46 protein-coding genes, 3 rRNA genes and 1 pseudogene (2 of these 50 running past the window's edge) are annotated in these 57,671 nt (G+C 43.6%); 36 read left to right on the top strand and 14 right to left on the bottom strand.

Features of this window, described 5'->3' with window-relative positions; all coding sequences use genetic code 11:
• The 4 genes in view from AAC852_RS04700 to AAC852_RS04685 are tightly spaced (at most 15 nt apart) and all read left to right on the top strand, a layout consistent with a single transcriptional unit that may run on beyond the window.
• Positions 1 to 584 carry the 3' portion of a LuxE/PaaK family acyltransferase gene (locus AAC852_RS04700; RefSeq protein ID WP_340620024.1) on the top strand. 547 nt of this gene lie to the left of the window's left edge, so 584 of the gene's 1,131 nt are visible here — the last part of the coding sequence; its start codon lies off the left edge, out of view; the stop codon is at positions 582 to 584.
• A 1-nt stretch (position 585) separates the two neighbouring features.
• The gene (locus AAC852_RS04695; RefSeq protein ID WP_340620023.1) at positions 586 to 3,021 is read left to right on the top strand and encodes an acyl-CoA reductase; all 2,436 of its coding nucleotides are present in this window, start codon (positions 586 to 588) and stop codon (positions 3,019 to 3,021) included.
• Positions 3,022 to 3,036: 15 nt separating this feature from the next.
• Positions 3,037 to 4,281, top strand: a complete 1,245-nt coding sequence (locus tag AAC852_RS04690) for a phenylacetate--CoA ligase family protein (protein ID WP_340620022.1) — start codon at positions 3,037 to 3,039, stop codon at positions 4,279 to 4,281.
• Between the two features lie 12 nt (positions 4,282 to 4,293).
• On the top strand, positions 4,294 to 5,283 hold the full coding sequence (locus AAC852_RS04685) for a GNAT family N-acetyltransferase (RefSeq protein WP_340620021.1): 990 nt from the start codon (positions 4,294 to 4,296) through the stop codon (positions 5,281 to 5,283).
• Here the strand turns inward: AAC852_RS04685 and AAC852_RS04680 are convergent.
• A complete protein-coding gene (locus tag AAC852_RS04680) occupies positions 5,280 to 6,056 on the bottom strand; it encodes an APH(3') family aminoglycoside O-phosphotransferase (RefSeq protein ID WP_340620020.1) in 777 nt (258 codons plus the stop codon). The two genes, AAC852_RS04685 and AAC852_RS04680, sit on opposite strands and share 4 nt — an antisense overlap.
• A gap of 303 nt (positions 6,057 to 6,359) precedes the next feature.
• On the opposite strand from AAC852_RS04680, the gene AAC852_RS04675 reads away from it, so the two are divergent.
• Positions 6,360 to 7,055 carry a pirin family protein gene (locus tag AAC852_RS04675; protein WP_340620019.1) on the top strand — a complete coding sequence of 232 codons (696 nt, stop codon included), beginning with the start codon at positions 6,360 to 6,362 and terminating at the stop codon, positions 7,053 to 7,055.
• Between the two features lie 176 nt (positions 7,056 to 7,231).
• Here AAC852_RS04675 and pckA read toward each other — a convergent pair whose 3' ends face one another.
• The 4 genes from pckA to AAC852_RS04655 form a co-directional block, all read right to left on the bottom strand.
• A complete protein-coding gene (gene pckA, locus AAC852_RS04670) occupies positions 7,232 to 8,851 on the bottom strand; it encodes a phosphoenolpyruvate carboxykinase (ATP) (protein WP_340620018.1) in 1,620 nt (539 codons plus the stop codon).
• 208 nt (positions 8,852 to 9,059) lie between these two features.
• Positions 9,060 to 9,932 (bottom strand): Hsp33 family molecular chaperone HslO, encoded by an 873-nt coding sequence (gene hslO / locus AAC852_RS04665; protein WP_340620017.1) that lies wholly within the window; start codon positions 9,930 to 9,932, stop codon positions 9,060 to 9,062.
• Between the two features lie 39 nt (positions 9,933 to 9,971).
• On the bottom strand, positions 9,972 to 10,370 hold the full coding sequence (hslR, locus tag AAC852_RS04660) for a ribosome-associated heat shock protein Hsp15 (protein WP_340620016.1): 399 nt from the start codon (positions 10,368 to 10,370) through the stop codon (positions 9,972 to 9,974).
• Between the two features lie 67 nt (positions 10,371 to 10,437).
• Positions 10,438 to 12,543, bottom strand: coding sequence for an IgaA/UmoB family intracellular growth attenuator (locus AAC852_RS04655; RefSeq protein ID WP_340620015.1), 2,106 nt, complete (start codon positions 12,541 to 12,543; stop codon positions 10,438 to 10,440).
• Between the two features lie 355 nt (positions 12,544 to 12,898).
• Here AAC852_RS04655 and nudE point away from each other — a divergent pair, with 355 nt between their 5' ends.
• Positions 12,899 to 13,450 (top strand): ADP compounds hydrolase NudE, encoded by a 552-nt coding sequence (nudE, locus tag AAC852_RS04650; RefSeq protein ID WP_047680308.1) that lies wholly within the window; start codon positions 12,899 to 12,901, stop codon positions 13,448 to 13,450.
• 476 nt (positions 13,451 to 13,926) lie between these two features.
• On the opposite strand, the gene mrcA is transcribed toward nudE, so the two are convergent.
• Positions 13,927 to 16,455 (bottom strand): peptidoglycan glycosyltransferase/peptidoglycan DD-transpeptidase MrcA, encoded by a 2,529-nt coding sequence (gene mrcA, locus AAC852_RS04645; RefSeq protein WP_340620014.1) that lies wholly within the window; start codon positions 16,453 to 16,455, stop codon positions 13,927 to 13,929.
• Between the two features lie 134 nt (positions 16,456 to 16,589).
• Between mrcA and AAC852_RS04640 the strand changes: the two genes are divergently transcribed.
• The 11 genes from AAC852_RS04640 to trpS all read left to right on the top strand — a co-directional run bounded on the left by AAC852_RS04640 (position 16,590) and on the right by trpS (position 26,317).
• Entirely contained in the window at positions 16,590 to 17,492 is a 903-nt protein-coding gene (locus AAC852_RS04640) for a type IV pilus biogenesis protein PilM (protein WP_340620013.1), read from the top strand.
• Positions 17,489 to 18,043, top strand: coding sequence for a PilN domain-containing protein (locus AAC852_RS04635; RefSeq protein ID WP_340620012.1), 555 nt, complete (start codon positions 17,489 to 17,491; stop codon positions 18,041 to 18,043). The genes AAC852_RS04640 and AAC852_RS04635 overlap by 4 nt, the downstream gene beginning before the upstream one ends.
• Complete coding sequence (locus AAC852_RS04630; RefSeq protein ID WP_340620011.1) at positions 18,033 to 18,575, top strand: hypothetical protein; 543 nt, start codon at positions 18,033 to 18,035, stop codon at positions 18,573 to 18,575. Before AAC852_RS04635 ends, AAC852_RS04630 begins: the two co-directional genes overlap by 11 nt.
• A complete protein-coding gene (pilQ, locus tag AAC852_RS04625) occupies positions 18,575 to 19,645 on the top strand; it encodes a type IV pilus secretin PilQ (protein WP_340620010.1) in 1,071 nt (356 codons plus the stop codon). Before AAC852_RS04630 ends, pilQ begins: the two co-directional genes overlap by 1 nt.
• Before the next feature lie 399 nt (positions 19,646 to 20,044).
• Positions 20,045 to 20,566 carry a shikimate kinase AroK gene (gene aroK, locus AAC852_RS04620; RefSeq protein WP_038260059.1) on the top strand — a complete coding sequence of 174 codons (522 nt, stop codon included), beginning with the start codon at positions 20,045 to 20,047 and terminating at the stop codon, positions 20,564 to 20,566.
• Between the two features lie 45 nt (positions 20,567 to 20,611).
• Positions 20,612 to 21,700: a 3-dehydroquinate synthase gene (aroB, locus tag AAC852_RS04615; RefSeq protein ID WP_340620009.1), complete on the top strand. Its 1,089-nt coding sequence runs from the start codon at positions 20,612 to 20,614 to the stop codon at positions 21,698 to 21,700.
• A 227-nt stretch (positions 21,701 to 21,927) separates the two neighbouring features.
• Entirely contained in the window at positions 21,928 to 22,923 is a 996-nt protein-coding gene (locus AAC852_RS04610) for an SPOR domain-containing protein (protein WP_340620008.1), read from the top strand.
• An 85-nt stretch (positions 22,924 to 23,008) separates the two neighbouring features.
• Complete coding sequence (gene dam, locus AAC852_RS04605; protein ID WP_340620007.1) at positions 23,009 to 23,827, top strand: adenine-specific DNA-methyltransferase; 819 nt, start codon at positions 23,009 to 23,011, stop codon at positions 23,825 to 23,827.
• 57 nt (positions 23,828 to 23,884) lie between these two features.
• Positions 23,885 to 24,559 (top strand): ribulose-phosphate 3-epimerase, encoded by a 675-nt coding sequence (rpe, locus tag AAC852_RS04600; RefSeq protein ID WP_340620006.1) that lies wholly within the window; start codon positions 23,885 to 23,887, stop codon positions 24,557 to 24,559.
• Positions 24,560 to 24,573: 14 nt separating this feature from the next.
• Positions 24,574 to 25,278, top strand: coding sequence for a phosphoglycolate phosphatase (locus AAC852_RS04595; protein WP_340620236.1), 705 nt, complete (start codon positions 24,574 to 24,576; stop codon positions 25,276 to 25,278).
• A 4-nt stretch (positions 25,279 to 25,282) separates the two neighbouring features.
• Complete coding sequence (trpS, locus tag AAC852_RS04590; RefSeq protein ID WP_340620005.1) at positions 25,283 to 26,317, top strand: tryptophan--tRNA ligase; 1,035 nt, start codon at positions 25,283 to 25,285, stop codon at positions 26,315 to 26,317.
• Between the two features lie 141 nt (positions 26,318 to 26,458).
• On the opposite strand, the gene AAC852_RS04585 is transcribed toward trpS, so the two are convergent.
• From AAC852_RS04585 to sodA, 3 genes are all read right to left on the bottom strand, one after another.
• Entirely contained in the window at positions 26,459 to 27,550 is a 1,092-nt protein-coding gene (locus AAC852_RS04585; protein ID WP_340620004.1) for a glycosyltransferase, read from the bottom strand.
• Between the two features lie 205 nt (positions 27,551 to 27,755).
• Positions 27,756 to 28,430, bottom strand: a complete 675-nt coding sequence (yiiM, locus tag AAC852_RS04580) for a 6-hydroxyaminopurine reductase (protein ID WP_340620003.1) — start codon at positions 28,428 to 28,430, stop codon at positions 27,756 to 27,758.
• A 173-nt stretch (positions 28,431 to 28,603) separates the two neighbouring features.
• Positions 28,604 to 29,230, bottom strand: coding sequence for a superoxide dismutase [Mn] (sodA, locus tag AAC852_RS04575; RefSeq protein WP_340620002.1), 627 nt, complete (start codon positions 29,228 to 29,230; stop codon positions 28,604 to 28,606).
• Between the two features lie 394 nt (positions 29,231 to 29,624).
• On the opposite strand from sodA, the gene acs reads away from it, so the two are divergent.
• The 3 genes from acs (at position 29,625) to actP (ending at position 33,728) form a co-directional block, all read left to right on the top strand.
• On the top strand, positions 29,625 to 31,580 hold the full coding sequence (gene acs / locus AAC852_RS04570) for an acetate--CoA ligase (protein ID WP_340620001.1): 1,956 nt from the start codon (positions 29,625 to 29,627) through the stop codon (positions 31,578 to 31,580).
• Positions 31,581 to 31,758: 178 nt separating this feature from the next.
• Complete coding sequence (locus tag AAC852_RS04565; RefSeq protein WP_340620000.1) at positions 31,759 to 32,070, top strand: DUF485 domain-containing protein; 312 nt, start codon at positions 31,759 to 31,761, stop codon at positions 32,068 to 32,070.
• Positions 32,067 to 33,728 carry a cation/acetate symporter ActP gene (gene actP / locus AAC852_RS04560; RefSeq protein WP_340619999.1) on the top strand — a complete coding sequence of 554 codons (1,662 nt, stop codon included), beginning with the start codon at positions 32,067 to 32,069 and terminating at the stop codon, positions 33,726 to 33,728. The genes AAC852_RS04565 and actP overlap by 4 nt, the downstream gene beginning before the upstream one ends.
• Positions 33,729 to 33,927: 199 nt before the next feature.
• On the opposite strand, the gene rrf is transcribed toward actP, so the two are convergent.
• The 3 genes from rrf to AAC852_RS04545 form a co-directional block, all read right to left on the bottom strand.
• Positions 33,928 to 34,043: ribosomal RNA gene (gene rrf, locus AAC852_RS04555) — 5S ribosomal RNA — on the bottom strand.
• 111 nt (positions 34,044 to 34,154) lie between these two features.
• Positions 34,155 to 37,059 (bottom strand): 23S ribosomal RNA (locus AAC852_RS04550).
• A gap of 273 nt (positions 37,060 to 37,332) precedes the next feature.
• Positions 37,333 to 38,862 (bottom strand): 16S ribosomal RNA (locus tag AAC852_RS04545).
• Together the 16S, 23S and 5S rRNA genes form the textbook arrangement of a ribosomal RNA operon.
• Before the next feature lie 516 nt (positions 38,863 to 39,378).
• Between AAC852_RS04545 and AAC852_RS04540 the strand changes: the two are divergent.
• Positions 39,379 to 40,760: pseudogene (locus AAC852_RS04540) on the top strand (MFS transporter).
• A 128-nt stretch (positions 40,761 to 40,888) separates the two neighbouring features.
• Here the strand turns inward: AAC852_RS04540 and rbsK are convergent.
• Entirely contained in the window at positions 40,889 to 41,818 is a 930-nt protein-coding gene (rbsK, locus tag AAC852_RS04535; RefSeq protein ID WP_340619998.1) for a ribokinase, read from the bottom strand.
• 345 nt (positions 41,819 to 42,163) lie between these two features.
• Here rbsK and ravA point away from each other — a divergent pair, with 345 nt between their 5' ends.
• Positions 42,164 to 43,666: an ATPase RavA gene (gene ravA / locus AAC852_RS04530; RefSeq protein ID WP_340619997.1), complete on the top strand. Its 1,503-nt coding sequence runs from the start codon at positions 42,164 to 42,166 to the stop codon at positions 43,664 to 43,666.
• Between the two features lie 3 nt (positions 43,667 to 43,669).
• Positions 43,670 to 45,127, top strand: coding sequence for an ATPase RavA stimulator ViaA (gene viaA, locus AAC852_RS04525; protein WP_340619996.1), 1,458 nt, complete (start codon positions 43,670 to 43,672; stop codon positions 45,125 to 45,127).
• A gap of 36 nt (positions 45,128 to 45,163) precedes the next feature.
• On the opposite strand, the gene asnA is transcribed toward viaA, so the two are convergent.
• Positions 45,164 to 46,156, bottom strand: a complete 993-nt coding sequence (gene asnA / locus AAC852_RS04520; RefSeq protein WP_340619995.1) for an aspartate--ammonia ligase — start codon at positions 46,154 to 46,156, stop codon at positions 45,164 to 45,166.
• A 166-nt stretch (positions 46,157 to 46,322) separates the two neighbouring features.
• Between asnA and asnC the strand changes: the two genes are divergently transcribed.
• From asnC to AAC852_RS04455, 13 genes are all read left to right on the top strand, one after another.
• Positions 46,323 to 46,784, top strand: coding sequence for a transcriptional regulator AsnC (gene asnC / locus AAC852_RS04515; RefSeq protein ID WP_047679052.1), 462 nt, complete (start codon positions 46,323 to 46,325; stop codon positions 46,782 to 46,784).
• Between the two features lie 91 nt (positions 46,785 to 46,875).
• Entirely contained in the window at positions 46,876 to 47,316 is a 441-nt protein-coding gene (mioC, locus tag AAC852_RS04510) for an FMN-binding protein MioC (protein WP_340619994.1), read from the top strand.
• 382 nt (positions 47,317 to 47,698) lie between these two features.
• Positions 47,699 to 49,588: a tRNA uridine-5-carboxymethylaminomethyl(34) synthesis enzyme MnmG gene (gene mnmG, locus AAC852_RS04505; protein WP_340619993.1), complete on the top strand. Its 1,890-nt coding sequence runs from the start codon at positions 47,699 to 47,701 to the stop codon at positions 49,586 to 49,588.
• A 12-nt stretch (positions 49,589 to 49,600) separates the two neighbouring features.
• Positions 49,601 to 50,221 (top strand): 16S rRNA (guanine(527)-N(7))-methyltransferase RsmG, encoded by a 621-nt coding sequence (gene rsmG, locus AAC852_RS04500; protein ID WP_340619992.1) that lies wholly within the window; start codon positions 49,601 to 49,603, stop codon positions 50,219 to 50,221.
• Between the two features lie 609 nt (positions 50,222 to 50,830).
• Positions 50,831 to 51,208 (top strand): F0F1 ATP synthase subunit I, encoded by a 378-nt coding sequence (gene atpI / locus AAC852_RS04495; RefSeq protein WP_340619991.1) that lies wholly within the window; start codon positions 50,831 to 50,833, stop codon positions 51,206 to 51,208.
• A gap of 31 nt (positions 51,209 to 51,239) precedes the next feature.
• Positions 51,240 to 52,064, top strand: coding sequence for a F0F1 ATP synthase subunit A (gene atpB / locus AAC852_RS04490; protein ID WP_340619990.1), 825 nt, complete (start codon positions 51,240 to 51,242; stop codon positions 52,062 to 52,064).
• 50 nt (positions 52,065 to 52,114) lie between these two features.
• A complete protein-coding gene (gene atpE / locus AAC852_RS04485; protein WP_038266976.1) occupies positions 52,115 to 52,357 on the top strand; it encodes a F0F1 ATP synthase subunit C in 243 nt (80 codons plus the stop codon).
• A gap of 54 nt (positions 52,358 to 52,411) precedes the next feature.
• Positions 52,412 to 52,882, top strand: a complete 471-nt coding sequence (gene atpF, locus AAC852_RS04480) for a F0F1 ATP synthase subunit B (protein WP_340619989.1) — start codon at positions 52,412 to 52,414, stop codon at positions 52,880 to 52,882.
• 12 nt (positions 52,883 to 52,894) lie between these two features.
• Entirely contained in the window at positions 52,895 to 53,428 is a 534-nt protein-coding gene (gene atpH, locus AAC852_RS04475; RefSeq protein ID WP_340619988.1) for a F0F1 ATP synthase subunit delta, read from the top strand.
• A 14-nt stretch (positions 53,429 to 53,442) separates the two neighbouring features.
• Positions 53,443 to 54,984 (top strand): F0F1 ATP synthase subunit alpha, encoded by a 1,542-nt coding sequence (gene atpA / locus AAC852_RS04470; RefSeq protein WP_340619987.1) that lies wholly within the window; start codon positions 53,443 to 53,445, stop codon positions 54,982 to 54,984.
• Between the two features lie 59 nt (positions 54,985 to 55,043).
• Complete coding sequence (gene atpG, locus AAC852_RS04465; protein ID WP_038267015.1) at positions 55,044 to 55,907, top strand: F0F1 ATP synthase subunit gamma; 864 nt, start codon at positions 55,044 to 55,046, stop codon at positions 55,905 to 55,907.
• 34 nt (positions 55,908 to 55,941) lie between these two features.
• Positions 55,942 to 57,324: a F0F1 ATP synthase subunit beta gene (atpD, locus tag AAC852_RS04460; protein WP_047679042.1), complete on the top strand. Its 1,383-nt coding sequence runs from the start codon at positions 55,942 to 55,944 to the stop codon at positions 57,322 to 57,324.
• A gap of 21 nt (positions 57,325 to 57,345) precedes the next feature.
• Positions 57,346 to 57,671, top strand: the 5' portion of a protein-coding gene (locus AAC852_RS04455; RefSeq protein WP_047679041.1) for a F0F1 ATP synthase subunit epsilon. It continues 97 nt past the right edge of the window; 326 of the gene's 423 nt are visible here — the first part of the coding sequence; it begins with the start codon at positions 57,346 to 57,348; the stop codon falls past the right edge of the window.

The following is a 57,671-nucleotide window of genomic DNA, read 5'->3' as shown; positions in this document are numbered from 1 at the left end:
TCGGGACAATCAGAGCTCTTCAAGAATTCGCCGAAGAAGGGCTGCCCGTGCGTATTTTTGGCTTTCCTGCTTTCCTATGGTTTACCCTGCAAAGAATGGAAGAGATGGGATTACCCGCTCTGAAATTACATCCAGATTCGCTGGTCTCCCTCGGTGGCGGCTGGAAAACACATGCTGACAAAGCAATTCCCAAACTGGCGTTGTATCAACGACTGGCAGAACAACTGGGTATCCCTGATATACGTTGTCGTGATGGTTACGGTTCAGTTGAACATCCTGTGCCTTACATGGAATGTTCTCACCATCGTTTTCACGTTCCAGTCTACTCACGGGTTTATATACGCCACACAGCCAACATATCACGGCAACCTTATGGTAAACCCGGTTTTCTACATTTCATCTCACCTTATATCACTTCCAGCCCAGCTCACAGCATTGTCATGAGTGATCTGGCAGTACTGCATCCCGGTGATAGTTGTGGTTGTGAACTGAACACTGATTGGTTTGAACTGCTTGGCCGTGCAGGTACTAGCAAAAGTCGTAGTTGTGCAATTGCCGCTTCTGAATTGATTAAGGGGTCCTGAGATGTCTTCCATTGAAACAATTAATGATCAGCTTGCTGTTGAACAGGGACAGTTAACAAAACAAAAAATCGCAAAATTACGTGCACGTTTACCAGAGTTGCTCGCCCAACCTCATAGTGCCGAACAGGTACTTGAGTGCGCCCAACGCTTCGCCAATCATCTTACCAAGATGGATGATCACCCCCTTTTTGATGCTAAAACACGTGAGGCACTTATCGCCTTCTGTCAACGTGAAGCCTTACAAACTAAATTGGAGCGAGAACTGGGGCAGGATGCATTTTCCCTGCGCAGATTCGATTATAACCAGAATCGCTACGAAGCCTGGAAACCCTTGGGGTTGGTTGTCCATATCACACCTTCTAACGCGCAACTTCTTCCTTTTATGGCAGTGCTGGAAAGTTTGTTAGTCGGCAATATCAACTGGTTACGGCCCAGCAGCAGTGATAACGGATTTAGTACACTGCTTCTGGATGCATTTCTGGCTCACGATATTTCCGGCAATCTGGCAGACCGGATTGCGGTTTTGTCATTACCTGTTACACAATTGGGAGAACTGCTGAGTCAGGCCGACGCTGTTTCCGCTTGGGGGGGAGATTCTGCACTATCAACCATTCGTACCCAATTGCCGGCAGGTTGCCGCTGGATTGATTGGGGACATCGCATCAGTTTTGCCTGGCTGAGTCCTGACGCCGTGAATAATGCCCAATTAGATGCACTGGCAGATGATATTTGCTGTTATGACCAACAAGCCTGCTCCAGTCCACAATGTTTGCTGGTCGATAGTGATGATCCAGAAGTTTTGCAGGATATCGGACAACGTATGGCAGCAGCTCTTGAACGTCGTTCTGGATTATATCCGGTATTACAGACTGACGTTCAGGAATCGGCTGAAATTACAACTCAGGTAGCTTTTCAGTGCCTCGATTTCGCATTCACCCAAGTACATGGCAAGCTCTGGCAAGCTGATGGATGGCGGGTAATCTGGCGGCACGAGCAGGAACTGGCAGCTTCTCCTCTGTTCCGCACATTGCAGTTACGTCCGGCACCTCGTCAGCAGCTATGTTCTATTCTGCGTCCCTGGCGTAACCATCTTCAGAGCTGTGCTCTGGTTGCCCGTCAGGAACATATTGTAGAGATGAGCCATACCCTGTTTGCAGCGGGAATTAGCCGTATTGCCCCTGCGGGTCAGATGCACGACGGTTATAGCGGTGAGCCACACGATGGCGTTTATGCACTGACACGCCTCACCAAACGGGTTTCTGTCAGCCTGCCTGCGGATATCTTGGCTGGTTCCGCTCACCTTGATATTCCACCCCCTCGCCCACCCAGTCTGGATAACCTGCCTGTCATGAATAAGGCAGATTTTCAGGAATTAACTCCAAATGAGAAAAGCCGCCTGTTTTTCCGCAGTGGCGGCAGTAGCGGAGTACCTAAGCTGGCCGCTTATAGTTATTCTGATTATCACAAACAAATGCAATCAGCAGCCGACGGCCTGTTCGCCTGTGGCCTTGAACCTGCTACAGACCGGGTCATGAACCTGTTGTATGGGGGAAAACTGTACGGCGGAATGATAAGCTTCTTCACTGTTCTGGATAAGCTAGGTGTAACTCAATATCCGATGGGTGGCCCGATTGACGATGATTTCAGTGAAATAGCTGATTTAATTGTGCAGCAACGCATTAATACTCTGGTAGGTATGCCAAGTACGATACACCGATTGTTCCTGAGTGAAACTAAAAAATTGCGTGAATACGGTGGCGTACGCAAACTGTTTTTAGGAGGAGAACACCTGAATGTCAACCAGAGGACTTTCCTGCATGAGTTCGGAGTTACCCTGATACGTTCCGCAGTCTACGGGTCTGTAGATGCAGGCCCATTAGGTCATGGATGTGCAGCCAGTGAAGATGGTATTTTCCATTTAATGGCTGATAACCAGTGGTTAGAAATACTTAATATTCATAATGATAACCCAGTAACTGAGGGGAAAACTGGTCGTCTGATATTCACTTCCCGGCACCGCGAGGCACAATCTGTTCAGCGCTACGATTTGGGCGATCTCGGATACTGGATCGCTGAACCTTGTACTTGTGGTCAGTTGACACCGCGTTTCCGGCTTGTTGGACGTAATGGTTCCCTGTTACGTGTCAGCAGTATTTTTATCAATCTGACTGAATTATCCGAACAACTGGAAGCCCCGGTGCAATGGCTTATCGATCATAACGGTGAAGGGATCAACAGTATTCAGCTCTTAATTGAGAACCCTGATGTTGTCGCAGTTCGCGAGCACTTATTAGGTCTGAAAGAGAATGTAAAAATAAAGGAAGTGGTTGAAGGAGGGATGCTGAATCTGGACGTTTTATTTTCCCCGGCAACAGAATTTCGTCGGAATATCAATAGTGGAAAAGCACCATTGTTCATTGACTTGCGTAAATTCTGATTAGGTGAAACGAATATGAATAAAAGCATAATGTTAATTGATCTGTTTAATCATGTACGTGAGCATTCTGTTTATTACCGGACTCTTTACGAATCCGTCCCGGATGATTGGACGCTGCAAGATTTGCCACTGATCAAGCCCGGTAGTTACTGGGCTCATTCAGATAATTTACAAACTTGGCCAGTACTTACTGCTCCATTAGAAAACGGACATGTGTTTAAAACGGGCGGTTCAACCAGTGATGGCCGACTATCAGTTTTCAGTCAACAAGAGTGGAAAGTATTTATTCATTCATTTGGGAAGGCAATTACCCGCCAATTGACGCCGGGTGATCGGGTAGCCAACCTATTTTTTGCCGGCGACCTTTACACCAGTTTGCTATTCATTCATGGTGCTCTGTCTAACTCATCATTTCCTGTCGTGGAATTTCCTTTCACTTGCAAGGTTGACGATGGGCTGCTGGCATATAACATTCAGCATCACAATATCAACGTACTGGCGGGTGTGCCCGTCCAGCTCATTCGCTTTGCACAGTATCTGAAAGACAATGGTCAGACATTACCGATGGTAGAAACCATTCTGTATGGCGGAGAAAGCCTGTTTGAAGGGCAGATAACGGCAATGCGTCAGGTTTTCCCTCAGGCACGTTTTGGCTCAGTTGGTTGTGCCAGTGTTGACGGAGGCTTAATCGGCTTTGCCGACCCAGAATGTGATCCGGGAGAGCACAGGGTTTTCGACGAAGATACCATTATAGAAATTATCGATGAGATTACCCATGAACCCATCACAGAGCCAGGACGCCGTGGCATGTTAGTTACCACTAACTTACAAAGAAGACTGATGCCTGTGATCCGCTATCCCACAGGTGATTTGGCTTGCTGGTGTGAGTCAGAACAGGCATGTCGTAAGTTTGCGCTACAAGGACGCGCAAACCAAGGTTATCGGATCAGGATTGGTGATCTTTCGCTATTTCCTGACGACTTTGCCACCCAGTTATCATCACAAACAGAGTTAATTGCCTGGCAGTTGGTACTGTCTCAAGAGGCGTCAAAAGACAAAATCACATTGTTAGTAGCCAGCCCGAAACCAATCGATATTAAAAAAATCCGCCATAACATACTCTCAGCATGCCGCGGACTGAACACCGCTCACTTCCACCAAAATATGCTGGAGATCGTTCAAACGAATATCGATGCAATGTATACCCACCCGCGTTCAGGTAAATTGCAACGAGTTGTGGATCGGCGTAGTTATAATTGAAGGTTGAAATCTATGACTATTTTTCCTTCTGCTATTCAGATCCGCAGCTATCAACCAGGTGACGGAAAACATATCAGCAAATTATTTCGTGAGGTTTACGGTGATTCATACGTTTATCCTGATATCTATCTGCCCAGATTGATAGATGACTATCAAACTACAGGGAGATGGTATTCAGCCTTAGCTTTTTATCAGGGACAACTGATTGGCCATTCGTCGCTTATTAAAGATGTTGTGCAACAAAATCAGGCTGAATTAGCGTTGGTTGTTGTGTATCCGGGATTTCAAGGCAGAGGTGTTGCTAAATCTTTGGGTCGCTATCTGTGCCACTATGCGAAAGAACAACAGTACAGTTTGTTGACGATAAAACAAGTCTGTTCGCACCTGAAAAGCCAGTATTTAGCACAAAATCTGGGCTTTTGCTCGACAGCACTGATGCTGGACTATGTTGATTCGCCATTCGGGTTAGCAGAGCCTGAAAGTATTGTACAAGGTATTTTGCCTCTTAAAGCATTTCCATTACCTAAACTGAACTGGCCACATCCCTTGCGAGACTGGGCTGAACAGATAGGTCAATACGTTGGTGAATTATTACCCGATGAACAACAAGGAGAGCATTCTTTTTTTAATGCTAATCTAGTTAATTCTAAGCTCATTAGTTCTAAAATCAGTGGACGACGTTTGGAGATCACATTGTATGAGGTTGATTCTGACTTTTTATCGGAAATCATAGATTACCCTGCCAACCAGTTAATCTATTTAAGACTTCCTGCGTGTGAAGAGGCATTGAAGTTATATCCACAGCTAAAAAAAGGTGGATTTCGCTTTGCCGGACTATGTCCTGATGTACATACAGGGTGGTTTCTGCTCTGGTTACGGGGTTATCAATCAACACCGTATCAATTTTCTGACATCAGTACACAAAACCTCTACCAAATGGAATTGAAGAAAACTACAGAGTACTCACCCTTACATCAGCTAAGTGAGTACATACCAGGTTAGAATAATTCATCTAATTGCTCGAAGAACACACGCTTGGCTGAGTTATCAAGACCGCCAAGCGTATCCAGAAATTCGGTAGCTGCACTTATCGAAACCTCCTCAAGTAAGTTACGATGAACAAATGCAATATCCAGCCAGCGATCTGCAATTCCGCCTCGGCCAAGATCAAGGAAGTACAATTCGTCATGTGCATTGACGAAGATATTGCAATCACAAAGATCCCCATGGGAAAATACCTTTTCCTCACTCGGTAACGTAGCATGAAGACGTGCCAGTAAATCTCGTGGAGTCGCTATTCCCGGCCATTGCTCAAGGTCATATTTTTCATCACACAAATTGTTATCCAGCAAATATTCCAGTTCCTGAAGACGAAAATTAACCCCCGAGTCGAACGGACAATCGATTATGGATACAGCCTGTATCTGACGAACAGCTTCACGAAACAGTTCCAGGACAGGTTGATGAGCATTTATCCGTGTGTACAAGGGCTCTCCGGGTATACAACGTGTGATCATAAACTCCCCTTCTGAGTTCTCTGCAACACACACAACTTCCGGCACATTCAGGCGACCATTAAGCCAATTCAGCACTGAAGCCTCCCGCATGACACTATAAGTCGTATTTACATAAACGATGGGAGAATACTTGAGAAAAAAGCGCTCGTTACCCCGAATAAAACTATAGACACTGGCAGGAGATTCACCGATTTCATCAGGGATTAAGGCTACATCGCCGATAAAACAATCAATATTTTGTGGTAACTTGGGTAACATGTATTTTCCTTATTGAAATTGAAAAACGAAATTTGATTAAAAAAACGCTTTACAAACGATATTGAGAACGATTATCATTATTATCACTTTCAGTGCACCACCTTCAGGGTCATGTGAAAGTACGACATTGCTCACATTGCTTCCAGTGTTTACTTTTATAGCCAGCAACTTCATGCTGGCTTTTTTTTATTCTCACTATCCTGTTTTAATTATTCAAAAAAATTGATTCCTTAGATTAAATTTCTCATATTTCATATTTCATTCCTTCAACTAGACTACAAAAAACACTGAAGGATTTTGAAAATGATTTACCGACGTAAAGCTTCAGAGCGAGGCCATGCCAATCATGGCTGGCTGGATAGCTGGCACACTTTTTCATTTTCTCATTATTATGATGCCAACTTTATGGGTTTCTCAGCCCTAAGAGTCATTAATGAAGATGTGATTGACGCAGGACAAGGGTTTGGTATGCACCCTCATAATGATATGGAAATTCTGACCTATGTACTTTCCGGTACGGTGGAACATCAAGATAATATGGGAAATCTGGGACAGATATCGGCAGGAGAGTTCCAGATTATGAGTGCAGGTACTGGTATCCGCCACTCTGAATACAACCCACATAATGATAAATCGCTTCACCTATACCAAATCTGGATCATGCCAGAAGAAAATGGCCTGCCTCCACGCTATGAACAACGCCACTTTGATACGGAGGAAAGTCATCAGTTAGTACTTTCGCCCGATGCCCGCGATGGTTCATTGAAGATCTTTCAGGATATGACGTTATGGCGCCTGACATTGAAAAGTGGTGAAAGATACGAATATCACATAGAAAAAGTGCGAAAAATATGGATTCAAGTGGTTCATGGTGAAGTAACTATCAACAGTACACAAGCAACCACCAGCGATGGTATCGCTATCTGGGATAAATCCGACATTCAGATAACCGCTAACCAACAGAGTGAAATTTTATTGTTCGATCTGCCGCCAAATTGATGTCAATTTCAAGTAGTAAAAGACACATTCTAACGACAAACCCCGTTATTCTTTCAACGGGGTTTGTCAACAATCTGGGTCTTACTAAACTGGATTTTGATTTAAAGCGGCTTAATATACTCCAGAGCATATCTTTAACAAAGCGCTTCACATACCTAGGGTATTCTTATTGAGTCTTACAGCTTTGGCCCTGCTTTTACCAATGCTGCGCCAGCAGCGGTATCTGTATATTTGTCGAAGTTGTCAATGAAACGCTGTGCCAAGTCTTTGGCTTTCGCGTCCCACTCAGATTTATCTGCATACGTGTTACGTGGATCGAGGATCCCCGTATCAACGCCCGATAATGTTGTTGGTACAGCCAAATCAAAAATCGGCAATTCCATGGTATCCGCATCTTCAATATCGCCATTTAAGATCGCATCAATAATCGCGCGGGTGTCTTTGATAGAGATTCGTTTACCAGTGCCATTCCAACCCGTATTAACTAAATAGGCTTTCGCACCGGATGCCTGCATACGCTTGACCAGCACTTCTGCATACTGAGTCGGGTGTAATGACAGGAATGCCGCACCAAAACATGCCGAGAAAGTTGGCGTTGGTTCTGTTACACCACGCTCTGTTCCCGCCAGTTTTGCTGTAAAACCAGATAGAAAATGATATTGAGTCTGCTCTGGAGTCAAGCAGGAAACAGGAGGCAATACCCCGAAAGCATCAGCAGTCAGGAAAATGACTTTAGTTGCATGACCTGCTTTCGAGACAGGTTTAACAATATTTTCAATATGGTAGATAGGATAAGAAACGCGAGTGTTTTCTGTTTTTGAACCATCATTGAAATCAACAGTGCCATCTGCCAGGACAGTGACGTTTTCCAGTAGAGCATCACGGCGAATGGCGTGATAAATATCGGGCTCAGCTTCTTTCGACAGGTTGATGGTTTTCGCATAGCAGCCACCTTCAAAGTTAAACACGCCGTCGTCATCCCAACCATGTTCATCATCACCGATCAATTTACGTTTCGGATCAGTAGAAAGCGTGGTTTTTCCCGTACCAGAAAGGCCGAAGAAAACAGCAACATCACCATCCTCACCCACATTGGCAGAACAGTGCATGGAAGCAATGCCTTTCAGTGGCAACAGGTAGTTCATCATTGAGAACATCCCTTTTTTCATTTCACCACCGTACCAAGTTCCGCCGATTAGCTGCATCCGTTCTGTCAGGTTAAAAGCAACAAAGTTTTCAGAATTCAGGCCCTGCTCTTTCCATTGTGGATTGGTACATTTCGCACCGTTCATCACAATAAAATCAGGAGAAAAATCAATGAGCTCCTCATCAGATGGGCGAATAAACATGTTTTTGACAAAATGCGCCTGCCACGCCACTTCTGTGATGAAACGTACTTTCAGACGAGTATCCGCATTCGCCCCACAGAAGGCATCAACCACAAACAAACGTTTGCCTGAAAGCTGCTGAGTGACTAATCCTTTAAGATGAGACCAGGTTTCCTGACTGAGCGGTTTATTATCGTTCTTACCTTTTCCCTGATCTGCCCACCATACCGTATCGCGAGTCACCTCATCGCGCACAATATATTTATCTTTAGGAGAACGTCCTGTGAAGATCCCGGTATCTACTGCGACAGCACCAAGATTGGTCAATGTTCCTTTCTCATATCCTTGTAAAGAGGATTTTGTTTCTTCAGAGAATAACAATTCATAACTTGGGTTATAAATAACTTCGCTAACATCACGAATACCATAAACCATAAGTTCCTGCGCAGTAATGCCTGTAACGCTCATTTATTTATTGCTCCTGATCAGTTAGATTTCATCTCTATCTCGGCCAGAAATAATAAATAATTATGACTAATTAACAGCGATTGTTATCAAAAAATTGAAATTATATTATTTTTTTAGACTTATATGAGACATAGAACACGAAATAAAAATTTTTAAATAATAAAAAGGGCGTATTTATACGCCCTCTAAAAATAAATCATAAATACAGTTAATGTAAATGTTCTTTTTTCGCTATTTTAATTTCGTTAAGAGCGTTCTCATCAAAAATATAGTGCATACCACAGAATTCACATTCCATGTCAATTTTGCCATCTTGATGAAGAATATCTTGCAGATCTGCTTCCGGTAAAGTTACCAGAGTATCAGCACAACGTTGGTGAGAACAGGTACAACGGAACTCAACCTGCTGAGGTTCATACAGAGTGACATCTTCTTCATGGTAAAGACGATGCAGAATTTCTTTCACATCCAGTGTAAACAACTCTTCGCCTTTGATGGTCGCAGTCAATTGAACCAGATGGTCAAGCATGTCATCACTGCCTGCCTGTGCACCCGGCAGAATTTGCAATAACATGCCACCAGCCGCCATTTTGCCATCCTGCATGCCAGTTCGTATAAACAAACGGGTCGGCAATTGTTCTGACTGTTTGAAGTAAGCATCCAAACATTCAGCCAACGTCTCTCCTTCGAGTGCGACTACACCTTGATAACGTTCACCTTCTGTCGGTGTAATGGTAATGACCATATAACCATTACCAACCATATCACGCAGACGACTTGCAGCATTGACATCACCATCAATACGCGCAGTACCACGCATCTGCTGGTGGTTATTTCCATTAATGACCGCCAGCTTAACAGGCCCATCACCTTGAATTTGTACTGTGATATTCCCGTTGAATTTCAATGTGGCAGTCAACAGGCTGGTGGCGACCAACAACTCACCCAACAATTGCTGTACAGGCTGGGGAAAATGGTGATTCTCCAGCATTCGCTGGTAAGTCTCACTTACAGAAACAAGTTCTCCCCTGACAGAATGGCTTTCAAATAAAAAGCGGTGTAATTGGTCATGCTTAATCATAAATCTCTCTCATTTCACTGAGACGGTTATTCCGACTCATTAAATTTTGTTCTTGAATTTAATCAGGGTACGCCGTTCTTTCTTGTCTGGACGGCGATCAGGATGTGGCATCGTCAACGCATTCATTTTACGGGCCAAGGCCATCTTTTCCCGATTAATGATGCTTTCTTCTGTTTCCTGATAAAGCTGTTGAGCTTCTGTGGCATTGCGTCTTTGTCCGTGCAATGCCAAAACTGTCACTGTTTTCTCATCATTGCCCTGACGCAATTTAATTGTTGCGTTCAATTCAACCAGTTTACTCGGTTTACTCCGCTGCCCATTATAATGAACTTTTCCTCCATCAATCATTTCACGCGCGATGGAACGGGTTTTGTAAAAACGGGCAGCCCACAACCATTTATCAAGGCGAACAGCTTGATCATTGTCTGAATTAGGCATGGTTGTTTCTCTCTGATTAAAGCTGGCTAAAAACAGATTCAGGGTAACATAGCCCGTGTGATTATCACTAATTCATCGGCGGTCGTTTCAGATTGAAACAATTGTCATAGTACTGTCTGATCCGCACAAGACGCTGACTGTTTTTTTGTTTTTTCTTAATAACCAATATGCTATTAACAATTAATGTTGCCATAATTACTGCTAAAAAGAGGCAACTTCCCAGATAACGAATCAACGTTATAGAATCAGGTTCACTATGTAACATGATATGGCGAGTACCGTTTGCATCTTCAGATAAACCCGTCACAATACCTTCGGTTTCAAATGGAATATGCGTCAATATATTCGCCAGCCGTAGCAATTCCCCCCATTGTTGCAAAGCGGTGTACTCATAAAAAATGATTGGCGCAAGCGGATATTCAACCAGTGGACGGTTCTCATCACTAATCAGCAAAACACCTCCCGGCGGAGGGCTGTTCATGAGAATACTCACTTTATCAATTTCCCGGTAAATAAATGAGGAGGTGGTGGCATCAACAAGTTTTCCCAATGCATCAGCACTCACAGAGCGTAATAATACTTTGGTCCCATTCAATTTCCCTTTTTCTGCCTGATACAAAAGATCATCCCAATCTTTGCCATTACCCAGATTAATCAGAGCGTTTTTTAGACGATTGCAATCCATGTCCTTCTGACAAAGTGCCTGAGTATTCAAAATGATTTCAGAAAAATTATCGAGTAATATCATTCCCGATTTAGCAATCACTTCATTCAGATTGGAATGAGATTTCCGGCTATTTTCCATTGGGCGTAATTGCTCATTAACTGTTGTGAGCAATGCTGATGCTTTATTAATAATTTCTGATTCCGGTCTGGGTAATGAGCTGCCATTATTCCAATAGACACCCAAACAGTTAAATGGAGCAAAAGAGAGTCCATTCTGACCAGGAAAAGTATCCAACATAGGTGGCATGTAACACATTCCTGAGCCTTTAACTTTCAGTACATCCCCTTCCCGAAGTGGCATATTTAGCAGTTCATTGACGCTGGTAATAACCTTGGTATTACTGCCATGCAGCCATGCGAAACTCAACCGCATAGATAAACTGGCGGGTTGATAAAAATACAGTAATAACATAGCTAAAATAGAAAATACCACCAACAACTGGTTCTTTCGATAACGTTGGTAGGGATAGTGTTTCTCCTCCTCATGCAACGAGAGATAACGCCCCTGTCGCACAACATGGCAATTGGAGTACATATCCACATCGGTATTTTGATCAATCTCATGAGCAATGTACGGCTCCCAGTGAGCGGGATAAGTCAAGTCAATTCCGCCCAATGAGATATTTCTTTTGTGTTCCAGCTCAAACTCACTGAAAACACCCCAGCGTTTCAGTATCCCGCTAAAGCAATTTATATTCAATAAATTACGTGAAGAGGGCCACCTGAAAAGCGGCCAAAAACTGGCAAATATCAGCAGAACAGAAATCAACATTAGCCACGGCATTAGAGGTACAGGTACAAAAAGAGCCAGAAACCATAAGGAAAGCCCCATGCACATCAGAACTCCTTCCTGAATACCTGTTGAGTAGCGCAGACGATACTCTTCCGGCGTTTCCTTTCGCACATACAGCAAATTGGCACTCGAATTACCGTTCTTCTGGATTGAGGCGTGTTCTGTTTTCTTAAAATTTGGGGTATTCAGATTCTGCTGATAATCGGTCAGACAATGACCATTTACTGCAATAACGAGCGGTATCGAAGAAGTTTGCACAATGTCTACCGTATTCCGACGATTAACAAACGGCTCAAGCATTGCAGGGAAATGTATTTCCGTTTCATCAACATAATAGCGCCAATGCTGCGCTTCTTCTGAAGCAGCGGAAAAACGGGTTATGGGATGGCTAATGGTATAAACCGTATCATTTTTGACCGGCAACGCCGGACAGCCAGACATATAGCTCCTGTCTGATTTCATTTTGGGCAGGATATTCTTTAGATAAGACTCAATAGCTTGAGATTCATCCACACTTAACTTGCGGCTAGCTGCTTTAGCTATCAATGACAAGTAACGCGCGTTATCAGAACGCCTCCATCTGAAAGTCAGAAAGGAAGCCATTATAGTCAGGCTAACGATAAAAATAGCCAATATAATGACTAGTGAGCTCATTTTTTCTCCACGCCCATAAAGCAATACAGAGGCTGACAAAATAACAATCTAAAGAATGACTCAGAATCAGGTTATTCCTATTCTCGCTTCCTATTTTTAATTTTATTTACAAAATGTTATATAAATTTTCTCACACCCGCTCGTAAGAGGAAGTCTTTTCGTGTAAGAGTAAGACAGTAACAAAAATACATACAAGCGATAATCGCTATCATTTACTAACATAATCGGCCATATTAAAGCAAAGTTTGGATTCACATCCAATGTCACTACAAAAATTGTATTTCCCAAGCGCCATGAGCTGATTGGATGGATTATTTTTCAATTGACTAATGCGCAATAACCGCCAGGGGCAAGCATGATTGATCTGAAAAAGCCTAAGATATTGAATATAAGTGATATTGCCCATTCTCGTCTATTCAACATCCAGTCCGTTGATCTTGAATTCAGTAATGGTGCCAGACGTATTTATGAGCGCATGAAGCCTGCTAATCATGAAGCAGTCCTCATCATTCCGGTAATTGGTGATGAGTTACTCCTGATACGTGAATACGCCGTTGGTATTGAACAATATGAGTTAGGTTTTCCCAAGGGCGCGATTGATGCGGGGGAAAGTATCCTTGAAGCCGCCAACCGTGAGTTAAAGGAAGAAGTAGGATTAGGCGCAAAAAAGCTTGAACTACTGACCAAACTGACGATGGCTCCTTCTTATTTTTCCAGCAAAATGAACATTGTCATTGCGCAAGATCTCTATCCCGAAAATCTGGAAGGAGATGAACCAGAACCTCTGGTACAAGTTTGTTGGCCAATAACAGATATGATGTCACTATTGGAACATCCCGATTTTAACGAAGCCAGAAACATCAGCGCCTTATTTTTTGCACAACGATATCTGAATGAAAAACGTTAGGACTATGCTTACAGCAGGTATGATTGAAAAAATATAATCAATAAAGGAGGTTATTGATTATTCGATGAATATACCCAATAGATTTCGGGTTGCTTCGTGGCAGCAAGGGAACAAAACCTCAGGAGCATAGAGAAATTTAATGATGTAGCAAGATTATGAGAGGGCATTGAAGATCGTGATTTTTAATGCCCATTTCTTATGACTATATAAAATTATTAAACATCATGATTCAGTACCTGTGTGGCGGTTAAAAGATATCAACATTCATATTCACTATACTGCCGTGGATGGTGGCAAGCCATTCGCCAATGGCCGTAAAAGATAAAATGAATCGTAGTTGCTCAGTAGATATCGATATTTGGTAACCATTACTTGATAAAATAATAATAAAAGGCGCCGTCAGATAATTGACGGTGCCTTTTATCCCTATTTACTACCTAAATATTTACTACTTAGGTGCTAGTATTTAAAAATAATCAGAACAGCTCATGGCTTTCGCCATTCTCTATCACTGTCGTTCCCGCCTCTGGTACGGCATATTCTGTCGGCTGCGTACCTTCAATAAAATATTCCTTACGAGTATTTGCCCCACCATTGGAGAGCTTACCTGTCGCCCGATCAATTGTGACAGACACAATACCTTCTGGCGGTTCCATCACTTTTTCCGCAACACCTTCCAATGCCATTTTCATAAAATCATCCCAAATTGGCTGCGCCGTTTTCGCTCCACCTTCCCCTTTCAGAGTAGGTGTGCGTCCCAGACTTTTACTGTGCTCATCGAAACCAATCCAGACCGTCGCAACCATATCTGGCCCATAACCTGAGAACCACGCATCTTTCGAGCTGTTGGTTGTCCCGGTTTTACCACCAATATCACGGCGCTTTAAATCACGAGCAGCACGCCAGCCTGTTCCCATCCAGCCCGGCTCACCAAAGATATTGGTTTTCAGAGCGTCATGGATCAGAAACGCCAACGGTGTGCTGATAACATGCGGAGCATACTGCTGATCATCGGTATGCACGTTAGGCGCTACACTTTCCAGATCCGGCTGAGGTAAAGCTGGCTCGGCAGAAAGATTGGAATGGGCTACGTTTTCAATCGAATCTTCGGATAATTCAATGGAACGGGTGGTATCACCATAGATCACAGGAATATCGGTACACTGCGGACAAGCAATCTTCGGCTTCGCTTCAAACAGGACTTTTCCTTCATCATTCTCAATTTTGTTAATGAAATAAGGATCGACCAGATAACCGCCATTCGCCATCACTGCATAACCACGCACTAATTGCATTGGCGTGAAAGACGGAGACCCCAATGCCAGCGACTCTGTACGGACAACATTTTCACCTGGCAAACCAAAGCGTTTCAGGTAATCAGCAGCATAATCAACACCCATTGCACGCATGGCGCGCACCATCACCACGTTCTTAGATTGCCCCAATCCCTGACGCAGACGAATCGGGCCATCATAGGTTGGTGGCGAGTTTTTTGGACGCCAGTCAGTACCCGCGCCTGCATCCCAACGGCTGATAGGTGCATCGTTAAGCAACGATGCCAGTGTCAGACCTTTATCCATCGCAGCGGTATACAAGAACGGTTTGATATTGGAGCCGACCTGACGCAACGATTGAGTTACGCGGTTAAATTTACTCAATTCAAAATTAAATCCACCGACCAATGCTTCTATCGCACCATTCATCGGGTTGATAGAAACCAGCGCAGCATTAACTTCCGGCAATTGAGCCAGCCACCAGATGTTATTGACTTTCCTGACCCAAATCTGTTCACCGACTCGAATGACTTCATTAACACTTTGCGGTGCAGGTCCTTGCAGATTGTCAGTCTTGAATCGACGCGCCCAGCGAACTCCCGCCATAGTCAGTTCAACTTTACTGCCATCCGTCAATATGGCTTCTGCCTGAGTTGCATCGGATTTCGTCACAACAGCAGGCAACAAAGGATCATATTTCTGCAAAGTTTTCAGTTTATCGATGATCTGAGACTGGCTCCATACTGGTTGGCCAGTTTTCCATAACACTTCCTGAGCACCGCGATAACCATGACGGATATCATAATCAATCACATTGGTACGAACAGCATCAACAGCCGCCAGTTGGAGTTTGCGTGTAATCGTAGTATAGACCTTATAGCCATCCGTATAGGCATTTTCACCATAACGGTTAATCATTTCCTGCCTGACCATTTCAGTCAGGTAAGGAGCAGAGAAAACAATCTGCGGAGTGTGGTAACGGGCAATTAATTTCTCACTTCTTGCCTGATAATATTGCTGTTGAGTGATGTATCTCTCCTCCAGCATACGCCCCAATACCACATTACGGCGACTAAGCGCCCGCTCATGAGAATAGAGTGGGTTAAAGGTAGAAGGCGCTTTGGGTAATCCGGCAATCATCGCCATTTCACCCAAAGTCAATTCATTAACGTTCTTGCCAAAATAGACATGTGCTGCGGCACCGACACCATAAGCACGATAACCAAGGTAGATTTTGTTGAGATATAGCTCAAGAATTTCATTCTTGGTTAACAGTTGCTCGATTTTAATCGCCAGAAACGCTTCTTTAGCCTTACGTATCAAAGTTTTTTCCGGACTGAGAAAAAAGTTTCTCGCAAGTTGCTGAGTAATAGTACTTGCCCCCTGAGAAGCATGACCAGAAGTCATCACAACTGAGACCGCACGGATAATACCTATCGGATCAACGCCATGGTGTTCATAAAAACGACTATCTTCCGTGGCAATAAAGGCTTTCACCATTAAAGGTGGTATTTCGGATAAGGTCAGCGGTAAACGACGTTTTTCACCATATTGGGCAATAAGTTTGCCATCAGCACTGAATACCTGCATTGGTGTCTGTAATCGGACATCCTTTAAAGTCGCGACATCTGGCAACTGTGGTTCGATATATTTGTACAAACCCAAAATCGAGACGGTTCCCAATAAAATGCAAACAACGACAAGGATCAAAAAATACTTTATGAACTTCACCTGAAATTTCTCACGCCATGTTAATGAGGCAATTTATAAACGATTATTACGTAGTATAAAGGCTATACAACACAATGAATATGTCCTTTCATTAATAACAACTTGTCACACATCACTGATAAGGAGATCACGACATGTATCCATCAAGGTGGTATATCGGATTGGATATCCATGAACATGACATTCGGGCAATCGCGGCGATTAAACGCCGCAATGGTTGGCAACTCCGTCATTGCTGGCAATACTCTTTATTTAATGAGATACCGTTATTTAATGAAATGCCATTATTAAAAGACACACCACACGGCACTGTCTCAGGAGGATGGTTAAAGCACCCTGAAAAATTACAGCACATTTTAATGCAATGGCGTCAAATATTACCTAACAAGATTAAATTAAGGCTGGCACTGCCTGTTCAGCAAACCTTACAGAAACAGATCGCTTTGCCTCACCACATCTCATTACAGGAGCCTGAACTCGGATGGTTTGTTCACGCCAACGCTGAAAAACAATTTCCTGTCACTGATCTTGCCTTGGATTATCGGGTTCATGGTCAGCAAATCTGCATCAGTGCAACCCGACAAAAAGATCTCAACTTCTGGCTTGAACTGCTCGCAAAAATTGGTTTATTCCCTGATGCCATTGATATTGCACCCTGTGCATTACGTTATGCAGCAGAATCTGCCGGTGTTCCCAATGACAGTTGGTTGATCCATAAACGGATAACTGACTGGCTGTGGGTCGCTCCAGCTAATCTCCCTTTTAATTATGGATTGATCTCAACTCAGTCTCATCCATTTCTGACACAAGTGATTAGCCAGTTACCCATTACAGCAGAGAGTAAAAACCACACCATTTATTACAGTGACGAACAATCTACTGATATCAATAAAGAAAAACAGCAAACCGTACCCAAAGAATCCGTTCATGTCTGGCATATGCTGGCAGCATTTCGCCATTATCAGCCTCCGTTGCCGACACAAACAGATGCTTTCGTTATAGCCGCCGGACTGGCTCTCAGACCGGATGACCAATGATGTATCAGGTTAATTTCTTGCCCTGGCGTCAGGCAAAACTTAAACGCAAATACTGGAAATGGGGATTGTTTCTTGGCCTGCAATTGATTCTATGGGGGGCTTTTTTCATATTTATCTCAATACAACAGCAGCAGGAAATCGAACAATATCACGAGCAATTTGCCCAAAATAGCCAGCAACTTGAGCAAGTAAAACAAATTATCAGTGAAACAGAACAAGTGGTTCATCATCACCATCAGTTAACCCAACAGTTAAGGAAAAAACAGATATTCATGGAACAGAATCAACGATATTTACAGCTATTTCGCCAACTTCCCCACTTATTACCGGAGAAAAGCTGGCTTACTGCTTTCAGTGATGACACCGGACAATTAGTTTTTGCAGCCAACAGCCAAAGTTATGAAGATGTCTCCAATTTACTGGATAACCTGACGGGTAATACCTCACTTATCAATGTCCAGTTAAAAAAAATGACCACCACATCTGAGGATTATCTCAAGGTATTCACCATTGATGCAGACTGGTTAATGGGAGACAGCAATGAGAAATAATTATCTTGTGTGGTTATTTCGCCCCATATGGCAGTTATTTTTATTACAGCAATTGGTGATCGTTCCTCTTGTATTGGGCTTCTATTTTTTTATTTGGCAAAAGAGTGAAGATGTCATTCATTCTCTTCAAGTTAAACTGACAGAACAAAAAAATGATCTTGCCTTATCGCAAAACCAATTTTCCGCATTACCTAATCTGACTGAACTCCACCAGCAGATCCAACAAATAACAGTCAAACTCGGCCAGAACGGTCACATCTCATCGCCGCTAAAAACTACCGTACTTAAACGACTCCACCAGCCTTTGATCAATTCCGGGAGTCAACTCATGGAATGGAAGAGCATCAAGGAAGGTGATCAAGTTTTATGGCATATCACTCTGTCACTGACCTATGAACAATTACTCCGTTTCATCAATGAGATTCAGCAATTACAACCCATCTTGCTGATAAAACATCTCACAATCACACCTGCCGATAATAGTCTGACTGTCCGTATGGTGCTGAAAGATATTGGCTATGAGGAGAAATGATGAATCGTCGTGCTTTCACTTTACTGGCCTTCTTGCTCCTGACTTTTTCCTGTTTCGCCGAAGAAATAGCACCGGAAGAAACAACTTATTCCATGACAGTGAGAGACCCTTTTCAGCCGCCAAAAAATATCGTAGATGAAGAAGTTCAGTTCTTCCCGACAGATCAAGAAGAACAAGAAATAGAATACCAGGTTATTCCTCTGCAATACGCCGATGCCGGACAAATAACAGAGCAATTACAAAAAAACACGCCTGCCTTACTGACAAAATGGGGAAAAGTGGAACATGATAATTTAACAAATAGTTTGATATTAGAAGATAAGTTTGATGCTATCACTCGCATCAAGAACTGGCTGAAAGAAGTGGATACACCACAACAGCAAGTGCAAATCACAGCCCATATTGTCACGAGCAGCAGAGAAGCGTTACATGAGCTAGGTATTCACTGGGGTATCACAGCCGATCCACAAAATCGCTCACTCGGCCTCAACCGCTTAAACCTGCATCAACCCGCAGGAAATCAAAGACACCGATTGGTACTGAACACTGCCCGTATCCATGCAAATCTATTAGAAATGGAACTCAGCGCCCTGGAGCAGGAAAATCAACTGGATATCATCGCCAGCCCACGTCTGACCGCTTCACATCAACAACCCGCCAGTATCAAACAGGGTTCTGATATCCCTTATCTCGTTCAGAACAAAAACAAAACAACTATTCAATTTAAGGAGGCAGTATTAGGCATGGAAGTGACTCCACACATTTTAAGGCAAGGAAAAATCCGGTTAGTGTTGAAAATCAGCCAGAATGCGCCCGGCCTTCCTATTAATCAGGGCGGAAATGAAAATCTGGCTATCGACAAACAGGAAATTATGACACAAGTTACCGTCAGAAACGGCGAAACCCTCATTCTGGGTGGAATTTTCCAACAGAAAAAAGGAGCCAGCACACAAAAAGTTCCTTACTTATCAGATATTCCTCTATTGGGATCATTATTTAGCCAGCAAGGAGAACGGCATAGTCGAAGGGAGCTCGTAATTTTTATTACACCTCAACTGGACGATATTTGATCAAATGAAAATATACGCATATTTATCAGTCCCTTGATAAAGGTCTCTATGCTTTTTCTGCCATATTGCTGGTTATTTTTCTTGGTCCGACCTGTTTATGGATTTGACGCTGAGAGTAATTTAGCATACAAGGTTTACCTAATTGAGTGAGCAGGTCTCTCATCACCAGTAAGAGCCTATCAGAATATACACAGGTGGATCATAATCAGCCGAAAAAAGCATGAACTTCACTTCACTGGTTCGTGCAAATTTATATAGTTGCAATATAGGCTGATGTATTGAGATAATTTTTCTATCTGATCTCACATTCTCACTCATGAGGTTTCAGTTTAGGTCCCGCGGCTAATCTGATTGGCGGGGCGGGTTATCATTAACAAATATCTTAGTAATACCAAAAACATGGCAGAGAAACGCAATATCTTTCTGGTTGGGCCTATGGGTGCCGGCAAAAGCACTATTGGTCGTCAGTTAGCTCAGCAACTCAATATGGAGTTTTACGACTCTGATCAAGAAATTGAGCGACGTACCGGAGCTGACGTGGGCTGGGTATTCGATGTGGAAGGCGAAGAAGGCTTCCGTGAACGCGAAGAAAAAATAATTAACGAACTGACTGAGAAACAAGGCATTGTATTGGCAACTGGGGGTGGTTCAGTTAAATCAAAAGAAACCCGCAATCGTCTGTCTGCCCGTGGTGTGGTCGTCTATTTAGAAACAACCATAGAAAAACAGTTAGCTCGTACCCAGCGCGACAAAAAACGCCCTTTACTTCAAGTTGACGCACCAGCACGTGAAGTTTTAGAGAATCTGGCTGATGAGCGCAATCCTCTTTATGAGGAAATTGCTGACCTGACTATACGTACAGATGAGCAAAGTGCCAAAGTTGTAGCTAACCAAATTATTGAGCTATTGGAAAAAAATTGATCTTTGCGGACTCACTCCGCAGCACACGATAAGGCGAAAGCTGATATGGAACAAGTGATTGTTACGTTAGGTGAAAGAAGCTATCCGATTACCATCGCCCAAGGGCTGTTTTCCAGCAGTGAAGCATTCAAGCCCCTGCAATCTGGTCAGCAGGTCATGATAGTGACCAATGAAACACTGGCACCCCTGTATCTTGAACAGGTGAAATCCACTTTGCAGAGTATGGGTCTCCAGGTAAATGAAGTTATCTTGCGTGACGGTGAACAATACAAATCACTTTTTGTGCTCAATGACATATTTTCTGCCTTACTGGAAAATAATCACAGTCGTGACACAACGCTTATCGCTCTCGGTGGTGGTGTCATCGGTGATATGACGGGGTTTGCTGCCGCCAGCTATCAACGCGGCATTCGTTTCATTCAGATACCCACCACTCTACTTTCTCAGGTTGACTCTTCCGTTGGCGGAAAAACAGGGGTCAACCATCCCCTTGGTAAAAATATGATTGGGGCTTTTTACCAACCCGCCTCCGTTGTCATTGATCTCAATTGTTTAAATACCCTACCAGCCCAAGAGTTGTATGCTGGTTTAGCGGAAGTGATCAAATATGGCGTGATTTTGGATGGTGAGTTTTTTAGTTGGCTTGAAGATAATATTGAGAAATTAATCGCTCTTGATCATCAGGCAATGGCTTACTGTATCCGTCGTTGTTGTGAACTGAAGGCATTTGTCGTCGCAGCAGATGAATATGAACGCAGTGGAATGCGGTCTTTATTAAATCTTGGCCATACTTTTGGACATGCCATTGAAGCGGAAATGGGTTATGGCGTCTGGCTGCATGGTCAAGCTGTCGCTGCGGGTATGGTAATGGCTGCACGCGCTTCTGAACTTGTTGGAACATTTTCCAGTCAGGATACACAACGCATTATCAACTTGCTGGAAAGAGCAAAACTACCCGTTCACGGCCCGGCAATGATGTCCCCTGAAGATTATTTACCTCATATGATGCGTGATAAAAAAGTATCAGCGGGTAAACTTCGTCTGATTTTACCTAAGGTGATAGGGGAAGCAGAACTTCGTTCTGATATCAGTACAGACGTTATACTGGATGCCATTCGACGTTGCAGAGAATGATCCATCATTCTCTAGCTGTTTGCTATAAAATAGCTACATTGATAGATACACCCTGATAGCTTTTAAGTTGCCGCCAACAAAGAGGCAACTTAAAAGATAAAGGGTATAATACATTACCAGTTTTATTATCGGTTTTAGTTAGGTCAGGCTGCCAAACCTATAGACCAGACCTATAGACCAGACCTATAGAATAGTAATTGGCAGTATTATCTCGGCTGGGAGGGTATATGGACGAATTAAAATCAGAAAATAAGCAAGAAACAAAAAACGAATTTAAACCTGATGCTTCTGATCGCCGCCCTCAGCGATCACGAACTCAAAACCAGCGCCCAAAGCTGGCAGTATCGCGTCAACAAATGATGATTGGAGTCGGTATACTGGTGCTTTTACTACTGATTATCGCTATTAGTTCTGCCCTGAAATCCCCAACCGAGCATGAAAAACAGCAATCACAGAATTCAGTCGAGAAAAGTATCGATCTGTCAGGCTCTCCATCGTCTTCTACTAACACGCAACCGACTAATGCGCAAAATAGTATGCAGGGAAATCCATCAGAACCTGCCACATCGACTTCGTCAACAAATAATCCACGCGAAATCGGTATGCCACCAATCAGCAGTACACCTAGCCAAGATCTCGCTCCTGCAACAACTGGAACAGGTGGCTACAATCAACGCATAGAGTTACCTGGCGATATTTCTGATGCTTTAAATCAACAACAGAGCAACATTAACGATACTGTGCAAAAAAATAAGGCACAAAAAAATCTGTCATCATCACAAAATAACTCGGTAAAACAAACGCTAACACCACCGGAAGAACAGAAAAAAACTGAAAAGGTTGCACCTCCCAAAATAGAAAAAACAGACAAGCAGCACAAGGAAACAGCTAAACCTGCCATCATCGATCATCAGTCAAATAAGCAGAGTGTTGCAAATGCAGCAGCTGACTTACTGAAAGTACCTGCAAATCGGTTTACACTTCAATTGAGTAGCGCTAGTCGTTCTGATACCTTGATCGCTTTTGCAAAAAAGAATAACCTTGCCAATTACAAGGTTTACGAAACCAAACGAAATGATAAGACATGGTTTATTTTGATCTACGGTAGCTACAACTCCGCTTCTGAAGCCAAAAAGGCAATTTCTTCACTCCCTACAAACATTCAGACTCAAAAACCTTGGGTGAGAAAACTACAACAGGTTCATCAAGATCTGAAAAAATAAAACTATTTTTATTAGGCGCTGATATGCTGTCCTAAACAGAGTACAATCTGCGGCTCTGAAATTATTGAATACTTTATTTGACGGCATGAAAAAAAAACGCGCTTTCTTAAAATGGGCCGGTGGAAAATACCCTTTGGTGGATGATATTAAACGTTATCTGCCAGAGGGCGAGCGCTTAATTGAGCCATTTGTTGGCGCAGGCTCGGTATTCCTGAATACCGATTATGATTCTTACATCTTATCAGATATTAACAATGATCTAATCAACCTGTACAACACAGTAAAATCCAGTGCGGATGAATTTATTGATCATGTCCGTCCCTTATTTTCACCAGAGTTCAACACGTCTGAGATCTTCTATCACCTGAGAGAAGAGTTCAACAGCAGTAAAGACTCATTCTATCGCAGTGTGTTGTTTCTGTACCTTAATCGCCACTGTTATAACGGCCTTTGCCGCTATAACTCACGGGGCGAGTTTAACGTTCCTTTCGGACGCTATAAAAAACCTTATTTTCCAGAAGATGAGTTGTACTGGTTTGCCGAAAAATCCCAGAAGGCCTCTTTTATCTGTCAGCATTACGGAATCGCACTAACTAAAGCGCCAAAAGGTTCAGTTGTTTATTGCGATCCGCCTTATGCGCCTCTTTCAGCAACGGCAAATTTTACCGCCTACCATACAAATAGTTTTAACCTCCTAGATCAGGAAAATCTGGCACGGCTCGCCTATAATCTCTCGTCGCAACAGGATATTCCCGTGCTTATATCCAATCATGACACGCCGATGACACGGGAATGGTATCATCAAGCTTCCCTTTACATTGTTAAAGCCCGCCGGACAATAAGTAGAAATATTCTTGCCCGCAGTAAAGTTGATGAGCTTTTGGCGTTATACTGCCAGAAGTGAGTAAGGTTTCCTGCCCCTGAAATAACGGGGATAAACAATGAATTGGAGAAGAGAATAATGAAGAAAGATTTTCTGATTGCCCCATCCATTCTATCCGCAGATTTTGCCCGTCTGGGTGAAGATACCGTAAAGGTATTGGCAGCAGGTGCTGATGTTGTGCATTTTGACGTTATGGATAATCATTACGTCCCGAACCTGACAATTGGTCCGATGGTCTGTCAGGCTCTGCGCAATTATGGTATTACCGCTCCGATTGATGTTCACCTGATGGTAAAACCTGTTGATCGCATTATCCCCGATTTTGCCAAAGCAGGTGCAACCTATATCACTTTCCACCCCGAAGCGAGCGAGCATGTCCACCGAACGCTGCAACTGATTAAAGATCATGGTTGTAAAGCGGGTTTGGTTTTCAATCCGGCAACATCTCTCAGCTACCTTGATTATGTTATGGATAAACTGGACGTCATTTTGTTGATGTCAGTTAACCCTGGTTTCGGTGGTCAATCTTTCATTCCAGAAACCCTGAACAAACTGCGCCAGGTACGCAAACTTATTGATGAAAGTGGATACGATATTCGCCTTGAAGTTGATGGTGGTATCAAAGCCGATAATATTGCCGCAGCAGCTCAGGCAGGGGCGGATATGTTCGTCGCAGGCTCCGCAATTTTCAGTCAACCTGACTATAAAACGGTTATTGATGAGATGCGCCGTGAATTATCAACAGTAGCATAATGGCAGACAACATGATGGAAAAAAATGTAGTTAAAAACATTCGGGCCATTGCATTTGATCTGGATGGAACGCTGACCGACAGTGCCGGTGGCCTGGCCGATGCTTTAGATCAGGCACTGATTGCCAAAGGATTGCCCGCAGCAGGCAAAGAACGTGTTGCAGTTTGGGTGGGTAATGGCGCAGATATCATGGTTGAACGTGCATTGAAATGGGCGACAGTGAAATTTACCCCAGAATTGCACCATGAAATCCGCGAACTGTTTGATAAATTCTATAAGACCACTGTCACAACAGGCAGCACACTCTTTCCTCATGTCAAAGAAACGTTGGCAGAGCTGGCAAAACATAACCTGCCGATGGCAATTGTCACCAACAAGCCAACACCTTTTATTGCACCATTGCTGGAATCATTAGGTATCAGTGAATACTTTTCACTGGTGCTAGGTGGTGACGATGTTAAACAGAAAAAACCGCATCCGGCACCGCTGTATCTGACAATGGGCATGTTTGGTCTACATAAGGAAGAATTGCTTTTCGTTGGTGATTCACGTAATGATATTTTGGCTGCACAGGCAGCAGGTTGTCCTTGTGTTGGCTTAACCTATGGATATAACTATGGGGAATCTATAGCATTAAGTCGTCCGGATTATGTATTGGACAATTTCTCGGATTTAATCCCAACAATTGGACTATCAACTTTGAACTTACAGGAAGCGTAATAAAATGAATGAACCCACTGCAATGAAACCAAACGCACAAAAACCCATTGTATTCAGCGGCGCACAACCCTCCGGTGAATTAACCATCGGTAACTACATGGGGGCGTTACGTCAGTGGGTTAAAATGCAGGATGAATATGATTGTATCTACTGCATCGTTAACCAGCATTCTATTACCGTACGCCAAGATCCCGAAGAACTGAAAAAACGCACACTGGATACGCTAGCGCTTTATCTTGCTTGTGGCATTGATCCAAAGAAAAGCACCATTTTCGTTCAGTCACATGTTCCACAACATACTCAACTGGCTTGGGTATTAAACTGTTACACCTATTTCGGTGAACTCAGCCGCATGACTCAATTTAAGGATAAATCAGCCCGTTATCCAGAAAACATTAATGCCGGTTTATTTGAATATCCTGTCCTGATGGCTTCTGATATTTTGCTTTACCAAGCTAATCAGATCCCTGTTGGCATTGACCAGAAGCAGCATCTTGAACTGACCCGTGATTTAGCGCTGCGCTTTAATGCCTTATACGGTAACATTTTCACTGTGCCAGAACCATTCATTCCGAAAGGCGGTGCACGCGTGATGTCATTGCAAGATCCGAATAAGAAAATGTCAAAGTCAGATGATAACCGTAATAACGTGATTGCTCTGATGGAAAATCCAAAAACTGTTGCCAAGAAAATCAAACGTGCAGTGACTGATTCCGAAGAACCACCTCGTGTACGTTATGATCTGGAAAATAAACCAGGTGTTTCCAACTTGTTGGATATACTTTCTGGTGTCACAGAAAAAACAATTCCTGAACTGGAAGCTGAATTTGAAGGAAAAATGTACGGTCATTTGAAAGGTGCAGTTGCAGATGCAGTATGTGAAATGCTGGCAGGTTTACAAGAGCGTTTCCATCATTTCCGTAATGATGAGATTCTACTTAACCAAATAATGGCAGAAGGTGCAGCTAAAGCACAGGCTCGTGCTCAGGCGACTCTGGATAAGGTCTATGAGGCGGTTGGGTTTATTGCTCATCCGTAATCATGTTTTACCCAATGAATTTCAAGATGCAACCAACAAATCTGAAACTTGAAAGATGATGGGTATTTTTATTATTTATTGCCAAAGGAGATCAATATATCTCCTTTGTTTTTTTGTCTGTTGATGTAGTTAATGTTTTAGTTACCATTTTAATTTTTTGAATCGAAGCATAATATCATTATTTGTTAAATTAGATGCAGAAGGAAATTCTGTATCATCATGCAGAATAACACGATCTTTCCTTTCACGTCTCCATGTTGCACTTGCATCTACACGTTTAAAAATATTTTCGTTTTCTTTCTCAAATCTAAAATGTTTAGAAGGCCTCTTATCTCTTCTTTCTCGATCAATTGCATATAAATGATTTTGATAAGTATCAGGGCCTGTATTCATACCTACTTCAAAACGAAAATCACTTAATACTCGTGAAATAGCCCAAGTATCATTTCTTTCTTCTTCATTAGCTTCATTATATGGATTTCTACACTCTCTAAAATATTTTAATTTTCTAATACTAGTGGGATTTTTATATTTATCATCTCTCTTAAGCATGTTGGATGAAAATCTTTCACTCAAAGAAATTAAAATACTCTCAATTTCTTTTGAGCCAACATTAGCAGCAAGAATTGCAGTACCACCAAAAGAATTGACCTTCCACGATTTTCCTCTAACATCACCAAAAGCGATTCCTAATGGTGCATCAACATTTCTAAATTTAGCCTCTTGTGAAATATTTTTAATACTTGTCTCCTCCAATTCAACATCAGCATCCAGATAAATACCTCCTTCTAAATATAAAATAACCGAACACGCAATATCACTCGACATCCCATAATTATGATAGTATCCATTGATATTCCTATAAAACATAAATTTCAAGAATATAATATTTTTATGCGAATGTATAAGTTTTTTATGTATAGCATCAAAAGCTTCATTTATATCTCTAATAAAAAAAGCATTAAATTTATAATTTAATTTTTGTATTTTCTCTTTTCCTCCTAACTTATCAAATTCACATCCAAATAACTCACCTACATTAATTACACCAAATTTACTATCAATGTTTTCTATCATATTATTAAATGTTCTTGTCATTAATGATTTGTTAAGAACCCATAAATGCACTTCAAAACCATGGTTATGCGTTTTCATTTCAATAATATTTCTCATAAACTTCTCTGGTATATCTTTACCAGTCCAGAAATAGTGGATTTTATTTGGTACATTCACAAATCACCTCTTCATTATTATTAATGTTTTAATTTTGATTGAATTTGTATTTTTTGCAGAATAAGAAATTCGTATGGATAATCCATTCTAATAATGTAAATACACATTTTTGTGACATTTATCACATTTTAAAAATAAGTATGACGATAACAATAATCTGATTATCGTCAACTGTGCTCTGACAATATATTGTTTGACGATTTTCTTAATTATTTCCAAATAAACGACGATTGAAGTCCTCTATTTTTCCATGCAATATCCGCTTTTGCATCGTTAGACTCCAGCTAGCAGATAACCCTGCTGCCCTCATTAAACTTTGGTATTGTTCTCCATCAAATGGGCTATGGAAAGCAATGGAAATCGCATCCTTAACAGAAACATCACTATTTCGACTTAATAATTTTAGTGGTTCAGCAGCACTGACAAAACCTGAAGAGATGACCCGATATAACCAACCGCAATACCCTTTATCTTGCATCATGGCTGCAAAATTCGCAATTCCAGTAATAAGGTTAAGTTTGTAGCAAGGAGAACGGGGTTGTGTCACCTGAATAATTGCTTCTCCCCACTGGAAAATATCCCCAATATAAACATTCTCTTCTGTCATACCTTCCGTTGATATGTTTTCACCAAATAAGGGAGATACAAATAATTCCACTAATTCAGGAAATTGCCTTTTCCAAAAGAGGTAATGTTCCATAGGATAATGACAAAGCGCGCGATCAGGACCGCCATGAAAACGAGTCTCTGCCTGTTCATCACCTTCCAGACCAAGAGAGGTTAGCTGTAAGCGTCCATTCACCAACAGTTTGTTGATTGCACTGAAACCCCACTTTTCGGAAGATGTTATTTTACCTCTATATACCTGTGGGTAATACATTTCTATTTCTCCTCAATAGGCTAATATAAATATTATCCTGACCAAATAAACGCCAAGTTTCATCTTTTTGCCCTTTTAAAGCAGAAAAGATGTCAAATGATAGCGAATATTATGAGCAATAAAAATGCTGACCCCACAGTGATCAGCATTATTAAGAGAGGGATTTTTAGAACTTATTCCATTTTTTCTTCGTAACGTTTTGCCGCTTCTTCCCAATTTACGACATGCCAAAATGCCTTAATATAGTCGGGACGACGGTTTTGATACTTCAGATAATAAGCATGTTCCCACACATCCAATCCCAAAATAGGATAACCTGAAGTACCGGAAATCTCTTCACCCATCAATGGGCTATCCTGATTTGCAGTAGAAACAACGTCAAGTTTGCCATCTTCTTTTAAGACTAACCAAGCCCACCCAGAGCCAAAACGGGTTGCGGCTGCTTGTTCAAATTTTTCTTTGAAAGCATCAACGCTACCAAAATCCCTTTCTATCGCAGCTTTTAAAGCACCAGATAAAGTTGTTTTTAACTTCAACCACTTCCAGAACAGACTATGATTTAAATGACCTCCTGCATTATTACGTATGAGAGTACGTTTATCAGCAGGAACTTCATCAAGCCGCTGAACTAGTTCATCAACCCCCAGAGAGGCTAGTTCTGGACAGTCTTCCAATGCAGTATTGAGATTTGTAATGTAAGCTTGATGGTGTTTGGTGTGATGAATTATCATCGTTTGTTCATCGAAATGCGGCTCTAGCGCGTCATAAGGATATGGTAGAGAAGGTAGTGAATGGCTCATGTCATATCTCCAGTTGTTTTAAAATATACACACCTTTTATTTATTGGGTATGAGGCTCACGCCTTGTGAACTGCAAGATTATTATAGTGAATTAAACGATAATGAAAACGATTATCAATTCCATATTATAACTATGGTTTCTTTTTAATTTCTCTTTTATTTCGTTTCTTAGACGAAATAACTAAATAAAATCCATCAGTTAGTGTATTTGTTTAAATAATGAAATTATTAATGACAATTAATTTTCACAAATACGCCGCACTAAATGCTCATCTCATGAAATTCATTCTTTCCAATTGCGTGATCTTCCGCCCAAAAAAGAAACAAAATTTCTTCTTACACTTTAGTTAACCTTGTTTTGACATAGTATTAACAATTGCAAGGAGATAAAAATATGACTCAAATAATCAAGCATCCTATTCCTGCTGACATCGCAGAAACAGCCCTGATAAACAAGCAACAATATATGCAAGACTACCAATGGTCACTACAAGATCCTGAAGGGTTCTGGGGTGAGAAAGGTAAAATACTGGATTGGATCAAACCTTATACCACGGTTAAAAACAGCTCTTTTGACCCCGGACACATCAGTATCCGTTGGTTTGAAGATGGAACACTGAATCTAAGTGCTAACTGCCTTGACCGCCATTTACAAGAACGTGGTAATCAGACTGCCATTATCTGGGAAGGAGATAATCCCACTGAATCCAGATATGTTACGTATCAAGAGCTATATCACGATGTCTGTCAATTCGCTAATGCATTGAAAAAAATAGGGATTAAAAAAGGTGATGTCGTCGCTATCTATATGCCAATGGTGCCGGAAGCTGCTGTTGCCATGCTGGCCTGTGCCCGGATTGGCGCAATTCACTCGGTGATTTTCGGTGGTTTTTCTCCTGATGCAATTTCTGGTCGGGTTATCGATTCAAATGCCAAGTTAATTATTACTGCTAATGAAGGTATACGAGCCGGACGAACTGTTCCACTGAAAAAAAATGTTGATGAAGCACTGAGCAACCCAACCGTGACAAGTGTTACCAATGTTGTTGTTTTTAAACGTACAGATAATGCCACAAGCTGGCAAACCGAACGTGATTTATGGTGGCATGAATTAACTGATGGGATGAATGCAGACTGTCCGGCCGAAGAGATGAATGCAGAAGATCCGCTATTCATTCTTTATACTTCCGGCTCCACAGGTAAACCCAAAGGTGTTCTGCATACCACTGGTGGTTATCTGGTCTACGCGTCTTTGACGTTCAAATATACGTTTGATTACCGTCCTGGTGAAGTTTATTGGTGTACAGCCGATATCGGTTGGGTAACAGGTCATAGCTATCTGTTGTATGGCCCGCTATCTTGTGGTGCAACATCCGTGATGTTTGAAGGTGTACCGAACTATCCTGATGTGAATCGTCTCAGCCAGGTTGTTGATAAACACCAGGTGAATATCCTCTATACTGCGCCAACGGCTATTCGTGCATTAATGGCCGAAGGGGACAAAGCTATTGAAGGAACCAAACGCACATCATTGCGCATCATGGGATCTGTAGGCGAACCCATCAACCCAGAAGCCTGGGAATGGTATTACAAAAAAATAGGTAATGGTAAATGCCCTATTGTCGATACATGGTGGCAAACGGAAACGGGTGGTTTCATGATTACACCATTACCTGGAGCAACTGCTCTCAAAGCAGGATCAGCGACTCTGCCATTCTTCGGCATTAGCCCCGCATTAGTAGATAACTCAGGTGATATTCTGAATGGTGAATGCGAGGGGAATCTTATTATCACCGACTCATGGCCGGGACAAGCCAGGACACTATTTGGCGATCATGATCGTTTTGAGCAAACATATTTTTCTACCTTCAAAGGGGCATATTTCAGTGGGGATGGTGCCAGACGTGATGAAGACGGCTATTACTGGATTACTGGCCGCGTTGATGATGTGCTAAATGTTTCAGGCCATCGATTGGGTACTGCTGAGATTGAATCGGCTCTGGTAGCTCATCCTAAAATCGCTGAGGCGGCCGTTGTTGGTATCCCTCACCATATCAAAGGACAAGCTATTTACGCTTATGTCACATTAATTCACGGTGAAGAACCTTCTCCTGAGCTGTATAGCGATGTCAAAAATTGGGTACGCAAAGAAATCGGCCCAATTGCAACCCCTGACATTCTTCACTGGACAGATTCTCTACCCAAAACGCGTTCAGGAAAGATTATGCGACGGATTTTGCGCAAAATCGCTTCCGGTGATACCAGTAACTTAGGAGATACTTCCACTTTAGCCGATCCGGGCGTTGTTGAAAAATTACTAGAAGAAAAGCAGTCCATGGCTATGCCTTAGTATATGCGGTAAAAACATCCATGCTGCCGTAGGGTGGCTTGGTGACATATCATCAAAAGCGCAGAACCGCTCAGGGACGTGATAAGTAGTCATGAATTCCTCCGAATACGGCTGCTCCGTATTTAATAGTCAATGTGGCTTAAGGTGCGTCCTTTAACATTTAAAAGGAGAAACTCTGATGAATGCCAATATTTATCAAGAGGTTGAGAATAATCCTCGCTTCAGGGAATTAGTTGAGAAGCGCGGACGTTTTGCCTGGTTGTTGTCCATCATTATGTTAATGCTTTATGTTGGTTTTATTTTCCTCATTGCCTTTGCCCCCGAATGGCTTGGAACACCTCTCTATGAAGGCTCCAGCGTAACACGTGGTATTCCTGTTGGTATCGGTATTATTTTTATTTCTTTTATATTAACAGGGACTTATGTTGTCAGAGCGAATGGTGAATTTGATCGTCTGACATCTGCTATTCTCAAGGAGGTGGGAAAATGAAAAAGCTTCTCCTCTCAACAATCCTGCTATTTCCTTCCTCCTACCCTATTCTAGCCCAGGCAAACGCCCTTTCAGGTAATGTAGAAAAGCAACCTTTGAATATTCAGTCCATTATCATGTTTCTGCTATTCGTTGGGTTCACGCTTTACATTACTTATTGGGCATCAAAACGAACAATTTCTCGTTCAGATTACTATACTGCCGGAGGACGGATTACGGGTTTTCAAAATGGTATGGCCATTGCTGGGGACTATATGTCAGCAGCCTCTTTTTTAGGGATTTCTGCATTGGTTTATACCTCCGGTTATGATGGACTGATTTACTCCATCGGCTTTCTTGTTGGCTGGCCAATTATTTTGTTCCTGATCGCTGAACGGTTGAGAAATCTGGGACGTTACACATTTGCTGATGTCGCTTCTTATCGATTAAAACAGCGTCCTATCCGTACTTTGTCTGCAATGGGATCTCTGGTTGTTGTTGCGTTATATCTGATTGCACAAATGGTTGGAGCCGGAAAACTCATCGAACTACTATTCGGGCTGAATTACCACATCGCTGTTGTTTTAGTTGGTATTCTAATGGTTCTGTATGTCCTGTTTGGTGGCATGCTGGCAACGACGTGGGTTCAGATTATCAAAGCAATTTTATTGCTGGCCGGAGCAACATTTATGGCTGTGATGGTTATGAAAGCCGTGAATTTCAATTTTAATACCCTGTTTAAAGAAGCTATTGCCGTACATTCACACGGGCAGGATATTATGAGCCCAGGTGGATTAGTTTCTGACCCGGTATCTGCGCTCTCTTTAGGACTGGCGTTAATGTTTGGTACTGCTGGCTTACCGCATATCATCATGCGATTTTTTACCGTTAATGATGCCAAAGAAGCCCGCAAAAGTGTTTTCTATGCTACTGGTTTTATCGGTTATTTCTACATCCTAACCTTTATCATTGGATTTGGTGCAATACTGTTAGTCAGCCCCAATGCTGCATTTAAAGATCCAACCGGAACATTAATTGGTGGGACTAATATGGCCGCAGTCCATCTTGCAAGTGCGGTTGGCGGTGATTTTTTCCTCGGTTTTATTTCTGCTGTCGCTTTTGCCACGATTTTAGCTGTTGTAGCAGGGCTAACATTAGCGGGAGCCTCAGCAGTTTCTCATGATCTCTATGCTAATGTAATTAAACGAGGACAAGCCAATGAACAGGATGAGTTAAAAATTTCCAAAATTACTGTGGTTTTCCTGGGAATTATCGCTATTGGATTAGGTATTTTGTTCGAAAAACAAAATATTGCTTTTATGGTCGGTCTGGCTTTTTCCATTGCAGCAAGTTGTAATTTCCCAATTATTTTATTGTCGATGTACTGGAGCAGGCTGACAACACGTGGAGCCTTGATTGGTGGATGGTTGGGATTAATGATAGCAGTCGTGTTAATGATCCTTGGCCCAACAATCTGGGTTAGTATTCTTGGTCATGAAAAACCAATTTATCCTTATGAATACCCAGCCCTATTTTCCATGATTGTAGCATTTGCCGGTGCATGGCTTTTCTCCATCACAGATACATCAGAACAAGGTCAACTGGAAAGAGAAAAGTTCCGTAAGCAATTTTTACGTTCACAGACAGGCCTTGGTATTGAACAAGGAAACTCATATTAAGCATTAATACTGAACTAATGTCTCCCTATAATATCAGTAAATCAATGACGAAAGATGGATTCATCAGTTAAGGTAGGTCCGACAAAGGAAATACACTACAGCGGTACTCATGGGGAATAAGAAAAGGTATATGGCCCAACTTCACTGATCAAACGCAAAAAAGCCATCCGGTTAAGGATGGCTTCTCTGTCAAATTGATGTCTGGCAGTGCCCTACTCTCGCATGGGGAGACCCCACACTACCATCGGCGCTACGGCGTTTCACTGCTGAGTTCGGCATGGGGTCAGGTGGGACCACCGCGCTATTGCCGCCAGACAAATCCTGTGTTCAATCCCGAACAAGCTGAGGCCCCGTTTCAGGGCAGTCTTTTATCTGAAACCTGCGCTTTCTTCTCTCTCAAAACCCGCAAAACCCCTTCGGTGTTGTCAGGTTAAGCCGCACGGTACATTAGTACTGGTTAGCTCAACGTCTCGCAACGCTTACACACCCAGCCTATCCACGTCCTGGTCTCGGACGGCCCTTCAGTATCCTCAGGGGATAAGGGAAGACTCATCTCAAGGCAAGTTTCCCGCTTAGATGCTTTCAGCGGTTATCTCTTCCGCACTTAGCTACCGGGCAGTGCCATTGGCATGACAACCCGGACACCAGTGGTGCGTCCACTCCGGTCCTCTCGTACTAGGAGCAGCCCCTTTCAATCTTCCAGCGCCCACGGCAGATAGGGACCGAACTGTCTCACGACGTTCTAAACCCAGCTCGCGTACCACTTTAAATGGCGAACAGCCATACCCTTGGGACCTACTTCAGCCCCAGGATGTGATGAGCCGACATCGAGGTGCCAAACACCGCCGTCGATATGAACTCTTGGGCGGTATCAGCCTGTTATCCCCGGAGTACCTTTTATCCGTTGAGCGATGGCCCTTCCATACAGAACCACCGGATCACTAAGACCTACTTTCGTACCTGCTCGCGCCGTCACGCTCGCAGTCAAGCCAGCTTATGCCTTTGCACTAACCTCACGATGTCCGACCGTGATTAGCTGACCTTCGTGCTCCTCCGTTACGCTTTGGGAGGAGACCGCCCCAGTCAAACTACCCACCAGACACTGTCCGCAACCCGGATAACGGGCCGGCGTTAGAACATCAAACATTCAAGGGTGGTATTTCAAGGATGGCTCCGTGCAGACTGGCGTCCACACTTCACTGCCTCCCACCTATCCTACACATCAAGGCTCCATGTTCAGTGTCAAGCTATAGTAAAGGTTCACGGGGTCTTTCCGTCTTGCCGCGGGTACACTGCATCTTCACAGCGAGTTCAATTTCACTGAGTCTCGGGTGGAGACAGCCTGGCCATCATTACGCCATTCGTGCAGGTCGGAACTTACCCGACAAGGAATTTCGCTACCTTAGGACCGTTATAGTTACGGCCGCCGTTTACTGGGGCTTCGATCAAGAGCGTCTCCTTACGGATAACCCCATCAATTAACCTTCCAGCACCGGGCAGGCGTCACACCGTATACGTCCACTTTCGTGTTTGCACAGTGCTGTGTTTTTATTAAACAGTTGCAGCCAGCTGGTATCTGCGGCTGGCTTTGGCTCCGGGCGCCTGTCCCTTCACCTAATGCCAGCGTGCCTTCTCCCGAAGTTACGGCACCATTTTGCCTAGTTCCTTCACCCGAGTTCTCTCAAGCGCCTGAGTATTCTCTACCTGACCACCTGTGTCGGTTTGGGGTACGATTCACTGTTACCTGATGCTTAGAGGCTTTTCCTGGAAGCCGGGCATCTGTCACTTCAGCACCGTAGTGCCTCGTCATCACGCCTCAGTGTTACAGATAACCGGATTTGCCAGGTTATCCCACCTACACGCTTAAACCGGGACGACCGTCGCCCGGATGACATAGCCTTCTCCGTCCCCCCTTCGCAGTAACACCGAGTACAGGAATATTAACCTGTTGCCCATCGACTACGCTGTTCAGCCTCGCCTTAGGGGTCGACTCACCCTGCCCCGATTAACGTTGGACAGGAACCCTTGGTCTTCCGGCGAGCGGGTTTTTCACCCGCTTTATCGTTACTTATGTCAGCATTCGCACTTCTGATACCTCCAGCAAACCTCACGGTTCACCTTCAGCGGCTTACAGAACGCTCCCCTACCCAGCAACATTAATATGTCGCTGCCGCAGCTTCGGTGCCTGGTTTAGCCCCGTTACATCTTCCGCGCAGGCCGACTCGACCAGTGAGCTATTACGCTTTCTTTAAATGATGGCTGCTTCTAAGCCAACATCCTGGCTGTCTGAGCCTTCCCACTTCGTTTCCCACTTAACCAGGACTTGGGGACCTTAGCTGGCGGTCTGGGTTGTTTCCCTCTTCACGACGGACGTTAGCACCCGCCGTGTGTCTCCCGTGATAACATTCTCCGGTATTCGCAGTTTGCATCGGGTTGGTAAGTCGGGATGACCCCCTAGCCGAAACAGTGCTCTACCCCCGGAGATGAGTTCACGAGGCGCTACCTAAATAGCTTTCGGGGAGAACCAGCTATCTCCCGGTTTGATTGGCCTTTCACCCCCAGCCACAAGTCATCCGCTAATTTTTCAACATTAGTCGGTTCGGTCCTCCAGTTAGTGTTACCCAACCTTCAACCTGCCCATGGCTAGATCACCGGGTTTCGGGTCTATACCCTGCAACTTCGCGCCCCGTTAAGACTCGGTTTCCCTGCGGCTCCCCTATGCGGTTAACCTTGCTACAGAATATAAGTCGCTGACCCATTATACAAAAGGTACGCAGTCACACCCGAAGGTGCTCCCACTGCTTGTACGTACACGGTTTCAGGTTCTCTTTCACTCCCCTCGCCGGGGTTCTTTTCGCCTTTCCCTCACGGTACTGGTTCACTATCGGTCAGTCAGGAGTATTTAGCCTTGGAGGATGGTCCCCCCCTGTTCAGACAGGATACCACGTGTCCCGCCCTACTCATCGAGCTCACACTGCCAGCGTCTTCGGATACGGGGCTGTCACCCTTTACTGCCGGCCTTTCCAGACCGTTCTCCTGACGCTGACACTGCTGATCGCTCTGGGCTCCTCCCCGTTCGCTCGCCGCTACTGGGGGAATCTCGGTTGATTTCTTTTCCTCGGGGTACTGAGATGTTTCAGTTCCCCCGGTTCGCCTCCTGCCCCTATGAATTCAGGTCAGGATAGTGCAACGGATTGCACTGGGTTGCCCCATTCGGGTATCGCCGGTTATTGCGGTTCCTATCACCTTACCGGCGCTTATCGCAGATTAGCACGCCCTTCATCGCCTCTGACTGCCTAGGCATCCACCGTGTACGCTTAGTCGCTTAACCTCACAACCCGAAGAAGTCTTCGGACTGGAGTTTTGAGAGACTCCTCAATAGTTGTCATTTGACATCTACTGAGTGTTTCAAATTTTCAGCTTGTTCCAGATTGTTAAAGAGCTGGTATTGCTAAACCGGCTTTCAAGCCCGCTTAACAATACCGTTGCTGGCGCCGCCTTTCACCCGGCGCCTGAGCAAAGTGGCGTCCCCTAGGGGATTCGAACCCCTGTTACCGCCGTGAAAGGGCGGTGTCCTGAACACTCACAGTTCACCCTCATAGGTTAAGGAGGTGATCCAACCGCAGGTTCCCCTACGGTTACCTTGTTACGACTTCACCCCAGTCATGAATCACAAAGTGGTCAGCGCCCTCCCGCAGGTTAAGCTACCGACTTCTTTTGCCACCCACTCCCATGGTGTGACGGGCGGTGTGTACAAGGCCCGGGAACGTATTCACCGTAGCATGCTGATCTACGATTACTAGCGATTCCGACTTCATGGAGTCGAGTTGCAGACTCCAATCCGGACTACGACAGACTTTATGAGGTCCGCTTGCTCTCGCGAGGTCGCTTCTCTTTGTATCCGCCATTGTAGCACGTGTGTAGCCCTACTCGTCAGGGCCATGATGACTTGACGTCATCCCCACCTTCCTCCGGTTTATCACCGGCAGTCTCCCTTGAGTTCCCACCCTAACGTGCTGGCAACAAAGGATAAGGGTTGCGCTCGTTGCGGGACTTAACCCAACATTTCACAACACGAGCTGACGACAGCCATGCAGCACCTGTCTCAGCGCTCCCGAAGGCACGCCTCTGTCTCCAAAGGCTTCGCTGGATGTCAAGAGTAGGTAAGGTTCTTCGCGTTGCATCGAATTAAACCACATGCTCCACCGCTTGTGCGGGCCCCCGTCAATTCATTTGAGTTTTAATCTTGCGACCGTACTCCCCAGGCGGTCGATTTAACGCGTTAGCTCCGGAAGCCACACCTCAGGGGCACAGCCTCCAAATCGACATCGTTTACGGCGTGGACTACCAGGGTATCTAATCCTGTTTGCTCCCCACGCTTTCGCACCTGAGCGTCAGTCTTCGTCCAGGGGGCCGCCTTCGCCACCGGTATTCCTCCACATCTCTACGCATTTCACCGCTACACGTGGAATTCTACCCCCCTCTACGAGACTCTAGCCCACCAGTCTTAGATGCCATTCCCAGGTTAAGCCCGGGGATTTCACATCTAACTTAATGGACCGCCTGCGTGCGCTTTACGCCCAGTAATTCCGATTAACGCTTGCACCCTCCGTATTACCGCGGCTGCTGGCACGGAGTTAGCCGGTGCTTCTTCTGCGGGTAACGTCAATCGCAAAGTGTATTCAACTTCACGCCTTCCTCCCCGCTGAAAGTACTTTACAACCCGAAGGCCTTCTTCATACACGCGGCATGGCTGCATCAGGCTGCCGCCCATTGTGCAATATTCCCCACTGCTGCCTCCCGTAGGAGTCTGGGCCGTGTCTCAGTCCCAGTGTGGCTGGTCATCCTCTCAGACCAGCTAGGGATCGTCGCCTAGGTGAGCCCTTACCCCACCTACTAGCTAATCCCATCTGGGTTCATCCGATGGCGTGAGGCCCGAAGGTCCCCCACTTTGCTCCCCAGAGGTTATGCGGTATTAGCCACCGTTTCCCTCCATCGGGCAGATCCCCAGACATTACTCACCCGTCCGCCGCTCGCCGGCAGGAAAGCACGCTTTCCCCCGCTGCCGCCCGACTTGCATGTGTTAGGCCTGCCGCCAGCGTTCAATCTGAGCCATGATCAAACTCTTCAATTCAAAGTTTGCTGCTCAAAGAATTAAACTGTTAGTTCGTAATGAATTAACTGTTCAGTCACTCTTCAAGACTTAATCTTTTTGCCTTTCGGCTTTCGACGGTGTCTTGCGAGTGCCCACACAGATTGTCTGATTAATTTGTTAAAGAGCATGGGCAACCGAACCTACGTTCGGGTTGCGAGGCAGCGTATCTTACGCGTTTCGCCTCCGGAGTCAAGCGTTTATTTTCGCTTTTCTCTCACTGTCCTCCGCGCCTTGTTTCGGCTCTGCGTCGGTCAGTGGTGGCGCATTATAGGGGGTTTTCCGGCACTGACAAGCGTTTTTTTGCATTTTTTTTCTGTTCGCATTTTTTTTCAACAAAAGCGGCAAAAAAGTTCTTTTTTCACTCAATAAGTGGTGCTATTGACAACAATTTTAAAATTCATGCGGTGCAACTCGAAATCTGTTGGGTATATTTTTATGTATTAAAATGTTACTTAGTGACTAAATCATCATTATTACAACATAACAGGAAATCTGATGGTCAAATCCGCACGCAGTATGTCGGGATTACCTTGGATTGCAGCGATGGCTTTTTTTATGCAATCTCTGGATGCAACAATCCTTAATACAGCACTGCCGGCAATTGCTAAAAGCCTTAACCATTCTCCACTAGCAATGCAGCCTGCTATTGTCAGTTACACTTTAACTGTAGCGATGTTGATTCCTGTCAGTGGCTGGTTGGCTGATAGATTTGGCACCCGACTGGTTTTCATTTATGCCGTATCCCTCTTTTCTTTGGGTTCTCTCGCTTGCGCATTATCCAGCTCTCTCTCTTTTTAGTGATTTCACGCGTTGTTCAAGGGATCGGGGGCGCTATGATGATGCCAGTTGCTCGCTTAGCTTTATTACGGGCTTATCCACGTAGCGAACTGTTACCTGTCCTGAATTTTGTCACAATGCCAGGATTACTTGGCCCATTTTAGGCCCTCTGCTTGGTGGAGTGTTAGTAACTTATGCAACATGGCATTGGATATTCATTATCAATATTCCCATTGGCTTATTAGGTATTATTTACGCCAGAAAACATATGCCCAACTTTACCATGCCAAAAGTCCTTTTGATTTTCTGGGCTTCATAATGTTCAGTCAGGTTTAGTGATGATTTCGGTCAGTCTGGATTTATTTGGTAATGATACATTGTCTAATTATGTTCCCGCTGTATGTTAACTGTAGGTATCATTATGCTGTCTGGGTATTGCTCTATGCCCAAAGACATCCCAATCCCCTTATTGATCTCAAGTTATTTGAAACCAGAACATTTTCAGTGGGTATTGGTAGTAATATTGCAACCCGTTTAAGTACAGGATCACTTTCTTTTCTTATTCCACTGATGCTACAGGTAGCAGTTTGCTGGTTATGATGGCAGCAATTATTGCCAGGTCATTATGATGGCACCGAAATGCACGATTGGTTCTATTCTACAGACAAAATCTTTTGTCTCCCAGATACTGTCCACACAGTTCACAGATTCGGATACAGAAATACTCTATCACTAAATCCTGAACTTGGGCATTGTCACTCGTGTTTTTGATCATTCCTCTATTTATATTGGGAATGGTTATGTCTACTCAATTTACAGCAATGAACACAATTACTCTTGGTGACTTAAATGAGAATAATGCCAGTGCCGGAAATAGTTTGCTGGCGGTGTCTCAACAGTTATCCATCAGCTTAGGTGTCACAGTCAGTGCAGCAATTCTGCGATTTTATGAGTCAATGAGTTCTGGTTCTACAATAGATCACTTTCACTATACGTTTATCACTATAGGTTCAATTACTCTGGTTTCTGCTTTTATCTTTCTGTTCTTAAATAAAGAGGATGGCAGCAATTTGGTTAAGAAAAAGCGATCTAAAAAATGATGTTATTAACGCTGACTTACAGAAGCAATAGGCCATCAATGCGTTTTTGCAACAGAGTCTCTATACAGTGGAGCATTCAGTTAGGTTACCTTCGGTATTAAGGATTAAACTACCATAGTAGCCACGGATTAATCCTGTTCAGCCAGAAATGCATCGATTTCACTTCGCCACGGAACAGAAGGCTGCGCACCGTGACGTGTCACCGCTATTGCCGCCGCGGCATGAGCAAAACGAATCGCCGATAATATTTCTTTCCCTTCCAATAATCCCGTCACTAAAACACCATTAAATGTATCTCCGGCTGCAACTGTATCAATGGCTTTTACTTCAAACCCGGATACAACTTTTCCTTGTTTACCTTTCTCGCTAAGCCATACTCCACGGCTTCCCAGCGTGATGATAACCGTTTCGATGCCTTTATTATGCAACGACTGAGCTGCTTTTTCGGCTCCAATATCATCTGTTACCGAAACTCCTGTCAGATACTCTGCTTCTGTTTCATTAGGAGTGATAATATCCACTAGAGAAAGTAGCTGATCTGAAATTTTTTGGGCCGGAGCAGGATTCAAGATCACTTTGGTATTGTGTTTTTTCGCTATTTCCGCAGCAAGTTGCACTGTGTCCAATGGTGTTTCAAGCTGTAGTAACAATGCATCCGCGTCTTTAATCACTTGCTCATAACGGCGGAGATATTCTGGTGTGAGCGCATCATTCGCTCCGGCATTAATGCCAATGATGTTTTCTCCCTGCTGATTGACAAAAATCAGCGCTACGCCAGTTGCTTCATCAGCAATAACTTCAATAGCAGAAGTATTGATATTATCTTTCACCAGTTGTTGGAGGACCCGTTCCCCAATATCATCCTGCCCAATACAAGCAATAAATGTAATGTCAGCCCCGCAACGGCCAGCAGCAACCGCCTGATTTGCTCCTTTTCCTCCGAATGCTACCTGATACCGCTGCCCTTGCACGGTTTCTCCCGGCTGAGGAAATGATTTGAGATTCAAGATGTGATCGACATTGATACTACCCATCACAGCCAGTTTTGCCATACTCATTGCATTTATTCCTACTAAATAATTTCTGCTTAATAACAATGCAGCACTCAAAACCGACAGCCGCACGATAACAACGATTATTTTTTGATAACCAATTCCAATTCAACGGGAATGTGGCATCAATTTTTTACCTTTTAGTATATTGTCTTTAACCTGAGCCGCCAAAATGGCAGCCCCTGCTTGTACTTCTTGAACAATCATTATCAATACAGATATTAAATCAGGTATTCCCTAAATAGACTCAGGACAACAAAGGCTCAATAAACTCTCATTAAAGTCTTTGCATAGAATACATTTTACCTATAAATAAATGGAGGTAATTATTCAAACTGCGGCGTTCACGGTATGCAATTGGTTGAGAAAATATCCCAGTTAAGCCAGTATCTGGAAAGTGGGCTATATGAAAGACGACAAGCTATTCGTCTTTGTCTGCTGGCTGCCTTATGTGGAGAAAGTGTTTTTCTTCTTGGCCCGCCGGGGATAGCTAAGAGTCTGATAGCACGGCGGTTAAAATTTGCGTTTCAGCGTGCTCATGCTTTTGAATATTTAATGACACGCTTTTCCACTCCAGAAGAAATTTTCGGCCCCCTCTCAATTCAAGCACTCAAAGATGAAGGGCGTTACCAACGCCTTACTGAAGGTTATTTACCGGAAGCAGAAATTGTTTTTCTGGATGAAATCTGGAAAGCGGGACCTGCCATTTTGAATACGTTACTGACAGCAATTAATGAAAAAAAATTCAGAAATGGTAATCAGGAAGAACAGTTACCAATGAGGCTGTTGATCACTGCTTCCAATGAGCTGCCTGATGCCGATAATAGTCTGGAAGCCCTTTATGATCGCCTATTGATCCGCCTCTGGCTGGACAATATTCAAGAAAAGAAAAGTTTTCGCGCGCTACTCACCGATCACCGTGATGAAAACTCTAACCCTGTACCAGATCATTTTCAAATTACAGCTGAAGAGTTTAATCAATGGCAGGAGAAAATAAGCCACATTTCTTTGCCAGATCCTATTTTCGAGTTGATCTATCAACTACGTCAGCAAATTAATGTTACAGAAAATGTCTCCCGCGTTTCAGATCGCCGATGGAAAAAGTCTATTCGTTTGCTACAAGCCAGTGCATTTTTCAGTGGGAGAAACAGTATATCTCCACTGGATCTGGTGTTATTAAAAAATTGCCTGTGGCACGATCTAAATAGTTTAAAATTTCTGCCACAACTCCTACATAACTTACTGACAGAACAAGCTTATCAACAACGTACCTTGATGAAAAAAATGGATGAGCTATACCAACAGTGGGTAAACTCCAGACAAGATGAAAATCATCATTTCCCCTTGCAACTCATCACAAAATCATCATTTTTTGGTCGTCATACACACTATACTCTCCCAGAAAGTATCCATGAAAAAAAGCTGACACTATTTCTGTACCCTTCATTAAATCTACATGATCTTGCTGTTAACTTTATCGAAATAGATAAAATCGCACTGGAAAATTCACTTAAAAATAACAATGGAGTATTGCTTATCCGATTAAACGGAATGGGTTTTCCACAAAAAATTCCTTTTGAAATCAATGAAAAAAATCAGATTGAAATTCTAGATACCAGCCGAAACAGTGCAGTTTTATGCCGATTTGAACAACAGATAATTCTGGAAGAAAAGGTAAAGGTGCAATGGAATGCAAAATGGCTTTCTATACATGACGAAATTCAACAACAACACCAATTATTTAACCAACATCAACCCTGCTTATTTATAGAAGAACACTGGATTGCCAATATTGAACAAAGTTTTCTCCAATTAACCGAGAGGTTAAAACAGCTACGCTCAAAAGTGGAGTAGAACATGCTAACTCTGACAACACTTGATCTTTTGCTCGCCATTAATGAAGGTGAATTGATAGAGGAAACTATTTCAACACTATTAAGCTCCCCTCAATTGGCAGCTTCCTGTAAAAAATTTCCCAATTTTAAAAAATTATTACAGAAAGATATTCCAGACTGGCAGCAAACATTACGGCAAAGGCTCAAAGATGCCATTGTTCCTGTTCCTTTAGCCAAAGAATTTCAGTTATATCAACAAATAGTAATCACAGAATTTGCTGTTTTTTATCGGCAACTTCCTCAGCTTGTCGAAAAACTCCAGCAAATCCAGTCTCCTTTTGCTAATGATGCTTTCACGTTGTGCGAAACATTATCTCAGCACAGCCAAGCAGGACATAAGTTGTTTATTCAACGCTGGCGCAGCAATTTGAGCCTTCAGGTCACAAAATTTCACAGGATACTACTGGAACAAGAAAAAGATCAGTTGCTGGCAGAGCTCCAGAAACGATTGGCGCTCACCAGTAACCTCAATCCAATATTTAATGAAAATGATCGTGCAGAGGGACGATTATGGGATATGAGCAAAGGACAACTTCATCTGGCAGCACATAAAATATCATTAATCACTCAATATGCTGAATTCCTCAAACAACAATCTGAATTGGAAAAACTGGCTCAATTACTAGGCCGTAACCAAGTTGCTAAATCAATTCCAAAAAATAGCTCTGTGCTGGAAGCTTTCCCCGAAATTGAACGTATGCCAGATACTGTACCGGAACAGATAAATGGACTCCAACAGAGTGACGATATCCTGAGGCTTTTACCCACAGAGCTGGCCATGTTGGGGATTAAGGATCTGGAGTACGACTTTTATCGTCGGCTGATAGAAAAAAAATTACTGACTTATCGTCTACAAGGGGATAACTGGCAGACAAAAACCGTATTAAAACCCGTTATTCACCATGAAAATGAAGAACAACCCCAGGGACCATTTATTGTCTGTGTAGATACTTCTGGATCGATGGGAGGGTTTAATGAGCGTTGTGCCAAATCATTCTGTCTGGCCTTGATGCGTATTGCTCTGGTTGATAACCGTCAATGCCATATCATATTGTTCTCCACAGAGATCATTCATTATGATTTAACATCACAGGACGGGCTAACTCAGGCTGTACATTTTCTGGGACAAACTTTTAGAGGAGGAACCGATCTGGCCTTCTGTCTTAAAACAATAACGGAGAAAATGAAAGAATCTATCTGGAGAAATGCTGACACTGTTGTTATTTCAGATTTCATTGCCCAGCGTTTGCCGGAAGAGCTAATCCATCAAATACAAAGTCTACAACAGCACCAAAAACACCGCTTCCATGCGGTATCCCTGTCCAATTACGGGAAGCCCGGTATCATGCAGATATTTGATCATATTTGGCGCTTTGATACCGGAATTACAAACCGTTTACTGCGAAGATGGCGGCATTGATCCAAAAACCAGCCGACTAAAATTTATAACACAGCCTTACAGCACACCTTCAACAGATTCAATGATCTCCGGTGACCAAACACTACACTGAACTTGACCAATGTGTGCCATTTGCAACAGCAACATCACTAAGCGAGATTGGCCAATACCACCACCGATGGTCTGTGGCATATCACCTTTCAGCAAAGATTGATGCCAGTCGTATTGCAAACGCTCTTCATCACCAGTCAGTAAAAGCTGACGTTCCAGTGCCTCAACATCAACACGGATACCCATTGAAGAAATTTCAAACGCATCCTGCAAAACAGGGTTCCAGACGATAATGTCACCGTTCAGACCTAAAAAACCATCGCTGTTTGGTGTCGTCCAATCGTCATAATCCGGTGCACGAACATCATGTGCCTGACCATCAGACAACTTACCACCGATCCCCATCAGGAAAATAGCACCAAATTCTTTGGCTGCTTCACGCTCACGACCTTTAGCATCCAGACCAGGATAACGTTTCAGAAGCTCTTCACTGTGAATGAAGTGAATTTGATCTGGCAGGAACGGTGCCAGACCAAATTCCTTACTTACTGCTTGTTGTGTTTCTTTTATCGCTTCGTAGATTTTACCTACTGTCTGTTTTAGATAGTCGAGTGAACGGTGACCTTCACCAACCACTTTTTCCCAATCCCACTGATCAACAAAGACCGAATGGATAGGAGTCAGGCGATCCTCATCAGGACGCAAGGCTTTCATGTGAGTATACAATCCTTGTTCTGCTTGAAAACCAAAGCGACCTAATGTCTTTCGCTTCCATTTAGCCAGAGAATGAACCACTTCAAAAGTTGCATCTGGCAATGTCTTAACTTTCACTTGGACAGCTTTCTCGTGGCCTGACAAGTTGTCCTGAGTTCCATCACCAAGACGGCTCAAAATTGGCCCCTGCACTTCGATTAAACCAAGTTGCTTCTCTAGCAGGCGTGAAAAGTAAGATTTCACAAAACTAATCTGTTGCTGTTTTTCAATAAAGGATGTTTTCATGATGCGACTCTCAAAATTTTTTAGTGACCCTGTGTCCTGTTGATATAGATTAAGCAACAAAATGGAGTATAAATTCAATATCTGATAATAAAAATATTCAGTAAGATTTATAAACGGTAGTTTTTACACTATAAAAATGAATATCATTCAAAAATAGGGATTAAAAATGGCGGAAATTTATCAGATCGACAATTTAGACCGTGATATCCTTCACGCTTTGATGGATAACGCACGTACACCTTATGCAGAATTAGCCAAAAAATTCGCAGTTAGCCCAGGGACAATCCATGTCCGTGTAGAAAAAATGAAACAGGCAGGGATTATTTCAGGTACTCGAGTTGATATCAGTGCTAAGCAACTGGGGTTCGATGTGTGCTGTTTTATCGGCATCATCCTGAAAAGTGCTAAGGATTATCCGGCTGCATTACAGAAACTCGATAAGCTGGATGAAGTGGTTGAAGTTTATTACACCACTGGACATTACAGTATATTTATTAAGGTAATGTGTCGTTCTATCGAATCCCTCCAGGACGTACTTATCAACAAGATCCAGACTATTGAAGAAATTCAGTCAACAGAGACGTTGATCTCCCTGCAAAACCCGATCATGAGGACAATCAGACCCTGAAATAAAAAGCACATAACCACATTATCCACAAGTAGATCCCAGAAGATTCACAACGTACAATAGTTGTTCTTTAACGTTAGCAAGGATCACGATGAGCACGATAACTTTAATCAGTGGTAGTACTATGGGTAGCGCTGAATACGTTGCTGAACACATGGCTGAGATCTTGGAAAATCACAGTTTTTCAACAAAAATACTACACGGCCCTTCATTAGATGATCTTCCTCTGGAAGGGCTGTGGCTTGTAGTCACATCAACACATGGAGCTGGCGATTTACCGGAAAACCTACAACCTTTCGCAGATGCGATCATACAACAGCAACCTGATCTCAGCCGTGTGAAATTTGGTGCCGTTGGTATTGGTAGCTCTGAATATGACACATTTTGTGGCGCTATAAGATCATTAGAACAATTATTGGAAGATCACAAAGCAAAAAGGATCGGCGATCGACTAGAAATAGACATCCAACAACACGAAATACCCGAAGATCCAGCCGAAGAATGGGTCAAAGAGTGGGCAAAGTTACTCTGATCAGATTAAAAATATAGCGATTAACTGTGGATAACTTTGATAAAAAGCAGGGGTTAACTCGTAGTTATCCATTTAATAACTGAGATACAATCTATCAACTGTGAATAACATGGCTTTTAGATCCCAGTTTATACTACGTTGGATCACGGATCATTCACAACAAATGATCCTTTTCAGCATTATGATCTTTCAATAGAAAAATCACTTATCCACAGATGATCGTGATCCTAATAAAAGATCCAATAAAGAGATCTTTAAATAAAAAGATCTTATTTTAAGTAATGGTGATCAACTCCTGCTTGGTCTAACGTCCAAACTTGAGTAGAATTCTCTTCCCCAATGCAAATTCATACGAAGCATTCTTACAATTAAAGGTTCGCACATGTTTTATCCAGAGCATTTTGACGTCATCATTATCGGCGGTGGTCACGCTGGTACTGAAGCAGCAATGGCAGCCGCACGTATGGGGCGTCAAACCTTATTACTGACTCACAATATTGATACTTTGGGCCAGATGTCATGTAATCCAGCCATTGGTGGGATCGGTAAAGGGCATCTGGTAAAAGAGATCGATGCACTTGGCGGTCTAATGGCAAAAGCAACCGATCTGGCTGGTATTCAGTTCAGAACACTCAATGCCAGCAAAGGCCCAGCCGTTCGAGCTACACGTGCACAAGCAGATCGTGTACTGTATCGACAAGCTGTAAGAACTGCATTGGAAAACCAATCTAACTTAATGATCTTCCAGCAATCCGTTGAGGATCTTATCGTTGAAAATGACGCCGTTACTGGTGTTGTTACACGTATGGGTTTGAAATTTAAGTCAAAATCTGTTGTTTTGACAGTAGGTACTTTCCTTGACGGAAAAATTCATATTGGTTTAGAAAATTACAGTGGCGGACGTGCTGGTGATCCTCCTGCAATCGCTTTATCATATCGTTTACGTGAATTGCCTCTGCGTGTTTCTCGCCTGAAAACGGGCACGCCACCTCGTATTGACGCTCGAACCATTGATTTTAGCCAGCTTGAACAACAGTTCGGTGATAACCCAACACCTGTATTCTCATTCATGGGCAACATGGATCAGCATCCACAACAGATCCCGTGTTATATCACCCATACCAATGAAAAAACCCATGCAGTGATCCGGAATAACTTGGATCGCAGCCCAATGTACGCGGGGATCATCGAAGGGATCGGCCCTCGCTATTGTCCTTCTATCGAAGATAAAGTCATGCGTTTCGCAGATCGTAACGCGCATCAGATCTTCCTTGAACCAGAAGGACTCACCAGTAACGAAATCTATCCGAATGGGATTTCAACCAGTCTGCCGTTTGACGTACAAATGCAGATCGTTCACTCCATGAAAGGAATGGAAAATGCACGTATTGTTCGTCCGGGTTATGCGATCGAATACGATTTCTTTGATCCACGTGATTTAAAACAAACACTGGAAAGTAAATTTATTAACGGTCTTTTCTTTGCCGGGCAGATCAATGGAACGACAGGTTATGAAGAAGCAGCAGCGCAAGGATTGTTAGCAGGCCTAAACGCTGCCCGTTATGCCACAGATGAAGAAGGATGGTTCCCACGTCGTGATCAAGCCTATGTTGGTGTTCTGGTTGATGATCTATGCACATTGGGAACAAAAGAACCCTACCGGATGTTCACATCACGTGCAGAATATCGTTTGATGTTACGTGAAGACAATGCAGATCTTCGTTTGACTGAAAAAGGTCGTGAACTGGGGTTAGTTGATGATCTGCGTTGGGGACATTATTCCCGCAAAGTTGAAATGATTGAACAAGAGCGCCAACGTTTACGCGATATCTGGGTTCATCCAAAATCTGACAATTTGGGTGAAATCAACCAAGTGCTGAAAACACCATTATCGAAAGAAGCTAATGGTGAAGATTTACTGCGTCGCCCGGAAATGAACTACGAATTGCTGACATCAATGCCACGTTTTGCACCAAGGCTGACAGAACCTCAGGCGGCAGATCAGGTTGAGATCCAAGTAAAATACGAAGGCTATATTGCCCGTCAGCAAGAAGAGATCGAAAAACAACTGCGCAATGAAAACACGGCATTACCCGTCGATCTGGATTATAAACAAGTTAGTGGGCTTTCCAATGAAGTTGTTGCAAAACTAAATGACCATAAACCAAGTTCAATTGGTCAAGCTTCACGTATTTCTGGTATCACACCAGCAGCGATCTCCATCTTACTGGTATGGCTGAAAAAACAGGGTTTATTGCGCCGTAGCGCCTAAGAGGACAAAGTTTTGCTTAACAAATTGGAATCTCTGTTGGCGAAGACCGACATTGTCTTATCGTTGGAGCAGAAACAACAGCTTATTGCTTATGTAGATATGCTCAACAAATGGAATAAGGCTTACAATCTGACATCTGTCCGGGATACTGAGCAGATGTTAGTCCGGCATATCATGGATAGCATTATCGTCAATCCATTCTTGCAGGGAACACAATTTATTGATGTCGGTACGGGGCCTGGTTTGCCAGGCATTCCTTTGGCGATTGTGCGACCTGATTCTCATTTCACCTTATTGGATAGTTTGGGAAAACGAGTTCGTTTTCTGCGTCAGGTTCAACATGAATTGGGACTTAATAACATTGAACCAATACAGAGCAGGGTAGAAAAGTTTATCCCTGAAGTGCTTTTCAACGGCGTGATCAGCAGAGCTTTTGCATCCTTACAAGATATGTTGTCATGTTGTCATCATCTCCCTGAAACCAATGATGGACGTTTTTATGCTCTGAAAGGTGTGTTGCCGGAAGATGAACTGGCTCAGTTACCTTTAGGTGTCAGTCTTGATACCGTGGTCCCTCTGCAAATACCAGAACTAGAAGGTCAGCGTCATTTGGTTGTACTTAAACAAAACTGACTTTGCTGTTTATCAATAAAAGATTAAATAATTAGTAACGCTGACCATTGTTATATTGTTACGGGTGTTACTAATTATATACCTCTATCGTTTCATTTTTATTTACGGATAGATCACAGAAAAATAACCTTAATTTTATATTGAGCAAATTGTTCTTTCTAAGAAGGGGTATCCATTTTCTTTATAAATAAATTTTAGAGAAAGTGTGAAAAATAAACCTTTAAGATTTCTTAGTGATATATCAGATAAAAATTGATAGCTATAATATTAATTATTTGATTTTTTATGAAAAAATAAATGATTATCATCACATATTTAATGGTTAGTGATATTAATGTTTTAATTTAGTGTGATATGTATCACGTTTAATTTTTGAGGCGATAGATTAATCGTTACAAAATATTAAATGGTATTTGTGAGCAATCTACCATCAAAGTTAGAAATTTAAATAATTATTCACTTTTTCGCTACTTATGGATTGAATTCATTTTGGCTGCCCGTATAATTTGCACGTTTTTGTCACTTGACACTCTTAAACAAAGACAGTTTTATACAACATTCAGCAAAGCCTGATATGCAATGGTGTACTTCAGGGAGAAAACAAAAGTCATGTCTGTATCCCTTTATAGCGGTAGAATTGCACTGAAACTGTTACTTTTGCAGTTAATGACTTTTGTTATTCTCAGTGCGGCTTTTTATACCAGAAGTATCGAATGGGGTGTTTCTGCTTTTGCTGGTGGGTTGGCATATTGGCTACCAAACGTCATTTTTATGCTGCTTACCCACTTTCAAAAGGCAAAAGAGCAGGATGTTCCTGTACGTATTGCATGGTTCTTCGCTATTGGGGAAGGGGTTAAAGTTATCATTTCGATAGCTATGCTGATAGTTGCCTTAGGGGTGTTCAAGGCGGCATTTGCACCACTTGGTGTGGCCTATTTAGCGGTGCTGATTGTGCAGATCATCGCACCTGCCGTAATGAACGGTTAGTGTTTTTAACAATAAAAGGGTAAAAAGCATCATGTCTGCATCAGGAGAAGTTTCAACTGCAGAGTACATAAGTCACCATCTGAGACACCTTCAGTTAGACTTACGTACTTTTGAGTTGGTCAATCCCCACGCTAGTGGCTATGAAGCGACGTTCTGGACGTTGAACATTGACTCGCTTTTTTTCTCCGTCGTATTAGGGATGTTGTTTCTGTTTGTATTCAGAAGAGTCGCGGTTCGTGCTACTGATGGCGTACCGGGTAAATTCCAGACTGCAATAGAAATGATTATCGGTTTCGTTGATAACACTGTACGTGATATGTATCACGGGAAGAGCAAAGTGATCGCCCCTTTGGCTTTGACTGTGTTCGTCTGGGTGTTGTTGATGAACGCGTTGGACTTGCTGCCAATCGATTTCATTCCTTTGATCGGTGAACGTGTCTTCGGCTTACCTGCTCTGCGTATTGTTCCAACAGCAGATGTTAGTGTCACCTTGTCGATGGCGCTTGGCGTCTTTGTCCTCATCCTGTTCTATAGCATTAAGATGAAAGGAATCGGTGGTTTTGCGAAGGAGCTGACATTGCAGCCTTTCAATCATCCACTGTTTATTCCGATTAACTTGATTCTGGAAGGGGTCAGCTTGCTGTCTAAACCTATATCACTCGGTCTGCGACTGTTTGGTAATATGTATGCTGGCGAACTGATCTTTATTCTTATTGCGGCTCTCTTACCGTTTTGGTCACAGTGGATACTCAGCCTGCCGTGGGCGATTTTCCACATACTGATTATTACGCTACAAGCCTTTATTTTCATGGTTCTGACGATCGTTTATCTGTCGATGGCATCTGAAGAGCATTAATTTCTATCAATCATTAATAATGTTTTAACTGAAACAAACTGGAGACTGTCATGGATATAAACATGGATCTGCTGTACATAGCTGCCGCTATTCTAATGGGTTTGGCTGCTATCGGTGCTGCGATCGGTATCGGCATCCTTGGGGGCAAATTCTTGGAAGGTGCTGCTCGTCAGCCTGATCTGATCCCTCTGCTGCGTACTCAGTTCTTTATCGTTATGGGTCTGGTTGACGCCATCCCGATGATCGCTGTGGGTCTGGGCTTGTATATGATGTTCGCTGTCGGTACCAAGTAACTAACAGAACTGAAAATTACGCCGATTCATTAATTGAAATAGAGGTATTGTGCCGTGAATATTAACGCAACAATCCTCGGCCAGGCCATCGCGTTTGTCCTGTTTGTTTTGTTCTGTATGAAGTATGTATGGCCACCAATCATGGCGGCCATTGAAAAGCGTCAGAAAGAGATTGCTGACGGTTTGGCTTCAGCAGAGCGTGCTAAAAAGAACCTGGACTTAGCGCAAGCCAATGCGACCGACCAACTGAAAAAAGCGAAAGCGGATGCGCAAGCTATCATCGAGCAGGCTAACAAACAAAAAGCCCAGATTATTGATGATGCCAGAGCCGAAGCTGAGCTGGAACGTAGCAAAATTGTAGCGCAGGCTTATGTTGAAGTTGAAGCTGAACGCAAGCGCGCTCGTGAAGAGCTACGTAAACAGGTTGCGATGTTGGCTATCGCAGGTGCCGAGAAAATCATCGAACGTTCCGTGGATGAAGCTGCTAACAGCGACATCGTTGATAAACTGGTCGCTGAACTGTAAGGAGGGAGGGGCATGTCTGAATTCGCTACTGTAGCTCGCCCCTACGCCAAAGCAGCTTTTGACTTTGCTGTGGAACACCAATCTCTCGAACATTGGCAGAACATGCTGGCGTTCGTTGCTGAGGTAACTCGCAATGAGCAGGTTGGTGAGCTGCTTTCCGGTTCATTGGCACCGGAAACGTTAGCCAATACCTTTATCACCCTTTGTGGTGAGCAGGTAGATGAGCATGCTCGTAACTTTATTCGTGTAATGACAGAAAATGGTCGCTTGCTGGTATTGCCAGAAGTCTTCCTGCAATTTATCCAATTGCGTGCATCACTGGAATCAACTATCGATGTTGAAGTGATATCTGCATCCGAACTGAATGAGCAGCAGCAGGCTAAAATTTCTGCGGCGATGGAAAAACGTCTGTCACGCAAAGTGAAGCTGAATTGCAAAATTGACAAGTCTGTTATTGCCGGCGTGATTATCCGTGCGGGTGACATGGTGATCGATGGCAGTATTCGTGGCCGTCTGGATCGTTTAACAGACGTCTTGCAGTCTTAAGGGGACTGGAGCATATGCAACTGAATTCCACCGAAATCAGCGAACTGATCAAACAGCGTATTGCTCAGTTCAATGTCGTGAGCGAAGCTCACAATGAAGGTACGATTGTTTCCGTTAACGACGGTATCATTCGTATCCACGGTTTAGCCGATGTCATGCAGGGTGAAATGATCTCTCTGCCTGGCAATCGTTATGCAATTGCACTGAACCTGGAGCGTGACTCCGTTGGTGCTGTTGTTATGGGCCCGTATGCTGACTTGGCCGAAGGCATGAAAGTCAAATGTACTGGTCGTATTTTGGAAGTACCTGTTGGTCGTGGTCTGCTTGGTCGTGTTGTTAATACACTGGGTGAGCCAATTGATGGTAAAGGTGCTGTTGAGCATGATGGTTTCTCACCTGTTGAAGTCATTGCACCGGGCGTTATCGATCGTCAATCCGTTGACCAGCCTGTCCAGACAGGTTACAAATCTGTTGATGCTATGATCCCAATCGGCCGTGGTCAGCGTGAGCTGGTTATCGGTGACCGTCAGACCGGTAAAACTGCTCTGGCTATTGATGCGATCATCAACCAACGTAATTCTGGTATCAAATGTATCTATGTTGCGATTGGTCAGAAAGCATCAACCATTGCTAACGTAGTTCGTAAACTGGAAGAGCACGGCGCACTGGAAAACACAATTGTCGTTGTTGCATCTGCTTCAGAGTCTGCGGCATTGCAATATCTGGCACCATACTCCGGCTGTGCGATGGGTGAATATTTCCGCGATCGTGGGGAAGATGCCCTGATTGTTTATGATGACCTGTCTAAACAGGCTGTTGCTTACCGTCAGATTTCTCTGTTGTTGCGTCGCCCACCTGGACGTGAAGCATTCCCAGGTGATGTTTTCTACCTGCACTCCCGTCTGCTGGAGCGTGCAGCGCGTGTTAGCGCTGACTATGTAGAAAAATTCACTAATGGTGAAGTGAAAGGCCAAACAGGTTCTCTGACTGCGCTGCCAATCATCGAAACCCAGGCTGGTGACGTTTCTGCATTCGTACCAACAAACGTTATCTCAATCACTGATGGTCAGATCTTCCTTGAATCTGCCCTGTTCAACGCAGGTATTCGTCCGGCAGTTAACCCAGGGATTTCTGTATCCCGTGTCGGTGGTGCTGCTCAGACCAAGATTATCAAGAAACTGTCTGGTGGTATCCGTACAGCTCTGGCTCAGTATCGTGAACTGGCAGCATTCTCCCAGTTTGCATCTGATTTGGATGATGCGACTCGTAAGCAGTTGGATCACGGTCAGAAAGTGACTGAACTGCTGAAACAGAAACAGTATCAGCCAATGTCAATTGCGCAACAGGCTCTGTCTCTGTTTGCCGCTGAGCGTGGCTATCTGGAAGATGTCGAAATCGCGAAAGTGGTCAGTTTCGAATCTGCGCTGTTGGCATATGCCAGCCATGAACATGCTGATCTTCTGAAAGAGATTGACCAGTCTGGCGATTACAATGGAGAGATTGAAGCGAAGCTGAAAGCTCTGTTGGATTCCTTCAAGGCGACTCAGTCCTGGTAACACTATTCGGCCCTGTTTAATTGAACACGGGCCGTCTGGTTGAATTCGGAGAAGCAGAAATGGCCGGCGCAAAAGAGATACGTACCAAAATCGCCAGTGTGCAAAACACGCAGAAAATCACTAAAGCGATGGAAATGGTCGCCGCGTCCAAAATGCGTAAAACGCAGGATCGCATGGCAGCCAGCCGTCCTTATGCAGAGACCATTCGCAGCGTGATTGGACACCTTGCGTTAGGGAATCTGGAATACAAACACCCATACCTTGAAGAGCGTGAAGTGAAACGCGTTGGGTATGTGGTTGTTTCGACTGACCGTGGTTTATGTGGCGGTTTGAACATTAACTTGTTCAAAAAATTGCTGATAGAAATGAAAGACTGGTCTGATAAAAAAGTCCAGGTTGATTTGGCACTTATTGGATCAAAAGCGGTTTCTTTCTTTTCTTCTGTTGGTGGCAACATTGTTGCCCAGGTAACAGGGATGGGAGATAACCCATCATTGTCCGAGTTGATCGGGCCAGTCAGCGTCATGATGCAAGCATATGACGAAGGGCGTCTGGATAAATTGTATATAGTGACAAACAAGTTCAACAATACAATGTCTCAGGTTCCGACAATCACTCAGTTATTGCCTCTGCCAGCCGGAGACGATGAAACACTGAAGAAAAAGTCTTGGGATTATCTGTATGAACCTGATCCTAAGGCGCTGTTGGATACCCTGCTGCGCCGCTATATAGAATCGCAAGTTTATCAGGGCGTCGTTGAAAACCTGGCTAGTGAACAGGCCGCACGAATGGTAGCGATGAAAGCCGCAACTGATAATGGCGGTAACCTGATCAAAGAGTTGCAGTTGGTTTACAACAAGGCTCGTCAGGCCAGCATCACTCAGGAACTCACCGAAATCGTTTCGGGTGCTTCTGCGGTTTAATAGCTAGGTTTACGAATTACGTAGAGGATTCAAGATGGCTACTGGAAAGATTATCCAGGTAATCGGCGCCGTGGTGGACGTCGAATTTCCTCAGGACAACGTACCAAAAGTGTACGATGCTCTTGAGGTTAAAAACGGTGAAGAAAAACTGGTGCTGGAAGTTCAGCAGCAGTTAGGCGGCGGTATCGTTCGCTGTATTGCAATGGGCACCTCTGATGGTCTGCGCCGTAATTTAGACGTAGTTGATTTGGGGCATCCAATTGAAGTACCAGTAGGTGAAGCGACCCTGGGTCGCATCATGAACGTACTGGGTGATCCAATTGATATGAAAGGTGAGATTGGCGAAAAAGAGCGCTGGTCAATTCACCGTACTGCACCAACCTATGAAGAGTTGTCTAACTCTCAGGAACTGCTGGAAACTGGTATTAAGGTTATGGACTTGATCTGCCCATTCGCAAAAGGGGGTAAGGTTGGTCTGTTCGGTGGTGCGGGTGTAGGTAAAACCGTTAACATGATGGAATTGATCCGTAACATCGCGGTTGAACACTCTGGTTACTCTGTATTTGCCGGTGTTGGTGAACGTACCCGTGAAGGTAACGATTTCTATCATGAAATGACGGATTCAAACGTACTGGACAAAGTATCTCTGGTATACGGCCAGATGAATGAGCCACCAGGAAACCGTCTGCGTGTTGCTCTGACTGGTCTGACTATGGCGGAAAAATTCCGTGATGAAGGCCGTGATGTTCTGTTGTTCGTCGATAACATTTATCGTTATACCCTGGCAGGTACAGAAGTATCAGCACTGTTGGGTCGTATGCCATCTGCGGTGGGTTATCAGCCAACATTGGCGGAAGAGATGGGTGTTCTGCAAGAACGAATCACCTCAACCAAAACTGGCTCAATCACTTCTGTACAGGCCGTTTACGTTCCTGCGGATGACTTGACTGACCCATCACCAGCGACAACCTTTGCTCATTTGGACGCAACTGTTGTATTGAGCCGTCAGATCGCCTCTCTGGGTATTTACCCAGCGGTTGATCCACTGGATTCAACCAGCCGTCAGCTTGACCCACTGGTTGTTGGTCAAGAGCACTATGATGTTGCTCGTGGTGTTCAGTCAATCCTGCAACGTTATCAGGAACTGAAAGATATTATCGCCATTCTGGGTATGGATGAACTGTCAGAAGATGACAAACTGGTTGTTGCTCGTGCTCGTAAGATCCAGCGCTTCCTGTCTCAGCCATTCTTCGTTGCAGAAGTATTTACCGGTTCACCAGGTAAGTTCGTTCCTCTGAAAGACACTATCCGTGGCTTCAAAGGCATCCTGAACGGTGATTATGACCACCTGCCAGAGCAGGCGTTCTACATGGTTGGTACCATCGAAGAAGCTGTGGAAAAAGCGAAAAAGCTTTAATACGGCTGACGGGAGGTTGATATGGCTGCAATGACGTTCTCCCTGAACGTAGTCAGCGCTGAAAAACTAATGTTTGAAGGGCTGGTACAGAAAATTCAGGTGACTGGCAGTGAAGGTGAGTTGGGTATTTATCCTCAACACACTCCACTGCTTACTGCCATAAAACCGGGCATGATACGTATTGTTAAGCAGTTTGGTGAAGAAGAGTTTATCTACCTGTCAGGTGGTATTCTGGAAGTTCAGCCAAACGGCGTGATCGTACTGGCCGATACAGCGATCCGTGGTAAGGATTTGGATGAAGCCAAAGTGCTTGAAGCCAAGCGCAAGGCGGAAGAACATATCCGTAA

The sequence above is a fragment of the Xenorhabdus siamensis genome (assembly GCF_037996745.1).
Taxonomy (GTDB): domain Bacteria; phylum Pseudomonadota; class Gammaproteobacteria; order Enterobacterales; family Enterobacteriaceae; genus Xenorhabdus; species Xenorhabdus indica.
The sequence above is the reverse complement of the archived record's forward strand: the minus strand, read 5'-3'. Positions and strand labels throughout refer to the sequence as shown.

Excerpts from the sequence above, each read along its gene's own strand:
- AAC852_RS04695 (WP_340620023.1), top strand. The coding sequence starts at position 586 with ATGTCTTCCATTGAAACAATTAATGATCAGCTTGCTGTTGAACAGGGA.
- AAC852_RS04690 (WP_340620022.1), top strand. The coding sequence starts at position 3,037 with ATGAATAAAAGCATAATGTTAATTGATCTGTTTAATCATGTACGTGAG.
- AAC852_RS04685 (WP_340620021.1), top strand. The coding sequence starts at position 4,294 with ATGACTATTTTTCCTTCTGCTATTCAGATCCGCAGCTATCAACCAGGT.
- AAC852_RS04680 (WP_340620020.1), bottom strand. The coding sequence starts at position 6,056 with ATGTTACCCAAGTTACCACAAAATATTGATTGTTTTATCGGCGATGTA.
- AAC852_RS04675 (WP_340620019.1), top strand. The coding sequence starts at position 6,360 with ATGATTTACCGACGTAAAGCTTCAGAGCGAGGCCATGCCAATCATGGC.
- pckA (WP_340620018.1), bottom strand. The coding sequence starts at position 8,851 with ATGAGCGTTACAGGCATTACTGCGCAGGAACTTATGGTTTATGGTATT.
- hslO (WP_340620017.1), bottom strand. The coding sequence starts at position 9,932 with ATGATTAAGCATGACCAATTACACCGCTTTTTATTTGAAAGCCATTCT.
- hslR (WP_340620016.1), bottom strand. The coding sequence starts at position 10,370 with ATGCCTAATTCAGACAATGATCAAGCTGTTCGCCTTGATAAATGGTTG.
- AAC852_RS04655 (WP_340620015.1), bottom strand. The coding sequence starts at position 12,543 with ATGAGCTCACTAGTCATTATATTGGCTATTTTTATCGTTAGCCTGACT.
- nudE (WP_047680308.1), top strand. The coding sequence starts at position 12,899 with ATGATTGATCTGAAAAAGCCTAAGATATTGAATATAAGTGATATTGCC.
- AAC852_RS04640 (WP_340620013.1), top strand. The coding sequence starts at position 16,590 with ATGTATCCATCAAGGTGGTATATCGGATTGGATATCCATGAACATGAC.
- AAC852_RS04635 (WP_340620012.1), top strand. The coding sequence starts at position 17,489 with ATGATGTATCAGGTTAATTTCTTGCCCTGGCGTCAGGCAAAACTTAAA.
- AAC852_RS04630 (WP_340620011.1), top strand. The coding sequence starts at position 18,033 with ATGAGAAATAATTATCTTGTGTGGTTATTTCGCCCCATATGGCAGTTA.
- pilQ (WP_340620010.1), top strand. The coding sequence starts at position 18,575 with ATGAATCGTCGTGCTTTCACTTTACTGGCCTTCTTGCTCCTGACTTTT.
- aroK (WP_038260059.1), top strand. The coding sequence starts at position 20,045 with ATGGCAGAGAAACGCAATATCTTTCTGGTTGGGCCTATGGGTGCCGGC.
- aroB (WP_340620009.1), top strand. The coding sequence starts at position 20,612 with ATGGAACAAGTGATTGTTACGTTAGGTGAAAGAAGCTATCCGATTACC.
- AAC852_RS04610 (WP_340620008.1), top strand. The coding sequence starts at position 21,928 with ATGGACGAATTAAAATCAGAAAATAAGCAAGAAACAAAAAACGAATTT.
- dam (WP_340620007.1), top strand. The coding sequence starts at position 23,009 with ATGAAAAAAAAACGCGCTTTCTTAAAATGGGCCGGTGGAAAATACCCT.
- rpe (WP_340620006.1), top strand. The coding sequence starts at position 23,885 with ATGAAGAAAGATTTTCTGATTGCCCCATCCATTCTATCCGCAGATTTT.
- AAC852_RS04595 (WP_340620236.1), top strand. The coding sequence starts at position 24,574 with ATGGAAAAAAATGTAGTTAAAAACATTCGGGCCATTGCATTTGATCTG.
- trpS (WP_340620005.1), top strand. The coding sequence starts at position 25,283 with ATGAATGAACCCACTGCAATGAAACCAAACGCACAAAAACCCATTGTA.
- yiiM (WP_340620003.1), bottom strand. The coding sequence starts at position 28,430 with ATGTATTACCCACAGGTATATAGAGGTAAAATAACATCTTCCGAAAAG.
- sodA (WP_340620002.1), bottom strand. The coding sequence starts at position 29,230 with ATGAGCCATTCACTACCTTCTCTACCATATCCTTATGACGCGCTAGAG.
- acs (WP_340620001.1), top strand. The coding sequence starts at position 29,625 with ATGACTCAAATAATCAAGCATCCTATTCCTGCTGACATCGCAGAAACA.
- AAC852_RS04565 (WP_340620000.1), top strand. The coding sequence starts at position 31,759 with ATGAATGCCAATATTTATCAAGAGGTTGAGAATAATCCTCGCTTCAGG.
- actP (WP_340619999.1), top strand. The coding sequence starts at position 32,067 with ATGAAAAAGCTTCTCCTCTCAACAATCCTGCTATTTCCTTCCTCCTAC.
- rbsK (WP_340619998.1), bottom strand. The coding sequence starts at position 41,818 with ATGAGTATGGCAAAACTGGCTGTGATGGGTAGTATCAATGTCGATCAC.
- ravA (WP_340619997.1), top strand. The coding sequence starts at position 42,164 with ATGCAATTGGTTGAGAAAATATCCCAGTTAAGCCAGTATCTGGAAAGT.
- viaA (WP_340619996.1), top strand. The coding sequence starts at position 43,670 with ATGCTAACTCTGACAACACTTGATCTTTTGCTCGCCATTAATGAAGGT.
- asnA (WP_340619995.1), bottom strand. The coding sequence starts at position 46,156 with ATGAAAACATCCTTTATTGAAAAACAGCAACAGATTAGTTTTGTGAAA.
- asnC (WP_047679052.1), top strand. The coding sequence starts at position 46,323 with ATGGCGGAAATTTATCAGATCGACAATTTAGACCGTGATATCCTTCAC.
- mioC (WP_340619994.1), top strand. The coding sequence starts at position 46,876 with ATGAGCACGATAACTTTAATCAGTGGTAGTACTATGGGTAGCGCTGAA.
- mnmG (WP_340619993.1), top strand. The coding sequence starts at position 47,699 with ATGTTTTATCCAGAGCATTTTGACGTCATCATTATCGGCGGTGGTCAC.
- atpI (WP_340619991.1), top strand. The coding sequence starts at position 50,831 with ATGTCTGTATCCCTTTATAGCGGTAGAATTGCACTGAAACTGTTACTT.
- atpB (WP_340619990.1), top strand. The coding sequence starts at position 51,240 with ATGTCTGCATCAGGAGAAGTTTCAACTGCAGAGTACATAAGTCACCAT.
- atpE (WP_038266976.1), top strand. The coding sequence starts at position 52,115 with ATGGATATAAACATGGATCTGCTGTACATAGCTGCCGCTATTCTAATG.
- atpH (WP_340619988.1), top strand. The coding sequence starts at position 52,895 with ATGTCTGAATTCGCTACTGTAGCTCGCCCCTACGCCAAAGCAGCTTTT.
- atpA (WP_340619987.1), top strand. The coding sequence starts at position 53,443 with ATGCAACTGAATTCCACCGAAATCAGCGAACTGATCAAACAGCGTATT.
- atpG (WP_038267015.1), top strand. The coding sequence starts at position 55,044 with ATGGCCGGCGCAAAAGAGATACGTACCAAAATCGCCAGTGTGCAAAAC.
- atpD (WP_047679042.1), top strand. The coding sequence starts at position 55,942 with ATGGCTACTGGAAAGATTATCCAGGTAATCGGCGCCGTGGTGGACGTC.